A 57,671-nucleotide genomic window follows, 5' to 3' on the forward strand; every position below is an offset into this window, starting at 1 on the left:
GCCGCTTGCCGCAAGCGGCGCGGAACCCGGCGCCGGCAGCATCGGCGGCTGCGGCAATGCGCGCGGCCCGGCCACTGCGGCGGAAGCCGACGGCGCAACCGCGGGTTGTTCGGGCACAACAGCCGGCGGCCGACGCGTCGTCCCGCGCTGCACCACCGGCGCCTCCGGCTTAGCGGGCGATCCCGCGAACAGATTCTGGAACCAATCGCGCAACCTGCCTGAGCGCTCGGCGAACCAGCCCGGCGCCTGGTCGGTGGCGAATTTGACGCGGCTGTCGACCAGCCTCGAACGCTGCGCGCGCTGGAAGAAATCGCCGACGATCGGCAGCGCGCTGTGCGCCCCCTGCCCCCAATAGTCGCTGCGCAAGGTCACGCGGCTGTCGTTGAAGCCGACCCACGCGCCCGCCACGAGCTGCGGATGAATCAGGATGAACCAGCCGTCCGCGTTGCCCTGCGTCGTGCCCGTCTTGCCCGCGACGTCGCCGCGCACGCCGAAGCGGCTGCGAATGCTCGAGCCCGTGCCGCGGTTCACCACGTCGCGCATGACGTCGATCAACACGCGGTCGGTGTCGGCGGGCAGTTCCTGTTTCGGCGACACCGGCGCGAATTCGGCCAGCACCTCGCCTTTGCGGTTCTCGATACGCGTCACCATCACCGGCTCGACGTAGCCACCGAGGTTGGCGATCGTGCCGTAAGCCGAAACCATTTCCTTCAGCGTGACGGGGCTCGTGCCGAGCGCGAGCGACGGCACCGGGTCCAGTTCGCTGTCGCGCACACCCATTGCGCGAGCGAGGCGCGCGACCTTGTTCGGGCCGACCGTCTCCATCAGTTGCGCGGTGATGCGGTTGCGCGAGTACGCAAGGCCGTCGCGCAGGCTGATCTTGCGTTCGCTCGGCTCGTCCTCGTCGCTCGGACGCCAGACTTCGCCGCCTGCCAGCGGAATTTCCACGGGCTTGTCGACGAAGGTATCGGCGGGCCTCGCGCCCGACTCGAAGGCCGCCGCGTACACGAACGGCTTGAAGGTCGAGCCCGGCTGGCGCCGCGCCTGCTGGACATGGTCGAACGGGTCCTGACTGAAGTCGCGGCTGCCCACCCACGCGCGGATCTGGCCGTTGCGCGGGTCCATCGCAAGAAAGTCGGCCTGCACGCGCGTCTTGGACTCGCATACCGACTTCACGAGATCGCGGTCGGCCGAGACGCGCTTGAGCGCGTCGTCATCGTTCAGACCGGCGTCTTTGGCGGCGCGGTAGTCAGGCGTTTCGCGCAGGAAGGTCTGCAGCAGATCGCGGCCGTTCGAACAGCCCGCGCGGGTGCCCCACGCCGCGTTGGCAATGTTCTGCAACTGGTTGCCCTGCAAGGTCACGGCCTGGGTCGCCATCGTCTGCAGACGCGAATCGATGGTGGTGCGCACCACCAGCCCGTCGGCATACATGTTGTAGTCGTTCCGGTCCGCCCACGACGCCAGCCACTTGCGCAGCTGCTGCGCGAAATGCGGCGCGGGTCCGGGCGGTTCGGTCTGGCGCTCGAAATCGATGCGCAGCGGCCGGCGGCTCAATGTCGCGTAGGCGGCCGGCGTCAGTTTTCCGTACTTGACCAGTTGGCCGAGCACCGTATTGCGCCGCTGCAGCGCCCGTTCGGGGTTCAGCACCGGGTTGTAGTAGCTGTTGCCCTTGAGCATGCCGGTCAGCGTCGCGCTTTCCAGCACATTCAGGTCGGAAGCCGATTTGTCGAAATAGGTGCGCGCCGCCATCTCGATGCCATAGGCGTTGTAGAGGAACGGCACCGTGTTCAGATATGTCTCGAGAATCTCGTCCTTGCTGTAGAGCGCCTCGATCTTGAAGGCCGTGATCGCTTCCTTCAGCTTGCGCGTGAGCGTCGGCGCGCGGCCGATTTCGTCGGGATAGAGATTGCGGGCGAGTTGTTGGGTGATAGTCGAGCCGCCCTGCCGGTCGCCGGAAAACGTATGCAGCGCGGCGGAGGCCGTGCGCCGCCAGTCGAGGCCCCAATGCTGGTAGAAGCGGTGATCTTCGGTGGCGATCAGCGCATTCACCACGTTCGGCGAGATGTCCTTGAGCTTGACCCACTCGCGGTTGGACGGCTTGAATTCGGCCAGCAGCTTGCCGTCCGCCGACAGGATCTGCGCCGGCTGCTCGATCTTGGCCTTGCGGATATCGCCGATGCCCGGTGTGAACGGAATCAGGATCAGCACGTACAGCGCCAACAGCAGCGGAAGCGCCGCGCAAGCCTTCAGCACGCCACGACGCGTAGGATGGCGCAGGTGCCACAGCGCCTGGGCAATGAGCGGGTTGGCGAGGGTCAGCCCTTTATCGAGGGCCGCCAGAAATGAGGGGATGAGGCGCTTCACACTAGCCAATCGTCGGACGGGAAAGGCGCAATCCTACCAAGTTGCGCGGCAGCGGCCGATTTTTTGCCCGCGGCGCGGGGCCGGCGTGCCGCCGGAAGCCAAACCGGCGCGGCACGCCCGCAACCATCGCGGCCCATTGCGCGGCCCACTATAATGTCGCCAATTCCGACAAGAGGTGCTTCATGATCATCAAACCGCGCGTGCGTGGCTTCATCTGCGTTTCCACCCATCCGACCGGCTGCGAAGCCAACGTCCGCGAACAGATCGACTACGTCAAGGCGCGCGGCCCCATCGCCAACGGCCCGAAGAAGGTGCTTGTGATCGGCGCATCCACGGGCTACGGCCTCGCCGCCCGCATCAGCGCGGCGTTCGGCTCGGACGCCGCCACGCTCGGCGTGTTCTTCGAGCGCGCCGGCAGCGAAACCAAGGCCGGCACGGCCGGCTGGTACAACACCGCCGCCTTCGAGAAATTCGCCACGGAGAAAGGCCTGTACGCGACCAGCATCAACGGCGACGCGTTCTCCGATGAAGTCAAAGCGCGCACCATCGAAGTCATCAAGCGCGATCTGGGTCAGGTCGATCTGGTCGTCTACAGCCTCGCCGCGCCCAAGCGCACGCATCCGAAGAGCGGCGAAGTGTTCAGCTCGACCTTGAAGCCGGTCGGCAAGGCAGTGACTCTGCGCGGCATCGACACGGACAAGGAAGTGATCAAGGAAACCGTGCTCGAACCCGCCACCCAGAAAGAAATCGACGATACCGTCGCGGTGATGGGCGGCGAAGACTGGCAGATGTGGATCGACGCCCTGCTCGAAGCCGGCGTGCTCGCCGACGGCGCGAAGACCACGGCGTTCACCTATCTCGGCGAGAAGATCACGCACGACATTTACTGGAACGGTTCGATCGGCGCGGCCAAGAAAGACCTCGACCAGAAAGTGCTGGGCATTCGCGAGAAGCTGGCGGCCAAGGGCGGCGACGCGCGCGTCTCGGTGCTGAAAGCGGTCGTCACGCAAGCGAGTTCCGCGATCCCGATGATGCCGCTGTATCTGTCGCTGCTCTTCAAGGTCATGAAGGAGAAAGGCACGCACGAAGGCTGCATCGAGCAGGTCTACGGCCTGTACAAAGACAGCCTGTACGGCACGGCGCCGCACATCGACGAAGAAGGCCGTCTGCGCGCGGACTACAAGGAGCTCGACCCCGAAGTGCAGAACCGCGTGCAGGAACTGTGGACGCAGGTGACCAACGACAATATCTACGAACTCACCGACTTCAGCGGCTACAAGACGGATTTCCTGCGTCTGTTCGGCTTCGAGATCGCGGGCGTGGATTACGAAGCGGACGTCAATCCGGACGTGCAGATTCCGAAGCTCGTGCAGGTTTGATAAAGCGCGGGGCCTTGGGTGGCCCCGCTGCGCACTTGCTCCCGTTATATCGCGTTGCTGCCGTCCACTCTTCTTGACTGCGCCACGTAGCCGTCCACCGCGCGCATCACGCGCGTTTCCAGCGCGGCGGCGTCACGCTCGTCGCGCTCGCCCGCCTGATCGACCATGCCGCGCACGATCGCCAGCAGATCGCGCGCGACCCGATCCACATCGTCTAGCTCAGGCACCTGAGTCTTCTCCGTCAACGCGCTGACCAGCGCCGCATGAATCGTGTCGGCGATGCGCTGATTGCGCTCGTCCACCGGCAAGCGGCGCTCCTCCATATCGATGATGCGCGCCAGCACCGGCCTGCGCATCTGATGCGCGACGGAGGCGCGCACCATCGCTTGCACGCAGTCGCGCGAGTTCTCCAGTAGCGACGCCGCCTCGACGTCCGCCACCAGTTGCGCGGTTTCGCGTTCGATCAACGCCACGGTCAGCGCATCGCGATTCGGAAAGTATTGATAGAGCGAGCCGATGCTGACGCCGGCCCGTTCCGCAACCGCGTTGGTCGTGTAGCCCTCGAGTCCGCGCGTCTCCAGAATGCGAGCCGCCGCTTCGAGCACGGTCTCGACAGTTTGCGCCGAACGCCGCTGAAGCGGCGCTTTACGGGGCTTCAGACGTTGCGTGGAAGCGGATTTGGCCATGCCGGGAATGCGAGTTTTAAATGTGAGTGTTCGCTCGTATTGGCTACGCGAAGAACGACGAGCGCGGCGCGCTGACGGCGGCTTGAACCGCGCCGACTGCGCCCGTTACGCGGTCGCGCTGGACCTCAGCAAGGAAACGCCGCCTGAAGCGAACGGAGAATCGCGAGGCCGATCGGAAAATCATCGGACAGGCCCGGGTGGTTGGTGAAGAACGTGTCGAGCAACGGATAGACGTTCTGGTTGCCGATAGCGAGATTTGGCGGCGGGCAGAAGAGTGCCGGCTTCTTCTTCGACACCAGTTCGCCGTTCGCCCAGCCGAACGCGTTGATCGTGCCGGTAATGTACGCGGCGTAGATCGAGTTGTTATCGGCATGCGCCCATTGTTTGTACTGCGCGGCCGTCATCTCGGCGCTCGCATTCAGAGTGAAACACGCGGCCAGCAACGCCAGCGCAACTTTCGATACCCGCATGGTGGAACCTTCAATCGGTGTCGCAAAAGTGGCCATTGTAGGCGAGTCGAGGCGCGCCGCGCAGCAGCGCGCGCATGGGCGGGAATCCGTAAGCATCGCGTACGGATTGTTGTAAGCCGCGCGGCGGTTTGCGCAAGCGTTACGGCGTACCGTTGCGGCAATACAACCGGTAGCCTTCGCGCGTGGCGAGCCGCGCCATATACGCGTCAACCGCCGGCAAATCGCCGTGTTGCAGCGGCGTTTCCAGCCAGCGGTTGATGGACAGCGCGAGCGGAATGTCCGCGAGCGAAAATGCGTCTCCGGCGATGAACGCGCCGGTCTTTTGCAACCGGTCTTCGATCATGGCCATATGCCTTGCCCAGTTCGCGCACGACTGCTCGATCTGCCGCCGATCCTGGTGTGCCGGAGATTGCCGGACCAGCGCCAGAAAGGCGTAACTCCAGGAGCGGTTCAACTCGGTCGCCTGCCAGTCGATCCATTGATCGCAGCGGGCGCGCTCGCGTGGCTCAACCGGATATAACCACTCGCCGTGATAGCGGCCGGCCAGATAGCGGATGATCGAGTTCGACTCCCACAGCACGAACTCGCCGTCCTTGATGACGGGGACCATTGCATTGGGATTCAGCGCGAGAAATTCCGGCACGCCGGTCGCGCGAAATCCCGAACCCCAGTCTTCCTGTTCGAATGGAAGCGCGAGTTCCGCACAGGTCCACAAGACTTTGCGGACATTGATGGACGAGGTCTTGCCGAGTATTTTTAGCATGGGTTCAAAGCGTATCGACGGCTCGATGGAACGGACAGGCACAGTTCGCGCCGTGCGCGCCGGGCCAGCCCCGCTCAATGCGACGCGACGAAGATCGACCCCGGCGCGGGCGGAGGCACGGAGAAGGATTTGCGCATCCGCTCCGCCTCTTCGATGGGACTGCGGCCGAACAGGCGCTTGAATTCGCGGCTGAATTGCGAGGCGCTTTCATAGCCCACCTGCACGCACGCGTGCGCCGCCGTCACCTCGTTTCTCACCATCAGCAGGCGCGCCTGATGAAGCCGCGTCGACTTCAGATATTGCATCGGCGACGTACGCGTCACCGCCTTGAAGTGCGAGTGGAAGCTGGGCACGCTCATGTTCGCTTCCAGCGCGAGCTGCCCGATGTCGAGCGGTTCGCGATAACACGCGTGAATCTTGCGGATCACTTTGGCGATCCGGGCGAACTGGCCTTGCGCGGTCAGCGCGGCGCGCATCGATCCCCCCTGCTCGCCGGTCAACACGTGGAAGTAGATTTCGCGCACCAGCGCCGGGCCTAGCAGTTCCGCTTCCAGCGGCACGCTCATCGCTTCCAGAAAGCGCAACACGGTGGCGCTCAGTTTCGCGTCGAGCGGCGTCGACATCATGCCGCGCGGTTCGGCCGGCACGCCCGCGTCCCGCTCGTCGAGTTGCAGCATCAGATCGGCGGCCAGCTTGAAGTCGAGACGGAAATAGATGGCGAGCAAGGGCTCGGCCTCGCTGGCTTCGGTTTCCATCGAGAATGGCACCGGCACCGAGACCGCCAGATAGTGCTGCGCGTCGTACACATAGACCGTCTCGCCGAGAAAGCCCCGCTTGCGTCCCTGACAGACGATCACCACGCCCGGGTCGTACAGCACCGGCGTGCGGCTAAGCGGGCGGTTCGAACGCAGAAAGCGCACGTCGGGCAGCACGGTGAGGTTGTAGCCTTCCAGCGGCGCGAGATTTTCGAGCAAGGCCACCATGCGTTGCCGCGCGCCCGGATCCTGATGCTTGTGCTTCATTCCGGTCACTGTCTCCATGGCTAGGCAGATTGCAATGTGCCATCGCCGCGCCGGAAAATCCATCCGTTCATAGGATTAGGCAATCAATGCAGACGTCCCGGCATTCGCGCCCGGCCCTGCTGCTCCTACCATTCAGTTCTGGGCTGTTGCCGTCGATGCCACGCGTTTTCACCCGAAAGCGCCATGTGATGACGGACTCAATCAAGGAGTGGATCACCATGAGCAAAACGTTTCTGATCACCGGCGTGAGTTCCGGCTTCGGCCGCGCGTTCGCACAGGCGGCGCTCGACGCGGGACATACCGTCGTCGGCACGGTGCGCAATGAGGCGGCGTGCGCTGCGTTCACGGCCTTGGCCGCCGAACGTGCGCACGCGGTCGTGCTCGACGTCACGGATTTCGAGGCGATCGCGCCCGCCGTCGCCGCGATCGCCCAAACGGTCGGCCCGATCGACGTGCTCGTGAACAACGCCGGCTACGGTCACGAAGGCACGCTGGAGGAATCTCCGCTCGACGATCTGCGCCGTCAATTCGACGTCAACGTGTTCGGCGCGGTCGCGGTGATCAAGGCCGTGCTGCCCGCCATGCGCGAGCGGCGCTCGGGCCACATCGTCAACATCACGTCGATGGGCGGTTTCATCACGATGCCCGGCATTGCGTACTACTGTGGCAGCAAATTCGCGCTCGAAGGCATCACCGACGCGCTCGCCAAAGAAGTAGCCGGCTTCGGCATCAAGGTCACGGCCGTCGCCCCCGGCTCGTTCCGCACGGATTGGGCCGGCCGCTCGATGGTCCGCGCGGGCCGCAGCATCGCCGACTATGACGCCCTGTTCGACCCGATCCGCGAAGCACGCGAGGCGAAGAGCGGCAAGCAGGCGGGCGATCCGCGCAAAGCGGCGCAGGTGCTGCTGGAAATCGTCGCGGCAAACAATCCGCCGGTGCATCTGCTGCTCGGCAACGATGCGCTCGACCTGGTGAAAACGAAGCTGGCGGCGCTCAACGAGGAAATCGAACAGTGGGAAACGCTGTCACGCTCGACTGACTTCGCCTGAAACAAAAGAGACGCTGCCGAGCTTGCAAAATTGTGAGGCGCGCGCGGGTTTCATCCGGTTTTACAAAACGCGCAAGCCGTGTCATGATTTGATCAAATCCCACAATACAAAAAAATCCAGCTTTTCCGAACAGGCGGCTCAGCGCGCTCCGTTGTCGAAAGCGCCTCGTGCCGCTGTCACCAACCGACTGGAGTCAACCTTGCAAAGCAATCTGCGTGGCGATCTGCGCGAATTCCTGGAGCATCACCGGATCCATGAAGTGGAGTGCGTGATACCGGACATGACCGGCGTCGCGCGCGGCAAGATCGTGCCGAAGAACCTGTTTCTCTCGGAAGGCAAGATGCACATGTCGAATGCGCTGCTGATGATCACCGTCAACGGCGAATTCGCGAATTTCGAGCGCTTTGTCGGGCCGAGCGATCCGGACATGGTCTGCATTCCCGATCCGAACACCGTGCGGCTGGTGCCGTGGGCGATCGAACAGGTTGCCGTGGTGATTCACGATTGCGTCGGGCTGGACGGCGAGCCGATCGGCATCTCGCCGCGAGCGGTGTTGCGCCGCGTGCTGCGGCTTTACGAAGCGCGAGGCTGGCGCCCGGTGGTGGCGCCCGAGATGGAGTTCTATCTGATCGCGCAGAACAAGAATCCGCATGAACCGCTGCGCCCGCCGCTCGGCCGCGCGGGGCGCCACGAAGCCGGACGCCAGTCGTTTTCGATCGACGCGGTCAACGAATTCGATCCGTTCTTCCAGGACCTGTCGCGCTTTTGCGAAATGACCCAGCTCGGCGTCGAAACGCTCGTGCACGAAGTCGGCGCCGGGCAAATGGAGATCAACTTTTCGCACGGCGACGCGCTCGATCTCGCCGACCGCGTGTTCCTGTTCAAGCGCGCGGTGCGCGAAACGGCCTTCCGCCACGGCATTTTCGCCACCTTCATGGCCAAACCGATGGAGCACGAACCGGGCAGCGCGATGCATATTCATCAAAGCATCGTCGATCGGGAAAGCGGGCTGAACATTTTTTCGCTGCCGGACGGCTCGGCGAGCCCGCTGTTTTTCAACTATATCGGCGGCCTGCAGAAGTACATGCCGCAAGCCATGCCCATGTTCGCGCCGTACGTGAACTCCTACCGGCGCCTGTCGCGCTTCACGGCCGCACCGATCAACGTGCGCTGGGGTTACGACAACCGCACCTGCGGAATCCGCGTGCCGAACTCCGGGCCGGACGGGCGGCGGCTCGAAAACCGCGTGCCGGGCGTCGACGTGAACCCGTATCTCGCCATGGCGGCCACCCTCGCCTGCGGCTATCTCGGCATGGTGGAACAGCAGGAAGCGTCGGCGCCGATGATCGAAAGCGCCTACGACCTCGAATACGAGTTGCCGCGCGGTCTCGAAGACGCCCTCAAGGCGCTGTCGAAATGCGGCGAACTCGCCGAGGTGCTCGGCGACAGCTTCGTGCAGGCGTATTGCGCGGTGAAGGAAAAGGAATTCGAGACCTTCTCGCAAGGCATTACCGCGTGGGAACGCGAGCATCTGCAACTGCTCGTCTGAGCGCGGACCACGGTACGCGAAGCACGGTACTCGAAGCACGGAACACGGAACACGGCAGATAACCCGATTGGAGAGCGAGCAATTGCCATTGGATACCCGTCACGGCATCAACTGGGCGCGCGCGCAGGCGCTTGTCGAGCGTGAACGCCGCGCGTTCGTCGAGGCCATGCCGAAGTCGCGCGCGCTGTCCGAACGCGCGGCGCGCCATCTGCTGTTCGGCGTGCCGCTGCACTGGATGAACGACTGGCCGACGCCCTTCTCGCTGTACGTCGACGAAGCGCGCGGTGCCGCGTTTACCGACGTGGACGGCCACCGCTACGCCGACTTCTGCCTCGGCGACACCGGCGCGATGTTCGGCCATTCGCCGGCGCCGGTCGCACGGGCGCTCGCCGAGCAGGCGCAACGCGGCCTCACGACCATGCTGCCGGGCGAAGACGCCGCGTGGGTCGGCGAAGAACTCGCGCGCCGTTTCGGGCTGCCGTACTGGCAATTCGCGATGACCGCGAGCGACGCCAACCGCTTCGCGCTGCGCTGGGCGCGCGCGGCGACCGGGCGCAAGCAGATCGTGATTTTCAACGGCTGCTATCACGGCACCGTGGACGACGTCTTCGTCGATCTGGTCGATGGCCGGCCGCAACAGCGCGACAGTCTGATCGGTCAGGTGCACGACCTGCTCGGCAGCACGCGCGTGATCGAATTCAACAACCTCGCCGCGCTGGAACACGCGCTGAAAGACGGCGACGTGGCCTGCGTGCTCGCCGAACCCGCGATGACCAACATCGGCATGGTATTGCCCGAACCGGACTACTGGCGCGAGGCGCAGGCGCTGCTGCGCCGCTACGGCACGCTGCTCGCCATCGACGAAACGCACACGATCAGTTGCGGCCCCGGCGGCTATACGAAGGCGCACGGGCTCGAACCCGATCTGTTCGTGCTCGGCAAACCGGTCGGCGGCGGCTTTCCGTGCGCCGTGTACGGCTTCAGCGCCGAACTTGCCGCGCGTGCGCAACAGGCCAAGCGCAGTGCGCCGCCGGGACACTCCGGCATCGGCACGACGCTCACCGCGAACATGCTCGCCATGAGCGCGATCCGCGCCACGCTAGCCGAGGTGATGACCGACGCGGCCTACGCGCATATGTTTGCGCTGGCCGGCCGGATCGAGAGCGGACTGCGCGACGCGATTGCACGGCACGGCCTCGCGTGGTGTGTGACGCGTGTCGGCGCGCGCAACGAATTCCAGTTCATGCCGACGCCGCCGCGCAACGGCAGCGAAGCCGGACGCCGGCTCGATCCGGAGCTGGAACTCGTCTTGCACCTTTACTTGCTGAATCGCGGCGTGCTGATCACGCCGTTTCACAACATGATTCTGGTGTGCCCGGACACGTCGGTGGAAGACGTCGACAAACTGGTCGCCGCGTTCGACGCCTGTCTTGGCGAACTGATCTGAGGTCGCGCCGACGCACTGGCTTTTTTACCCCTTTTTCCATGGGGTTTTGCATCGAGCTTTATGAAAACTTCGCGCCATCACACGCTGCAGGACCAGACCTACGACACGCTGCGGCAGTGGCTCACGATCGGGCGCTTCGTGCCCGGCGAGCGTATCAAGATCCGCCACGTCGCCGCCGAACTCGGCGTGGGCGAAATGCCGGTGCGCTCCGCCTTGCAGCGCCTCGCGGCCGAATCGGCGCTCGTCAATGTGCCCAATTGCGGCGTGACGGTGCCGCATCCATCGAAGGAACAGTTCGACGATGTGCTGCGCGTGCGTCTGATCCTCGAAGGCCAGGCGGCCGAACTCGGCGTGCCGCATCTCACGGCGCACGATCTCGATACGCTGGAAAAACTGAACGCGCAAATGGCGCAGGCGTTGCGCAGCGCCGACGCCAAAAGCTATCTCGACGCCAACGAGGCATTCCATCTGATTCTGTACCGGGCGGCCGGCTCGCCGCTCTTGCTGGAGCTGATCGAAACCGTGTGGCTGCAAGTCGGCCCGATTTCAAATCTGCTGTTTGGCGAGGCGCTATTTGCCGATACGCTCAACGACGCGCACGACGATCTGCTGACTGCCGCGAAAGCGCGCGATGCGGCCGGCGTGCGGCGGGCGATCGAGCGCGATCTGAATCATGCGGCGATATGTTTGCGCGAGCAGTGCCTGTGAACGCGCGACGGGTAATCCGACAAATTCGCGGGCCTGGCGGCAATGAGATTGCAAGCGCTTGAGCACGAGGCAATCACTTGATGATGTGTGTGCGCAAGCGAACACCAGAACGCTAATCCGCCAACCTCTTATCCGCCAGAGCGGTCTGACAATCGGCAATGACTTGCCGAACGAGCCGGGCCTGAGGATCGAGTTCATCGGTATCGAGAATCTCCTCGACCGCATCTCTCGCCCAGTCCGCCTCGACAAACTGCGCGTGGCGCCGTGCGATCTCCACCGCGGTAGCGCTCAATTTGGCGATCGTCAGCCAGTCGGCCTCCCGCGCCCGGCGGTCGAGCCACTTGTGCGCGGCCTGCACGTGGAACGCCGCGTCCGGCCAGTCCTCATTCAGGTAGTAAGCGCCAAGACTCCCGCATGTGAGCCAGCACAACAGCTCCAGACGGTCCCGTGGACTCAGATGATGGCGTACATCACTCATGGCGACGCTCGCTGCGGTGGATTGCGTTCCGGTGAGGACGGCGTGTCGCCGGCCCCCGCTTCGATAGAACAATATCACGCAGAATTCAAGCGCGGCAATTCCTGAGTACCCTGGCGGTGCGGCGCCAAAGCGGCACGGCAACCCGCTTGCGGGCCGCACCGCGCCTCGCTCGCGAGCCGGCGCCGCTAGCGGGTAGCGACGATGAACAGGCGCGGAAACGGCAGCAGCACCGTGCCGTCGGCGAGCGCCGGATAAGCCGCGGCGATCGCCTCGCGGTACCGCCCGAGGAAAGCGGCTTGCTCCGCGTCGTCGAGTTCGGCGAGGAACGGCCGCAGCGCGCTGCCCTTGAACCATTCGACCACCGCGTCCGCGCCACCCGCGAGCGGGTGATGGTAGACGGTGCGCCACACGTCGACCCGCGCGCACAGCGGGTCGAGCAAGGCGTAATACCACTGTGCGCCGTAGCGCATGGTGCGCTCGACGCCTTTGAGTTTCTGCGCCCACGGGCCGTCGGCGGCAATCTCGCGCAGCAGAAGGTGCGCGGGTTCGTCGAGGTTATCCGGCATCTGCACCGCAAGGCTGCCGCCCGGCGCGAGCTTGCCGACGAGCGACGGAAACAGCCGCTCGTGGTCGGGGACCCACTGCAATACCGCGTTGGCGAGAATCAGGTCGTAGGGTCCGGGTGCGTCCCACGTGGCGATGTCGCTCACGTCGAAGCGGAATTGCGGCAGACGCTGGCGGGCCGCCGCGATCATGTCGGGCGAACTGTCCATGCCGCTGACCGCCGCGCCCGGCACGCGCGCCGCGAGTGTCTCGGTCGAGTTGCCCGGGCCGCAGCCGATATCCACCGCTGTCTTCACATCCGCCGGCGGCACGGCGGCCAGCAGATCCCTGACAGGACGCGTGCGCTCGTTTTCGAACAACACGTACTGCTTCGCGTGCCAATCCTTGTTCGACATAATCTGGGACTCCTTGTATTCGAGGTGGCCGGATCGGTGATGGCCGGTCTGAACTGCGCGGCATTCCAACCGATCCAATTCGCCCATTCTCGGCGGCACGACGTGCGGAGTAAAATGAATTTATCACTCCGATTCCTCAATTTTACTGATGAAAATCGACACACTCGGCGTTCAGGCGTTCGTCGCCATTGCGGATCGCGGCAGCTTCCAGAGCGCCGCCGATTCGCTGCACGTCACGCAAACGGCCATTACGCAGCGTCTGCGCAAGCTCGAAACCTATCTCGGCGTCACGCTAATCGAACGGACCACGCGCTCCATGGCGCTCACCGAAATCGGAGAAGGTTTTCTGCCGCAAGCGCGCCGCTTGCTCGGCGAACTCGCCGATGCGCTGGTCGAAATCCGCGAGACGGGCGTGGCACGCCGCGGCGATGTGTCCATCGCCTGCGTGCCGACGGTCGGCGTGCAGTATCTGCCGCGTATCCTGCAGGCGTATTCGGCGCGCTATCCGCATAACCGCATCAGGATTCTCGATCACGCGTCGTCCGCGGTGGAAGCAGCCGTGCTGCGTCGGGAAGTCGAATTCGGCATCAATATCGCGGGCGAGCATCATCCCGATCTGGCGAGCGTGCCGCTCACGGAGGACCGCTATGTTCTGATTTGCCACGAGGATCATCCATTGGCGAAGCGGCGTCGCATCGCCTGGCAGCAATTGCAATCGTATCCGCTGATCTTTGCCGGCGAAGTGAGCGGCAACCGTGCGTTACTGGACGTCGCGCTGGAGCCGAGCCAACTGGCCCTGCGCTCGTTCTACGAAGTGCAGCGCAGTTCCACGGCCGTCGGGCTGGTCGCGCAGGGTGTGGGCGCGGCGGTGGTGCCGGCGCTTGCATTGCAGAAAGGCGCGTATCCGACGGTGCGGATCGTCGAACTCACACAGCCGGCCGTGTCGCGCACGCTCGTGCTCGTGGCGCGCAAGACCGCGCAGTTGTCGCCTGCCGCGCAGGCGCTCTACGACATGATCCTCGAGCAGGCGACGTTCAAAGCGTGATTTCAAAAGTTGTGGCGCAACCCCACAACCACCGAGACCTGCCGATCGGTATCAGAATTCACCACGTTCGGAATTTGCGCGAGGTTCTCACTCGCGCCGGTCACAGGATCGACCCCTAACCCGGCGCCGGAAGACTTCTGTCCAATCGCCACGGCATAAACAGCGGTGCGTTTCGATAAGCTATACACCGCTCCGAGATTGATCTGATGCACGCGAGTCGAGCTGCTTCCGCTGGGCTTCACATCGTTGAAGATATAGGCAAGCCCAAGCTGAAAATCCGGCGCAAGCGCGTAGGTGGTGTTCAACTCGGCGATATCGAATGAAACATCAGCGCCGGCCGGGCGTGCCGCGCTCGCAAAGTACTGGCTCTGCGACAGCCGCGTGTGCGTATAAGTCACCGCCACGTTCGCCTTGCCGAACGAATACGAGCCCCCTGCTCCAAAGATCCGCACCTTGCTCGCATCCTGCAGCAGACAGTACGACGCGTCCGCGTTCGCGCAACTGAAGTCGCCGATATAGCTGCTCGTACCACCCAGCGCCGCCTGCAATGGCTGATTCAACTCCAGATACCCCGCGCTCAACGACAATGGCCCCTGCGCGTAATTCGCCGCCAGCGCCCAGCCCTTGTTCTGCGAAAAATTCCCCGCTACGCCGCCCAGGCTGAACAATCCTCCAATCGTGAATCCGCCAAAGCTCGGGCTGATGTACTTGATCGAATTGTTGAAGTTGAACGCCTCGTTCAAGTTATCGACGTCGCCGAAATGCGAGCCGTACAGCGTCGCCCAGTTATTACTCGATGCATACGCACCCATGTAATCCGAGAACGGATCGTACTGACGGCCGAACGTCAGCGCGCCATACGTTGCGTTGTTCAGACCGACCCACGCATTGCGATTGAACAGCGTATTCGATTGCAGCATCGCGCCGCTGCCGATCAGAAAGCTGTTCTCCAACGCGAAGTTGACCGTCGTACCGCCGCCGATATCTTCCGTGCCCATCAAGCCCCAGCGCGACGGCACCAGATTGCCGCCTCCGAGTTGATAGTTCGCGTGTCCGTTGGTGCTGCCGTTGGCGAGCGTCGTTTGCTGGTTGCTGGTGTAGATGAGGCCGGCGTCGACCGTGCCGTAAAGCGTCACCGAAGATTGCGCGTGCGCGCCCATCGAAAGGCCGAACGCGGCCAGCGCAAGCGCCGAGCGCTTGACGAAAGTGTCTGCCATGATTGTCGTGTCGAGAAGTGAGGTAGCGGGTTATCGCGCCGGGTTGGCGCGGTTCGCGTGGTGCGCTTTTATTGGCCGAAGCGTGCGTAGATATCCGGGTGCTTCTTGCGCAGGACGAGACCGATCACCACGCCGACCAGCGCCACCGTGAACACGATCCAGGGAAACGATTTGACGATCGGACTATCGGAGCCACTGAGCGCGTCGAGATTGCGCACCAGAATCACGCCGATATACAAGAGGCCGAGGCCACCCACCAGCGGCGCCACGAACGAGTGCCATACGCGCGTGTCCTTGCGCGTCTTGCGGAAGAACGCGATCACCGAAAAACTCGTCACCGCCTGCAACATCACAATGCCGATCGTGCCGAGCGCCGAACTCCAGCTGAACACAATGTTGAACACGTCGCTGCCTGCCGCGATAAAGAGGCCGAGCAACACGCACACGGAAAGCGTCTGCAGGTAGCTCGCCACATACGGCGAACGATATTTTTCATGCACACGGTTGAGGACCTGCGGCAGGATGCCTTCGAGACTCAGCGCATGGATATAACGCACCAGCGTGTTATGAAACGACAGCAGGCTCGCGAAAATACTGCTGAGCAGCAGGAGGCTCATCACCGTCGTGACTGCATTGCCCAGATATTTGCCGGATTGGATGAACCAGAAGTCGCCAGGCTGTTTGGTCGCGACCGTGACCACATCGGCGAGGCCATACGCGCAGACGATGGTCCATGTGACGAAAGCGAAGAACACGAGAATCAGCATTACGGACACGTACGTGGCGCGCGGCACCGTCACCTTCGGATCGCGACATTCCTTGCCGTATATCGCGGTCGCCTCGAAGCCGATGAACGAGGCAAAGGCAAACATCACCGCAATGCCGAGGTGGCCGCTGAACACATGCTGCGGCGTGAACGGTGCGAGCGTAAGCCCGTTCGGTCCGCCGCCATGCACGACGATCGCGATGGCGAGCACCAGTAGAATGCCCAGTTCGAGGCACATCAGCACGCCGAGCAGGCGGCTATTCAGATCGATGCCGCGAATGCCGGTGAATTGCACCACGGCGACGCAGATCAGCGAATACCCGTACCAGGGCAACGCGGTATGCAGGAGCGGCGAGAGAATCACCGTGCAGAAGAAACCAAACAGGCCGTACAGCGCGATCTGGATGAACGTGTACGACATCAGCGCGACGAGCGCGCCCGCCATGCCCAACGGCCGCCCGAGTCCGGCGGTGATGTACGCGTAAAACGCGCCGGCCCGCACCACGTGCCGGCTCATCGAGGCAAAGCCCACGCTGAAAATCAGCAGCACCGCGCCGGCGATCACGAACGCGCCCGGAATGCCCGCGCCGTTGCCCAGGCTGATCGCGGGCGGCACCGCGCCGAGCATGCCGGTCAGCGGCGCGGCCGCCGAAATCACCAGGAATACGATCTGCCATAAGCCCAGCGTATTGCCTTTCAATTCCACGGGGTTCTCCGCGTCGACCGCTCGGGTCGGAGAATAGGGTTCACTCATCGCTGCCTCTGTTGTGTTGGCTAGTCTGGGACTCGCCTGAACCCTGCACTGCTGATCCAGACGCTCGCTTGACCGATCTCCGATGCTTCGGTGTGAGCGCATGGTAGGTAGCTAAAAAATAAAGCGACTTCGCGAACCGCGCCAAATTTTCGATAATTTGCGCCAATGCGGGGAAGCCCGAATGCGGCCGTTTTGAGTGGATATTTAGGAACCTGAACTATTCTCGCGCAATGCTTTCGCTCTGAAAGAAAAGGCAAAACACGTCACGGGTTATTTTTCTTCCAGCTACGCGTGGCGCGCCACAAGACAGTGGCATCCGCGTAACCAACCGCGCGTGCAATCGCCGCATTGGTGAGTTCTTCCCTTTCGAGCAGGCCTTCGACACTGCGCTGCCGTTCCTCTCGCACAATCTGCCGCACGGAAGTGCCCTCTTGCGCAAGGTGCCGCTGCAACGAGCGATGCGAGAGACCCAGATCCTTCGCAATGTCGGCGACGATCAGTTTTTCGCGCGCGAGCCGCCGCGTCACCAGATCGCGAACCTGCTCGGCAATGCTGTGCGGCATCGCATCCCGCGCGATCAGATCGGTGGCGTGGCGCTCCATCATGCGCACCATTTGCGAGTCGGCGCTTTTGAGCGAAGCGTCGAGATCCTGCGGCCGCAAAATCAAGCCGTTGAAAGGCTGTTGAAAGCGCACCGGCACACGAAAGATGCGCGCATATGGTTTGAGATCGGCGGGCGCGGCATGTTCGAAATGCACTTCGACCGGATTCCACGCCGCGCCGCGCACGAGCCGAACCATGTGGCACATGGTCGAGAGACTGTATTCCGCATCCTGTCGGCGCGGCCAGATTTGCGGACTGGCGATCTGGTAGGTCCAGATCGGCCATTCGTCGTCGCGCAGCAATTCGCAGGTCGTGGTGTTTTGCCACGACGCCAGCGCAAGCACGAACTTGCGCATGGCCGCATTCAGCGTGGGCGACGAGAGAAACACCAGACCCGCCGGCCCGAGTTCCGTCAATTGCACTTCGCTGCCTAAACGCAGGCCGAGCGCGGATTCGCCCAGAACCTCCGCGGCACGTTCGAACGCCGCGACGTAGCGCGTAAGCGGCAGGATTTCATAAGGATTCGACAGGAGCTTGCGGCTCATGCCGAACTCCTCCAGCAGCGCGTCGCAATGCGCGCCCGATGCATCGAGTGCGCGCACAACCGGTCCCATGACCGCGGCGCGGATCATCGGGAAACTGCCGTTGAGCGTGACTTTTTTCATACTGAGCGTCTCCTCTCCAGTCTGCGCTGATGGTGGCTCGAGTCATTCCTCCTGGCGCACTTTATCGTTCATTTGGCGCGATACGCAAGCGCGAAAATATTATTGGGTTCCTACGATTTGCCATCGACTCAGCGTTCGCCGCGCCTCATTCATCTCGCGAGCACGCTGTCCGGTCCAGCAACTCCTTACGGGAATCTTATGAACACGAATGCCACGAAAGCCGCGCACGCCCCCGTTCATCCGCTCGATCCGCTGAGCGGCGCAGAAATGCAGCTCGCGTGCGATCTCGTGAAAGCCGCCGAGAAACTCGACTCGCACGCACGTTTTCCGATGGTCGAATTGCGCGAGCCGCCGAAAGCCGAAGTGGTGGCATTCAAGACCGGTGAATATTTTTCGCGCACGGCCTTCGTGCTCGCGATCGATCGCACGAATGGCGCGACGATCGAATTCGAGGTGGACCTGAGAGAAAAGAAAATCGCCGCGCGCCGTGTGATGCCGTTCGGCGAGGCACCGTACGGCCAGCCGCCCATCATGATCGACGACTTCATGAACGCGGAACAGATCGTCAAGAGCGATGAAGCGTGGCGCGTGGCAGTCATGAAGCGCGGCCTCAGCGAAAAGGATCTGGAACGCGTTCAGGTCGATCCGTTCTCGGCGGGCTGTTTCGATCGCGAGAATGAAAACGGCCGGCGTCTCGTGCGTTGCGTGAGCTACTACCGCGAGACGTTGACCGATAACGGCTACGCGCATCCGATCGAAGGCGTGATGGCCGTGGTCGATCTGCTCGAAAAGAAAGTGATCGAACTGGTGGACGACGGCCGCATCATTCCGATTCCGCGCGCCAAGCACAACTACGACACACCGAGTCTCGGCGAACCGCGCAGCACGCTCAAGCCGCTGTCGATCAATCAGCCCGACGGCCCGAGCTTCACGATCGACGGCTGGCATGTGAGCTGGCAGAACTGGAACTTCCGCGTCGGTTTCACGCCGCGCGAAGGGCTGGTGCTGCATCAACTGTCGTGGGACGACGGCAAGAGCACACGCCCGATCATCTACCGTGCGAGCGTGACGGAAATGTGCGTGCCCTACTCCGACCCGACCACTAACCACTACTGGAAAAGCGCGTTCGACGCGGGTGAATACGGTCTGGGCAAACTGGCGAATCAGCTCGAACTCGGTTGCGATTGCCTCGGCACGATCCGCTATTTCGACATTCCGTCCGCGGACGATTTCGGCAACCCGTTCGTGATGAAGAACGCCGTCTGCATGCACGAAGAAGACTACGGCACGCTGTGGAAGCACTATGAATTTCGCACCGGCGTATTCGAAATGCGGCGCTCGCGACGCCTCGTGATCTCCTTCTTCGCCACAGTCGGCAATTACGATTACGGCTTCTACTGGTATCTGTACCAGGACGGCACGATTCAGCTCGAATGCAAATTGACCGGCATCGTGCAAACGTCGGCCGTGGCCGATGGCGACACTTATCCGTGGGGCGGCATGATCACGGAGAACCTCGGCGGCCCGACGCACCAGCATTTCTTCAACGCGCGCATGCACATGATGGTGGACGGCGAGCGCAACACCGTGACCGAACACGAATTCGTGCCGCGTCCAATGGGCGAGAACAATCCGTACGGCAATGTGTTCGATACGACCAAACGAGTGTTGAAGACCGAAAGCGAAGCTGCCCGCAACGCGAATGGCAGCACAGGCCGTTACTGGAAAGTCAGCAATCCGAACGTGAAGAATGCCGTCGGCGCGAATCCCGGCTACAAACTGGTCGTGAACGACTCGCCGCTGATGCTGGCCGACGAACGTTCGAAGGTGCGTCAGCGCGGCGGTTTTGCCACGCGTCACGTGTGGGTTACGCCGTTCGATCCGGCTGAGCGCTATGCAAGCGGCGATTATCCGAATCAGCATTCGGGCGGCGACGGCTTGCCGCGTTATATCGAGGCGAACCGCAATATCGAGAATGAAGATGTCGTGCTGTGGCACAGCTTCGGCCACACGCATGTGTGCAAACCCGAGGACTTCCCGGTGATGCCGGTGGAGTACGCCGGTTTCATGCTCAAGCCGAACAACTTCTTCTCGGCCAATCCGACGATGGACTTGCCGGCCGAGCGTGATCTGAACAGCGTCGAAGACGGCAAGTCCACGGATCATGGCTGCTGCAAGCACTGATCCACTCGTGCCTCGTGTGCGGCACGCCGCTTTGGCACGCATGCTGTGCGCGGGTGCGGCATGCGTGTGCCTCGCAGGCGGCGGCGCTGCGCTGCTGATGCAGGCCAGCCTCGACCGGCACGCCACCGAGTTATGGATGAGCGCGCTGATGCTGGCGGCCATGATGAGTGTGCCGCTGTTGATGTCGCGCTCATCAGGCCGAACCACGCTGCTGGCGAGCGCCGCGACGCTTATCGCGACGATCGGTGCAATGAATAGCGTGCCGGCGTACTTGAACGGTTCGGCGCATGGCATAGCGATTGCCGTGCTGATGATCGCGGCGGGCGTCGGCATGTTGTTCAATCGGCTGCACGCCAACGCCGAATCGCGTCACTACGTGGATCGCGGCATTAAGCAAGATCCCGATTCGACCAAGGTGGCGACACCACCAGCTGCAACGGCTCTCCTCGCCTTGCTCGCAGGACTATCCAGCGGCAGTCTCGCCCGCCTCCAGCTCTTTGCAATCTGCGGCGTCAGCGGCGCACAGCCGTTCTGGCAAATCTCGCTGTCGCTCGCAACCGTCTGCGCACTGGCAGTGATCGCCGAGCGCTCGCGCGGCAATCGCATGTTGATGGCGTTATACGTCGCGCGCGCGACGCTGATCGGCGCGCTCGCGGCGAACGACAATCCCGCGCTCGCGCCACTCGCGGCAGCGGCCTTTCTGATTCTCGACTGCCTGACGATTCCGGCGCTCGTGAACTTGCGCGGCAACTCGACCAGCGTACTGAGCGCCAGTTGCCCCGGCGTTGCGCATCACATCGGCATGGTGCTCGGCGCGGCGTTGTCCACGACCCCCTACTTCTTCGACGATGGATTCGTCTTGCTGTACGTATTGAGCGCGACGGCGAATGTGATCTGCGCCGCGTCGTTAGCAACGCGTTGGCGCGCAAAGCGACACGTCCACACGCACCTGAACCCATACCGCCGTCAGACGAACCCTTCCGGCTAGCGCCACGGCCATTCAACCCCCAACGGAGACGAACCACCATGACCGAACACAAACCAGCGGCCACGTTGCCGCACACCATGTTCATCAACGGCGAAAAAACCGGCAGCGCCGCGGGTAAAACCTTTCCGGTCTTCAACCCCGCCACCGCTGAAGAAATCGCGCAGATCCCTGATGCTTCCGAAGCGGATATCGATCACGCGGTCAGAACCTCGAAAGCAGCCTTCGAATCCGATGCCTGGCGCAGAATACCGCCGGCGGTCCGCGAGGGTCTGCTGCTGAAACTCGCCGACCTCGTCGAGCGGCATAGCGACGAACTCGCCACGCTGGAAACACTGAATCAAGGCAAGCTGTTCGGTTTCTCGAAGATGCTGGAAGTGGCGGGCAGCGTGCAATGGCTGCGTTATATGGCTGGCTGGGCGACCAAGATCGAAGGCAGCACGTTCGATCTGTCGATTCCGTTCCCGCCGGGCACGCGCTACAACGCATCGACCAAACGCGTGCCGGCCGGCGTGGTGGCCGCGATCGTCCCGTGGAATTTTCCGCTGCTAATGGCGGTATGGAAAATTGCCCCGGCGCTGGCCTGCGGCTGCACCGTGGTGCTGAAACCCGCTGAAGAAACGCCGCTGACTGCGATCCGTCTCGCCGAACTCGCGCACGAAGCGGGTTTTCCTGCCGGCGTGTTCAACGTTGTGACCGGCCGCGGTGAAACCGCCGGCGCGGCGCTCGTGCGGCATCCGCTGGTGAACAAGGTCACGTTCACGGGATCGACGGAAGTCGGGCGCATCATCGGCCGTCAATGCGCGGACGATCTGAAGCGCGCCTCGCTCGAACTGGGCGGCAAAAGCCCGGTGATCGTGCTCGACGACTGCGATCCGCGCAAGGCGATTGAAGGCGCCGCCGGCGCGATCTTTTTCAATCACGGCCAGGTTTGCACGGCGGGCTCGCGCCTGTATGTCGCGCGCTCCATCTATGACGAAGTCGTGCAAGGCATTGCCGCCGTCGCCGACGGCATCACGCTCGGCTCCGGTTTCGACGCGGCGACGCAGATGGGCCCGATGGTCTCCGCGCGGCATCGCGACAAAGTGGCCGGCATGATCGCGCAGGGCAAGGACGAAGGCGGCGAGATTGTGTCGCGTGATGCGCGCGTGGAGCGCGAGGGCTACTTCGTGCGTCCGACGGTGATCGCCAATCGCGCCTGCAAGCCGCTTGCCGTCGTCAAGGAAGAGGTGTTCGGCCCGGTGCTGGTCGCCATGCCCTACGACGATCTCGATGAAGTGCTGGCTCAGGCGAACGCCTCCGAGTACGGTCTCGGCGCGAGCGTCTGGACCAATCAGCTCGACAAGGCGCTGCGGCTCGTGGACGGCATCGAGGCCGGAACGGTGTGGGTCAACACGCACAACATGGTCGACCCGGCGATGCCGTTCGGCGGCTTCAAGGCATCGGGCATCGGCCGCGAACACGGCAAGTCGATCATCGAATCCTATACGGAAAGCAAGTCGGTCTGTATTGCTTATTGACGCTGCAACGCCTGCGCGGCGAATTCATGGGCGGCGCGCCGCGCAGGCAAACCAGTAAAATGCCGGGACATCGCGCCACTTCGCGCTTACTCCCGGTCGAACATCTTGAAACGCAAAATGCCCGCGCTGAATGCGCTAAAAGCCTTCGAAGTCGCCGGCCGCACGGGCAGCTTCACCCGCGCCGCGGAACTCCTCAACGTCACGCAAAGCGCGGTGAGCCGGCAGGTTCGGCAACTGGAGGCGCAATTGGGCGAGACGCTGCTGCAGCGCCACCATCATCATCTGGAACTTTCGGCGGCCGGCCGCGTTCTCCTGCAAGCACTGCAGCAGTCCTTCGACCGGATCGAACTCACGGTTCGCGGCCTGCAGGAAAAGACCCATCGCAATCGCCTGCGCATCAATGCGCCACCCACATTCACGAGCCGCTGGTTGATGCCGCGCCTCGGCCGCTTGCGTGACGCGCATCCGCAACTCGAACTGAGTCTGTCGACGCGCGTCGACGACAACCTCGCGGAATCCGGCGTGCTCGATTGCGCAGTCCGTTTCGGCAATGGCGAGTGGGAAGGTGTCGAAAACCGTCTGTTGATGAGCGAGCGGCATATCGCGGTGTGCTCGCCCGCCTTGCTCGCACGCCAGACGGGTAGCGCGGCAATCGATCTGAATCAGTTCACGCTGTTGCATGTGCTCGCGAGCGCCGATCAGCGCTACCTCACCTGGCAGCATTGGTTGAAGGCGGCGGGCATTGAAAACGTGGATACGCGTGGCGGTTATGAATTCGATCTGCTCGATCACGCGATTCGCGCGGCAATCGACGGGCTCGGCGTGACCATCGCCGACCGTCACATGATCGCGCGCGAACTGGCCGAGGGCCAACTCGTGCAAGTGTTAAACGTGCATGTGAACGGGCATCAGTCGTACTGGTTCGTCACGCGCGCCGAACAGGACGAACTGCCGCACGTCGCGTTGTTTCGCGACTGGCTGCAGCAGGAAATCTGGTTGAGCGGACGGGCGCTCGATGCATCGGAATCGGCGCCTTTGAGCGACGCCGGTTGAAGCCGGTTGAAGCGCGCGTTACCGAATCACGCCGCTGCAGCCATCTCGGCGGTGACAGGCCGAAACGCAACTTCGCTCGCGGCGTCTTCGAGAATCACGTCGGCGCCCTTCTCCGCCACCATCATGGTCGGCGCATTGATATTGCCCGACGTGATGTTCGGGAAGATCGACGCATCGACCACCCGCAAGCCCGCGATGCCGTGCACGCGCAACCGCGCATCCACCACCGAGGTCTGCGGATCGTCGCCCATTGCGCACGAACCGCACAGGTGATAGATCGAGCCCGATTGCTCGCGGAAGTACTGCAGGAAGCCTTCACGCGTATTCACCTGCGGGCCCGGCGAAATCTCCTCGACCGTGATCGCCTTCAACGCCGGCGACGCCATCACCTTGCGCACCAGTTCGCAACCCTGAATCACTTCGTCGATGTCCTTCTCCGTGGTCAGCGCGTTGATGCGGATCTTCGCCGCGTCTTCAGCGCGATTCGACGCGATCTCGATCGAACCGCGGCTGGTCGGCCGGCACGGATTGAACGCCAGCAGAAAGCCCGAATACGGTTCCGGTTCGAGATTCGCCTTGTTGCTCTTCGGAATCCGGTACGACAACGGATTGAAGTACAACTGCAGATTTGGCTGCGCTTGCCGATCGTTACCTTTGAAGAAACCGCCCGACTGGTTCACGCTCATCGCGAGCGGCCCCTTGCGCGTCAGCAGATATTGCAGACCGAGCTTGAGCTTGCCGAGCAGCGGCCGCATTTCGTCGTTCAGCGTCTTCATGTTCGCGCGATAGTAGAAGCTCACGCACAAATGGTCTTGCAGATTCTGGCCCACGGCGGGCAGTTCCTTGACCATCGCGATGCGATGCTTCGCCAGCAATGCGCTGTCGCCCACGCCGGAGAGTTGCAGCAGCTTCGGCGAATCGACCGCGCCCGCCGACAGAATCACTTCGCGCGTCGCCATGAATTGCCGCGTGGTGCCGTTCTGCGTCACGCTCACGCCGATCGCGCGTTGGTTGCCGTCGAATAGAACGCGGCTTGCCAGCACGTCGCGCTCGACGGTGAGGTTCTTGCGCGACAGCACCGGGTGCAGATACTCGAAGCTGCTCGACGAGCGCTGGCCGTTGCGCGTATTCACGTCGTAAATGCCGGCGCCTTCGAATTGCGCGCCATTGAAGTCGTCGCTGCGTTGATAGCCGGCCTGATCGCAGCCCTTCAGGAACACGTGGCAGATCGGATGCACCGCGTCTTTCATCGGCGAGATACGGATCGGGCCGTCGGCACCGTGATAGTCCGTATTGCCGAGCGGATGCGATTCGAGCTTGCGGAAATACGGCAGCACGTCGCGAAATGTCCAACCTGTATTGCCGGCGGCGGCCCAATCGTCGAAATCATGCGGCTGGCCGCGCACGTAGATCATTGCGTTGATCGAGCCCGAGCCGCCCTGCACCTTGCCGCGCGGACAATAGATCGGCCGGTTGTCGAGTTCCTTTTCCGGCTCGCTGTAGTACATCCAGTTGTAGGTTTCGTTGTAGTAAGTCTTGGTGAAACCCACCGGAATCTTGAACCAGAACGAGCTGTCCTTGCCACCCGCTTCGAGCAGCAACACCGAATATTGGCCCGACGCCGACAGGCGATTAGCGAGAATGCAGCCCGCCGAACCCGCGCCAACGATGATGTAATCGTAGTTCATGCTCTATATCGCCAGACGGCGCTCAATCCATTGAAACGTAGTGGTGAAACCCGCCAGATGCAAGGCGCACTCAACCCTTGGCCGGCGCGAGATCCTTCACATCGGCAGGTTGCGCCGCCATTTGCAGATGCAAACGCTCGCCGGTGTACGGCGTGTGCTGCCTGACGACTTCCATGTTCAGTTCGACACCGAGGCCCGGTTCCTGCGATGGAATGATGTAGCCGTCTTCCCATTGAATCGGTTTCTTCAGCACGGCCGCATGAAAACCGTCCCACGTGCCGATGCTTTCCTGAATCAGGAAGTTCGGCGTGCACGTCGCGAGCTGGATGCTGGCCGCCGCGCCGATCGGCCCGTTGTACAGATGCGGCGCGATCTGCGCGTAGTACACCTCGGCCAGCGTCGCGACTTTCTTCGCTTCGAGCAAGCCGCCAACACGCGCCACGTTCAGTTGCAGGATCGACGCGGCGCCGGCTTCGAGCAGCTTGAAGAATTCGTACTTGGTGGTCAGGCGCTCGCCGGCCGCAATCGGAATGCTGGTGTGCTGCGCGACCTGCGCCATCGCGCCTTCCTGGCCCGGCGGCACCGGCTCTTCGAACCACAGCGGATCGTATTTTTCGAGGCGTTTCGCAAGCCGGATCGCCGACGAAGGCACCATCTGCCCATGCGTGCCGAACAGCAGATCCGCCTTGCTGCCCACTGCTTCGCGCACGCGCCGGCAGAAGGTTTCGCAACGGTCCAGCACTTCCATCGACAGTTGATGGCCCGAGTACGCCGTGTACGGTCCGGCCGGATCGAACTTCACCGCCGTGAAGCCGCGCTTGACGTTGTCGAGCGCGCATTCGGCGGCCAGATCGGGATCGTCGTAGTCGTACTCGCCGCGGCTGTTCTTCGGATACAGATACGTGTACGAACGCAGGCGCTGATTCACCATACCGCCCAGCAACTCGTACACCGGCTTGTTAGCCGCCTTGCCGATAATGTCCCAGCACGCCATTTCGAGGCCGCTGACCACGCCCATCATCGTCAGATCGGGGCGTTGCGTGAAACCGCTAGAATACGCTTCGCGCCAAAGCCGCTCGATGTGGTGCGGGTCTTTGTCGAGCAGATAGCGGCCGAATACGTCGTCGATGATGTGGGTCATCGCTTTCGGATGGAAGGTCGCCGAATAGATTTCGCCGACGCCTTCAATCCCGCAATCGGTCTTGAGCTTGACGAAGATCCAGTACATGCCGCCCACGTGCGGCGGCGGTACGGCGACGATATGCGTTTCGAGCGAGACGACTTTCATTTACGCAACCTCTTTTCTATTGAGCATGTTTCTCAGCGCGAGTCCGGCGAAACCGCCGAGCGCCGCCATGACGGCCACATAGCCGAAGTAGAGCTGGTAGCCGAAGACGCCCGGGAACGTCTGCGTCAGATAACCGTTGATGAGCGGCAGGAACACGTCCGGCGAATAACCGAGCACGGAGATCAGGCCGATCGCGAGGCCCATCGTGGTCACCGGAATGTTGCAGCGGTCCAGCAGCGACCAGTACAGGCCACGAATGGCGTAAGTCAGAATGCCGATGAACAGCACGAGGAACACCAGCAACACGTGGCTCGAAATACGCGGTGCCGCCATCAGTCCCACCAGCGACAGCGCGGCGAGAAAGAGCGCGATCACCAGCACTGACACCTTCGAATAGCGATCGCCGAGAAAGCCGCCGCCAATGCCGCCGATCGGGCGCATCCACAGCTTGAGCGTGGTGATCGTGCCGGCCATCACGACCGTGAGGCCGATTTCGCCTTCATGCAGATAGGCGGAGAAACTGTAGGTCGCCCAGAAAACCTGGTAGCCACAGAACACGATGGCGGCCACCAGCCACAGTTCGGGAATCTTCGCGAGCGTCTTCAGATCGGTCAGCACGTTGTTGCGTTGACGCGCGGCGCGATTGGCGGCGGCATCTTCAGTGCCCTGTGGGTCTTTGACGAGCGCAAGCACTACGCCGAGCGCAATGCAAAGAAACGCGTACATGTAGACCACCAGCTTGAAACCGGCCGCGACCGGTTCGCCTTTGGTTTGCGTCACCCATGCGAACAGTGTGATCGCGATGGTCGCGAGCATGGCTTCGATCAGCCCGCGTCCGCCGTCGAGCAAGCCGAAGAAACGGCCCTGCTCATGCGCGCCGGCAATCATCGTCACGCGTTTGATGACCGCGGCCCAGAACGTCAAACCGGTCGACAAACCCCAGCCGCCGAAGATCATCATCAGCATGGGAAAAGAAGGCGCGGTCGAATACCACAGCCCGAGCACGCCGGTGGCGATCAGCGAAAAGCAGATCAGCAAACGCGGCGCGATACGGTCCGCGAGCCAGCCGCTCGGCAGATAACTCAACAGAAAAATCGTGCCCAGCGACGAATACAGGTAGCCGAGCTGGCTGTCGGTGATGTGGAACACTGCGAGCATCGTCGGCTGATACACCTGCCGCAAATACAGAATCGGATAGATCGCGCCAGCTGCGATCACCAGCAGGATGAGCTGGATATAACGCTGCGTCTTGCTGTTTTGCAAGGCGGCTTCTTCGTCGCTTAAAGCGAGCGAAGCATCGGTTCGAACGGGTTGGGATGACACGTGAGCGCTCCTCAGAGACACAGCGCCGGCCCATCGGGCCGCCCGGTCTCCAATATGTTTTGTTATGGACTGGCAGCAGAATCGCCGCGCTTTTCAGGTTGCAAGGAAAACACGCGCCGTCGTTTTTGATGTGCGACGCGTGCCGGTTCAGCTTCAGTACTTCATGACCACGAGACGGGTCTGGGTGAATTCGAGCATGCCGTGCTTGCCGTCGTCGCCGCCGAGGCCCGAACGTTTCCAGCCGGCATGAAAGCCCTGATACGGATCGGCGGGCGTACGGTTCACATACAGTTCACCGGCTTCGATGCCGTTGGCGACCTTCATCGCGCCGCGATAGTTCTCCGTATACAGCACCGACGCGAGGCCGAATTGGTGGTCGTTGGCCATCTCCAGCGCTTCGTCGAGCGTGCGGTATTTGACGACCGGCATGATCGGACCGAAGGTTTCTTCCTGAATGATTTCCATGTCCTGACGGCAATTCGACAGCAACGTGGCCGGGTAGAAGAAGCCTTTGCCTTGACCTGGTATGGGCAGCTTGCCGCCGGTTTCGAGCGTGGCGCCGGCTGCGACCGCGCGTTCCACCATCGCGTGAATCGACTGGCGCGACGCGTCGTTGACGAGCGGACCCATCAGCGAGGGCTGCTCGCTGCGATCGCCGCTTTCCACCGCGCTCATGTGCTTTTTCAGCAGCGTGACGAAGCGGTCATGCACGCTTTCCTGCACATAGACGCGTTCGATCGCCGTGCACAACTGGCCGCAATGCGTGGTCTTGGACGCGACCAGATCGCGCGCGGCTTTCTCGAGATCGGCATCGGCCTCGATGATCGCGGGCGTCTTGCCGCCCAGTTCGAGCGACGGCTTGGCGATGTTGGCCTTGCAATAGTCGAGCACCTTGCGGCCCGCGCCGACGCTGCCCGTCAGCGTGATCATGCCGACCTTGGGATGCGTGCACAGCGCTTCGGCGGTGGCATGGTTCATTGCGAGAATGTTCACGACGCCCGCGGGCAAACCGGCCTTCTCCGCCGCCCTGGCAATTTCGAATGCGGAAGTCGGCGTGTTGTTGCTCGGGCGCACGACGACCGTGTTGCCGGCAATCAGCGCCGGCGCCACTTTGCGCATGAACGTGTAGACGGGATAGTTGAACGGAATCAGACACGCGACCACGCCGATCGGCTCGCGATGCAACACGAGATTTTCGTCGGGGGTATCGCTCGGAATCACTTCGCCTTCGATACGGCGCGCCCACTCTGCGTGATAGCGCGTGATCTGGCCGGCGTAGATCGCCTCGTTGGTGGCGTCGGCCACGCTCTTGCCCGACTCCAGCGCGAGCGCCGCGCCGATGGCCGGCGCGCATTCGGTCAGTGCATCGGCGAGCTTGTGCAGATAGACCGCGCGCTCGGCCGACGGCAGCTTGCGCCAGCCCTTTTGCGCGACGGCGGCGGCATCGACAGCGGCGATGACTTCGGCTTGCGTGGCGCCCGTGACATGGGCGATCACGGCCTCGGTGGCCGGATTGCAAACGGCGATGAGCTCGCGGCTAGCGGTGTCGGTCGCGGGTTCGATGAACCGGCCGTTAGCAAAATTCCGATCGAGTCGCATGGTCGTCTCCTGAAAAGCATGGTGCGAAAAACGCATTGCCCTCGGCTATGGACTTCATGCCAAAGGTGCATGAACGGAATTTTTCTCCGGGTCACCGCTCGCCACAAGCGAATAATTCGCGGGACAAACATTCGAAAAAATCACGTTTATCCAGGGATGTGCCTCATTCGCGAGTCGCATTCCGAATAGCAGAATCCGGGCTTTGCCAAAAGCAGCGGGCTGTAGACGCGTTCGGAATCGACCGGCGCGTTCGGTCCGCTCACTACCAGGGTCTGGAGCTCATGATGAAAAAGAACCGCATTGCTGCCGCCGCATTCACCGCACTCGCCTCGCTGGCGGCGTCGCCGGCCTTCGCTCAAAGCAGCGTCACGCTTTACGGCGTGCTCGACGAAGGCATCGACTACACCAACAACGCGGGGCACGGCGCGGTCTGGGAAATGGCGAGCGGCTATGCGCAAGGCAGCCGCTGGGGCATGAAGGGTTCGGAGGATCTGGGCGGCGGTCTGAAGGCCGTGTTTCAACTCGAAAACGGCTTCGACGTGAGTTCGGGACGGCTCGGCCAGGGTGGCCGCATGTTCGGCCGCCAGGCTTATGTGGGTCTGAGCGACGGCCGCTTTGGCACGGTCACACTCGGGCGCCAGTACGATTCCGTGGTCGATTATCTTGCGCAGACCACGGCCAACGGCAACTGGGCCGGCTATCTGTTCGCGCATCCGTACGACAACGACAACACCGACAACTCGTTCCGCCTCGGCAACAGCGTGAAATACGAGAGCCCGGAGATCGCGGGCTTCCAGTTCGGCGGCGCTTACGCCTTCAGTAACGACACCAACTTCGCGAACAATCGCGCGTATAGCTTCGGCGGGCAGTATGCGATTGGCGGCCTGCTGATCGCGGCGGCGTATATGCAGGCGGACAATCCCGGCGTGGGGTCGACGGGCGCGATTACCGCGAACGACGCGAGTTTTATCGCGGGACGTATGCGCGTGTTCGGCGGCGGCATCAACTACACGTTCGGCTCGGCGACGGCCGGTTTTGCCTACACCAACTCGAACTACAGGAATCCGACGGGCAACGGCTATATTGGCATTCCGCTGGCCGCGCCAGGTGTGACGTTGAATACGCTGAAGTACCAGAACTTCGAATTGAACGGCAAATACCAGTTCACGCCGGCGTTTTTCGTGGGCGCCCAGTACGTGTACACGATGGAAAACTACGATGCGTCGTCAGGCAGCGTGAAGCCGAAGATTCACTCGGTGGGTTTGATGGCGGATTACAACCTGTCGCGGCGCACCGATGTGTATGTGCAGGGTGAGTATCAGAAGGTCGCGGGCGATTCGACTCACTCGATTCTCGACGACGCGTTCATTCCGGGGGTGCAGGCGCCGTCGTCGACGGGCACCCAGGTCGCTGTTCGGGTTGCGCTGCGGCATAAGTTCTGAGCGGCGGTTTTCACTCCTCAACCGCCGCCTTCAACCTCGACAACGCGTGATCCCACTGCCGCGAGATCGCGTCGAGCGCGCGGCGCGCTTCGTCGAGATGGGTGGGCTCGAATTCCCACAAGCGTTCGCGGCCCACCTTGACGTCGCGCACCAGACCCGCATTGGCGAGCACTTCCAAGTGCTGCGTGACGGACTGCCGCGTGATGTCCGTTCCCGCCGTGAGTTGCGCAATCGACATCGCGCTGCCCGCGCACAATACCGCGACCAGACGCAGACGTGTCTCGTCGCCGAGCGCCGCGAAAATGGCCGCGGAACTGCGCAGCGCCGCCGCCTTCAGCGCCACTCCGCCAGACGTTTTCTTAACCCTTGGCGACATGCCGTTCGATGTTGGTCATCTGTTCATCCCACCCGCCGCTATTCATACGGAAAGCTTCTTCGCGGCGGCCGGGAGGAAGTTGATCGAAGCCCGACTCGACCACGCGCAATAAGGTGCCCGATTCGACCTCGGTCAACTCGAAAACGACCAAAGTAGTCGGCTCCGGCGAATAGTCCACATTGATATCGACCGCGGCCGGATGCCAGCGCCACGAAAGATGATGCTCGGGCTCGACACGCTCGACATGCACGTCCATGACGAGATATTCGTAGCCGGGATAGGTAATGTTGCCCTGCACGGACTGGCCGGCCACGAAATGTTTGCCGGCGAGATTCACGCCGAACCAGTTGCCGAATTCCTCGGCGTTGGATAGCGCGCGCCAGACGCGCGAGCGCGGCGCCTTTAGCAGAATCTGTTTTTCAATGCGATCGGTCGATGTGTTCATATGCAGCCTCCTGTCGACCAGAGTTGGCGCTTTAGCGCTTACTCTGGTCTCATGCAACGTAGTTACCAACTGCATATTAGGAACACGCTGGACAACATGCAAGTAATCGACTGCATGTTTTCTCACGGCGATTTCTCTTGGATCGACGGCTCGGCCCGCGCCTACTTCTCTTCCTGTTCCCGACTTTTGAACAGCCGCGCGCTCGACAGAATGGCCAGCGCGATCGCCACGCTGAGAATCGCCGTCGCCTCACGCCCGAGTCCCGCCGCCACGCCGACGCCCGCAGTGAGCCACAAGCTTGCCGCCGTCGTCAGACCGCGCACCTCGCGCTCGGCGCTGAGTTTGATGATGGCGCCCGCGCCCAGAAAACCAATCCCGGACACGAGTCCCTGCAAAACCCGGCTCATGTTGTCCTGCGAGAAACCGGCCTGCAGCGGCACGACCACGAACAGCGCCGCGCCGACCGAGACCATCATGTGCGTGCGCATGCCGGCGTCACGACGTGACATCTCACGTTCGAAACCGAGTATGCCGCCGAGTATCAACGCGAGCCCGAGGCGCATCAGAACCTGAGTGACGTCGGCCGCGCTGCCGAGATCGGAGAACTCTCCCCGGGCGGTTGCCCACACCGCGTGCCACCAGTTATCCATTACATTTGCCCGACGTTTCGGAAAACGCCAAGCATACGGCAATAACGCCGCACTGCGTGCTTCATCCCGCCGATGTTTTCTTCACGAACGCGCTCACAACGGCCTCAAGTTCCTTCGTGATCGACGTCATCACACCGGCCACCACGGCGAACTCGCGACCGGTCACATGAGCACGGCTCGCCACGATCTGACCGTTGAACGAGACGATGTGCGCTTCTTTCGCGATAGCCTTGATCCGCTCGATCAACTGCTGCTGCTCTTTCTTCTGCAATCGCGCTATGCGCCGGCTTTCCTGTTCATAGACGGCTGTGACGCCGTGCAGATGCGTGAGCAACGGATCGACCGAATCGACCAGGGCCTTGAGTGCATCGCCCGCGCGCGGCGAAGCGCGCCCGATCGCCTCCAGCGCCGTCGAAGCTAGCGCGATAAAGTCCGCGATCTTTCCGGCGACATTCTCGCGGCCGTGAAATGCCTCGCGCAACGCTGGCGAAAACAGACCGGGCAAACCATCGCGGCCTTGAATCAGCACCGTATGACTATCGGTAAATGTGTTGAGCGTGTCGCGCGCGATCGCCAGCGCGCCGTCGAGTTGTTCAAGCGCCAGCATTGCTTTCAACACGATGCGCTGCGAAAGCATCCGCTGACGCCCCGCCATATTGATCAACGAACTCAACACCTCGCTGGAGACGTCCGCGTCGGACGGCGGTGCGTGAACCCGTTCTGTCGTGATGCTCATTTTGACTTCTTATGATTTCTGATCGGCCCCGTCGCACGATCCGCACCGCCACGTTAGCGTGGCAGCCGGATCGTCCGCGTTACTGCTTTACTCCATCGCTCCATCACTCCGTTGCGTGCGCGTGCATCACACCGGTGTGCATGGACCACGCCATCCACGGACGGCGCAGTGCGACGATTGCGATGAACGCGCAGGCCGCCAGCGCGCCGAACGTCGCGAAGCCCATCTGATAGCTGCCCGTGCTTTCCTTCGCGATACCCATCACGACCGGCAGATAGAATCCGCCGATGCCACCGGCGGCGCCGACGATGCCCGACATCAGACCCGTGCGGCCGGCCCAGCGATGCGGCACCAGCTGGAAGGTCGCGCCGTTACCGAGACCGAAGGCCACATACAGGCACAACAGCAGCGCGATGCCACCGGCCATGGCCGGCATGGCCGCGGCGAACACGAAGTCGCACAGCGAAATGACCGCGAGCAGGAAAGTCAGCGCGCGCACGCCGGACACCTTGTCGGCAATCAGGCCGCCGAGCGGGCGCACCATCGCGCCGGTCGCGGCGAGCAGCGCCATGAAGAGGCCCGCGTCGATCTTCGAGAGCTGATAGAGATTGGTCAGCAGCAGCGTGACATACGAGGACATACCGACGAAACCGCCGAACGTAATGCTGTACACCAGCATGATCGCCCATGTGTCACGCTCGGCCAGCACCGCGCGGTAGCGCTTGGGCAGCACAGCGATCGCCAGCAGAGCGCCGATCACCGGCAACAGCAGCACACCCGTTTTGCCGGAACCGAACATGCCGGCTTCGACGAGCAGCACCAGCACGATCAAGCCGACCAGCGTCACCGCGAAGCTGCCGAATGCGCGCAGCGCGCTGCCGGTTTTCACGCCGGAGTCGTTGGCCCAGAAATACAGCGTGATCGCGGCGATCGCGAGCAAAGGCAGAGCGCCGCCGGCGGCCATCTGCCAGCCGTAGTGCGTCGCCAGTTGCGGGAACAGAAAGCCGTCGAGCACCGCACCGATATTGCCGGCCGCGGCGAGGCCCAGCACGAGGCCCTGCACCTTCGGCGGATAGTTGCTGCCCGCCATCGGCAGCGCCACCGCGAAACTCGCACCGCCCACGCCGAGGAACACGCCGAGCACCAGCAGCATCGTGTACGACGGCACGGACGGCAGCAACGGCAACACGATGGTCGGCACCGCCGACAACAGCACGCCCATCAGCGCAATGCGCTTGCCGTGCGCGGATTGATACAGGTTACCGAGCGTCACGCGCAGAATCGCGGCCGACAGCACCGGCACCGCGACGAGCAAACCCTGTTGCGCGGGCGTCATCGCGATGCTCTTGCTGATGAACGGTGCGAGTGGTCCATACAGGACCCATACGGTAAAGCCCGTGTCGAAATAGAGGAAACACGCCACCAGCGCGCGCCAGTCCCCACTCTTTAGGGAGCTCATCACGTTTTTCATCAGATATCCTCACAAAACTGATTTTTCGACTATCCAGCAGATCGCGCCACGCGCCACGCACCGGAATGATCACGATGTTGAAAACCGGCATAAACATGCAACCTCCATGCCATGCGGCTCCTTCTTTTGAAGCTGTACTGCGTACTCTTTGAAACCTTGAAACCTTGAAACGGCAAGCGCATTCGTGGCGCTGAAACCCGCGTGATGATCAATAAACGTCGCGCGCGTAGCGCTTTTCCTGCGCGAGACGGTTCACGTATTCGAGTGCTTTTTCGTCGCTCATGCCGCCATGACGGGCAACCACTTCCTTGAGCGCCGCGTCCACATCCTTCGCCATCCGGTTGGCGTCGCCGCATACGTAGAAATGCGCACCGTCTTCGAGCCACGACCACAGTTGCGCACCCTGTTCGCGCATGCGGTCCTGCACATAGACCTTATCCGCCTGGTCGCGCGAGAACGCGACGTCGAGCCGCGTCAGCACGCCGGTGTCGCGCATCGATTCGAGTTCGTCGCGATAGTAGAAATCGGAGGCAGCATGCTGCTCGCCGAAGAAGAGCCAGTTGCGGCCCCTATCGCCGCGCGCACGCCGTTCGTGCAGAAAGCCGCGAAACGGTGCAACGCCGGTGCCGGGACCGACCATGATCATCGGCGTATCGGAACCATGAGGAGGACGAAAGTGCGCGGACTTCTGCACGAACACAGGCACGTTGACATCGCCCGCGCGGTCGGCGAGAAATGTCGACGACACGCCTTTGCGATGACGTCGGCCATTGCTGTAGCGCACCGCGGCAACGGTCAGATGAACTGCGCCCACATGTGCTTTCGGGCTCGATGCAATCGAATAGAGACGCGGCTGCAGACGCTTGAGCATGCCGGTCAATTCGGCGGCCGTGAGGCTCACCGGAAATTCGTGCAGCACGTCGGCGATCTGCTGGCCCCACAACCACTGTTTGAGGTCGGCCTTGCGCTCGGGCGACAGCAGATCGCGCAGCGCGCCGTTATGGCTGCGCGCGGCGACGAACGCGAGAAGATCGGGGCTTGGCCGCGCGATCTCGTAGTGCTTCCCGAGTGCATCGGCAAGACGCATTTCGCCCACGCCCGCCACGTTCACCGCGGCATCCGCGCTCGCGCCGCTCAGCGTGATCAACTCGTCGACCAGCTCCGGGCAGTTGCTCGGCCAGACGCCGAGCGCATCGCCTGCTTCGTATTCGAGTCCTGAGTCGCCGGTGCTCAGCGAAAAGTAGCGCGTGTCTTTCGCCGCGCCCTGCTTGTTCAGGCGCAGATTGCTGACGAGCCGCGACGCGGCCGGCCGCGTTTTGGTCGCCACTGTGCCCGGCACCACCGCGTTGATCATGCCGCCCGGCGGCACGGCGTACAGCGCGGCATCCTCTTCCTTGATGCGCACGATGACGCGTTCGAGCCACGCGTCCGCGCTTTCCTGATACTCGCTATCGCAATCGACTCGCTCCATCAGGCGCAGCGCGCCTTGTCCGGCGAGCCGCTCGTCGAGTCGGCGGCCGTGGCCGCAGAACTGGTCATAATTGCGATCGCCGAGCGCCAGCACCGCGAAGCGCACGCCGTCGAGGCGCGGCGCACCCTCGGCGTTCAATTGCGTCCACAAACTTTGCGCGTTGTCGGGCGGATCGCCGTCGCCGAAGGTGCTCGTCATGAGCAGCACGTATTGGGCTTTGGCGAGCGTCGACGCCTGATAATCCGCCATGCACGACGTGCGGATTTCAAAGCCCGACTCCATTAAACGCGTGGCATAGCCCTCGGTCAGCGACTCGGTGTTGCCGGTTTGCGAGGCCCACAAGAGGGTGACTTTCGGCCGTGCGCGCACGATCCGCACGCCGGACGAAGCGTGTGATGTTTCCGCATTCGTCGCGGCATGCGGCGTTGTCGACGCAGCAACCGGAGCGCTCGCACTGCGGCTATAAAGACCGGCCAGCAAACCGTCGACGTAAAGGCGGTTCGTCGCATCGAACGGTGCGCTTGCCGGCAGAACCGGCACGCGGTCGATACCTTGCGCTTCCGCCGAACGCAGTCCATTCACGAAGCCGGCCAGATAGACGCGCTCCTGATCGGTAAGGGAACGCGCGGGTGTTGGCGGCAACTGCAACAGGCTGGTGAGTGCATCGATACGGGGCATATCCAGATCCTCGGCGCTTGCCGATACGGTGTTGGCTGGCGCCGCGCTTGCAGCGACTGCAACGGCTCCATCAGCCAGCGATACATCGTCGTCATTCAGGAAAGGCTCGACGCGCTCGGCCGCCACCGGGCTCAGCGCCACTGCGCAGAACTTGAGTTCGGGCTGCTGCGAAACCGGGTCGATGGAGTCGCTCGTCACGGCATTGATGCACAGGTCGTCGCCGAACACGTCGTTCCAGTGCATCGGCGCAAAGCACTGCCCCGCGTTCACGCGCTCGGTCACGACAGCCGGCAACACCGCGCGACCACGGCGCGAACGAATCTCCACCGGGTCTTTCGCCTTGATGCCGAGCGTGGCGGCATCTTCGGGATGAATCTCGACGAACGGGACGGGGTTCAGCTTGTTGAGCATCGCGACCTTGCCGGTCTTGGTCATCGTGTGCCATTGATGCTGCAGACGGCCGGTATTCAGCACGATCGGAAACTCACGATCCGGCAGTTCAGCCGGCGCCGCGTAGGCACGCGCGAAGAACATGGCCTTGCCGCTCGCCGTCGGAAACACGAGCCGCGGACGGCTGCCGTCGGGCCGTTCCTTGAGCCTTTGACTCACGCCGTCGTTGAGGTAACGCACCGGATTGCGGTCGGCGGAATCATCCGATGCAAGCGGCCATTGCAACGGTGTTTCCTTCAGACGGCGGTGGCTTGCGCCGCGCAAGTCGTAACCGGTTTTCAGATTCGACGCGCGGGTGATTTCCGCGAAGACTTCCGCGGCGCTCGCGTAGGTGAAGGCATCGGCGAAACCCATTTCACACGCGACGCGCGCGATGATCTGCCAGTCCGGCAACGCAGCGCCCGGCGGTTCGATGCCCTTCTGCATCAGCGTGAGATTGCGCTCAGAGTTGATCATCACGCCTTCGGCTTCGGCCCACAGCGCGCCGGGCAGCAGCACGTCGGCATAGCGGTTGGTCTCAGTATCGAGGAACGCGTCCTGCGCGATCACGAGTTGCGCCGCGCTCAATCCTTCGATCACGTTCTGACGATTCGCCACGCTCGCCACCGGATTCGTGCAGATGATCCAGCACGCCTTGATCTCCCCCGCCGCCATGCGCGCGAACATATCGATCGTGCCATTGCCGACCTGCGGCTTGAGCGAACCCTTCGGAATGCCCCACAGGTCTTCGATAAACGCGCGGTCTTCTTCGACCAGCACCGAGCGTTGACCCGGCAGGCCCGGCCCCATGTACCCCATCTCGCGACCGCCCATCGCATTGGGCTGGCCCGTCAGCGAAAACGGGCCGCTGCCGCGCCGGCAAATCTTGCCCGTCGCCAGATGCAGGTTGCAGATCGCGTTGGTGTGCCATGTGCCGTGCGTGCTCTGATTCAGGCCCATGGTCCAGCAGCTGATCCACTCTTTCGCCGAGCCGATCATCCGCGCGGCCTCGCGGATATCTTCGACGGCGAGGCCGGTGATTTGCGCGACGTTTTCCGGCGTGTAGTCGGCCAGAAACGCGGGCATTGCGTCCCAGCCTTCGGTGGCGTCGGCGATGAAAGCGGCATCCGTATGGCCGTTTTCGTGCAACAGATGCAGCAGGCCGTTGAGCAACGCGAGATCGGTGCCCGGCTTGATCTGCATGAAGAGATCGGCCTTCTCCGCCGTGGTATTGCGGCGCGGATCGACGACGATCAGTTTGGCGCCGGCCTTCACGCGATCCATCATGCGCAGGAACAGAATCGGGTGACAGTCGGCCATATTCGCGCCGATCACGAAGAACAGGTCGGCGTGATCGATGTCCTCGTATGATCCCGGGGGACCGTCCGCGCCGAGCGACAGTTTGTAGCCGCTGCCCGCGCTCGCCATGCACAGGCGTGAATTCGATTCGATGTTGTTGGTGCCGACAAAACCCTTGGCGAGTTTGTTGACGAGGTACTGCGCCTCGATCGACATCTGCCCGGAGACGTAGAACGACAGCGCGTCGGGGCCGTGTTCATCGAGCAGGCCGCGCAAGCGCGTGGCCGTGGTGCTGATCGCCTGCGCCATCGGCAGCGGCGCGGGGTCCTGGCCGCGCGCGTGACGCACGAACGCGTCTTCGAGACGCCCCGACTTGCGCAACGCGACGTGCGCCGACTGACCCTTCGTGCACAGCCGTCCGAAATTGGCCGGATGCTCCTTGTCGCCGGAAATTTTCACGACCTGGCCGTCCTCGACGTGCAGGACCATACCGCAGCCAACGCCGCAGTAGGGGCACACGGTTTTTACGTTAGTGGAGGACATGGCGAGCGACGTCGTTAAGAAGGAATTCAGCGATTCAAACCGCGACCCACACCTGGCCGTTTTCCACCCGCGCGGCAAACGCGCCGACGGAATGTGCCGGTGTTTCGAGGCACTCGCCGGTGCGCAGGTCGAAGTGGTGCTTGTAGATCGGCGAAGCGACCACGACGCGCTCGCCGAGGCTGCCAATCAATCCGCGCGAGAGCACCGCGGCCTGCGAGCCCGGATCGAAGTTTTCGATCGCGTACACGATCGGGTCCGCGTCACCGTTGTTCACATGAAAAACCGCGACCTGTTCGCCGTTGACGAGCGCGCAAACACCCGTGTTGGGCACGATGTCGTCGAGCGGGCAAACCGGCGTCCAGGAGCGTGGCAGGCGATCGTTGTTCATGACGGAAGTCCTCGGTAAATGGTGCGGTTCAATCAAACGGTTTCGACGACAACGGGAATCGCCGCGAGCTTCGAGCGCCGCTCGGCAGGCATGGCCGGCCGGATCTGGCCGCGCTCCTCGACAAATGCAACGTTGCTGTCCGACTCGCCGCTGTTGACGAAATGACGGAAGCGCTTGCGCGTTTCGGGATCGGTGACAGCCTTCTTCCATTCGCACTCGTAGGTGTCGACGACGTGCTGCATTTCCGACTCGAGTTCGTCGGCCACACCCAGGTGGTCGTTGACGACCACGTCGATCAGATAATCCAGACCGCCTTCGAGGTTCTCGCGCCACACGCTGGTGCGTTGCAGACGGTCGGCAGTACGCACGTAGAACATCAGGAAACGGTCGATGTAGCGCACCAGCGTCTCCTTATCGAGGTCCGACGCGAGCAGTTCGGCGTGGCGCGGTTTCATGCCGCCGTTGCCGCACACATAGAGATTCCAGCCCTTTTCGGTCGCGATGATGCCGACGTCCTTGCCTTGCGCTTCCGCGCATTCGCGAGTGCAGCCCGACACGCCGAACTTGATCTTGTGCGGCGTGCGCAGGCCCTTGTAGCGGTTTTCGATCTCCACCGCGAGACCCACCGAATCGCCGACGCCGTAGCGGCACCACGTCGAACCGACACACGATTTCACGGTGCGCAGCGACTTGCCGTAGGCGTGGCCCGATTCGAAACCGGCGGCGATCAGTTCTTCCCAGATAAGCGGCAATTGCTCGACGCGCGCGCCGAACAGATCGACACGCTGGCCGCCGGTGATCTTCGTATAGAGGCCGTACTTCTTGGCGATCTGGCCGACTGCGATCAAACCATCGGGCGTCACTTCGCCGCCGGCCATGCGCGGCACGACCGAATAGGTGCCGTCACGCTGAATGTTGGCGAGGTAGTAGTCGTTGGTGTCCTGCAGCGAGGCGTGCTCCTTCTTCAGCACGAACTCGTTCCAGCACGACGCGAGCACGCTCGCCACCAGCGGCTTGCAGATATCGCAGCCGAGGCCGTGGCCGTGCTTCGCGAGCAGTTCGCCGAAGCTGCGCACGCCTTCCACACGCACGATGTGATACAGCTCCTGGCGCGAATACGCGAAGTGTTCGCAGACGTGGTTGTTGACCGCGAGACCCTGCTTCTTCATCTCGGCCTTCATCACCTGCGTGACGAGCGGCACGCAACCGCCACATGACGTGCCGGCGGTCGTCGCGCATTTCAACGCGCCGATGTCGGTCGCGCCGGCACAAACGGCGGCGCACAACTCGCCCTTCGAGACGTTGTTGCACGAACAGATTTGCGCGGAAGCGGGCAAGGAATCGACGCCGATCGCGGGTTTCGCATTGCCGTCGGCCGCCGGCAAGATCAGGAATTCAGGCGACGCCGGTAGTTCGATGCGGTTCAACATCATCTGCAGCAGCGTGCCGTATTCGCCGGCGTCGCCCACCATCACGCCGCCCAGCAAATATTTGCCGCACTCCGACACCACCAGCTTCTTGTAGACCTGCTTGCGCTCGTCGCTGAACTGGTACGCGCGGCTGCCAGGCGTGCTGCCGTGCGCGTCGCCGATGCTCGCCACGTCCACGCCCATCAGCTTGAGCTTGGTGCTCATGTCGGCGCCGGCGAATTCCGCCGTGTCGCCTAGCAGTTGCTTCGCCACCGCGCGAGCCATGTCGTAGCCCGGCGCCACGAGGCCGAACAGCTGACCGTTCCACAGCGCGCATTCGCCGATCGCGTAGATGTGCGGATCGCTCGTGCGGCACGCGTTATCGATCACGATGCCGCCGCGCGGGCCGAGCGTCAGGCCGCTCGCGCGCGCCAGATCGTCACGCGGACGAATGCCCGCGGAGAACACGATCATGTCGGTGTCGAGATGGCTGCCGTCGGCGAAATGCATGCGGTGGGTGCCCGCTTCGCCGTCGACGATCGCCGTGGTGTTCTTCTGCGTATGCACCGTCACGCCCAGTTCTTCGATCTTGCCGCGCAGCACGCGGCCGCCGCCGTCGTCCACCTGCACGGCCATCAGACGCGGCGCGAATTCGACCACGTGCGTTTGCAGGCCCATGTCGCGCAGCGCCTTCGCGCATTCGAGGCCGAGCAGTCCGCCGCCCACCACCGTGCCCGTCTTCGAGCGCGCGCCGCATTCGCGCATCGCTTCGAGATCGTCGATAGTTCGGTACACGAAGCAATCGGCGCGTTCACGGCCCTCGACGGGCGGCACGAACGGATAGGAACCGGTCGCGAAAACCAGTTTGTCATAAGGCAATGTTTCGCCCGTCGACACCGTCACGGTGCGCGCATCGCGATCGACCGTCACGGCCTTCGCATTCAGCTTGAGCAACACGTTCTGGCGTTCGAAGAAGCCTGGCTCGACCAGCGACAGATCGTCCGCAGTCTTGCCCGCGAAAAACTCGGACAGGTGGACGCGGTCGTAGGCCGGCCGCGATTCCTCGCACAGCACCGTGATGTCGAGCCCGTGCGCGGCGTCTTGTGCGAGGCACTCGACCAGTTTGTGACCGACCATCCCGTGACCGATAACGATGATTTTCATGAGCGCGGTTTCCTCAATGTGCTGGTTGCGAGCGACGCCGTAAGGCATGTGGCGAAAACGATTCTGGAAATAAAAACGGCGTCCCGCGAACCCAGTCGATGACTGAATTCGGGGGACGCCGTTGTCCTGACCTGTCCTGCAGCGAGTACTTTGTGTTGCACTCGCGCCGGATCCACGTTGATCCGATGGCAAGGCTTAATGCAAAGCCTATGCCAGTTGCGCGAAATGTCGGTGACGAGGCCGTGGCGCAGGGGTTTGCGGCGAATCGCATGCGTGTGCGGCAAAGCGGGCGCACGACGCGTTTTGATGCAGTGGGGCACATGGATGGTGCGACGCAGCACCCTGCGCGTGCGAAGTGCACGCTCGCGAACGGTGCGTGGCGTGGGCGTTGGCGACGTTATTCGCGAGGCGTGGCAAGGCGTACAGCGCGTCCGGCCGATGCATGGCGTAGTCCTTGCATAAGCAGTGGCGAGTTCATGGCGGCAACGCGGCCACGACATGTAGCACATACCATGCGGGCGAAACACAACGCTGTGTTTCACCGCGCCTGAAGCGAAGCGGCAAAGCAGCACACCACGCAGTAACCGGACAACGGCGTCCCCTCGTGTTCATCACGAGCGGATGCCGTTTTTTATTGGACGCCGGCGACAGCAATCGCCGGCCGATACAGAAGCGAAGGACACCGTGATACATACCGCGATGAACGCCAACACCGGCAAGGTCACCTTATTGAGCGCCGGCCCCGGCGACCTTGATCTGCTCACGCTCAAGGCCGTGAAAGCGCTGGCCGCCGCCGATGTCGTGCTGCTCGACGACCTCGCGAATCCGGAGATCGTGACACTGGCGCCGCAAGCGCGGGTGATTCGCGTCGGCAAACGCGGCGGCTGCCGCTCGACGCCGCAAGTTTTTATCGAACGGCTGATGCGGCGCTATGCGCTCAAGGGCTTGCACGTGGTGCGGGTGAAAGGCGGTGAAGCCCTATTGTTCGGACGCGCCGGTGAAGAGCTCGCGGTCTTGCGCGACGCCGGCATTCCGGTGGAAATCATTAACGGAATCTCGTCCGGGTTCGCGGCTGCCGCGGGACTCGGCATTTCGCTCACGCATCGCCGCCATTGCCATGGCGTGAGCTTCGTCACCGCACATACGGAGGATCACGGCGAGCCGGACTGGGCCGCGCTGGCCGCGACGCGCACCACGCTAGCCATCTATATGGGGATGCGGCGGATCGACAGCATCGCGTCCGCGCTGCTCGCGAATTTGCCGGCGGACACGCCCGCCGCCGTCGTGCAATGGGCCGGTGGCAGCAACGAACGGCGTTTGATGAGCCGCCTTGACCGGCTCGCTGCGGATGCGACGAGCGCGGGCTTCGGCAGCCCGGCGGTGATTCTGGTGGGCAACGCGATCGGCGAGAGCGTCGAGCGCGTGTGGGCGATCGATGAGGGACAGTGCGACGAAGCGGCCACGATCCAAAACGATATGCCGAAGGCGCGCGAGGCAATCGCGCAGGCCGCGTGATGAGCCGTCTGCGCGCCTTCTCAGCTGCTCGTGCTTGAACGCCCGTAGACACCCTCGCGGCGAAGCACGGCTGGATCGCGATCAGCCCGGCAAATAGGTCGAACATGCGCAAAGTGCGTGGATTCGAGACCTCGGCCAGACTCGGGCGATCGTGCAGGGATTACCGAAATAGGTGCCGTCGGCAAGAATGATCGGTACGGAGATAAAACTGCCCGACTTGTAGATTTGCGCCGTCTGACGGCCGTGATTAACCGAATCCGTATGGGAATTGTCGGTGACGATAGACGCCCGCGCGGCGCATGACTCGAAACATAGCGTGGTGTGCGGACCCAGACCTGTCGCCGGGACTTCAAATTGCTCACCTATCTGTCAGGATCACAACCTGAGAGAAATCAGATGGCCCATCATCCAGCCGCACGCCTTCTGATCGCCGACGACGACGCGAATCTGCTGGCCGCCTACGTACTCTACTTCAGCGCGCATGGTTTCGAGATCCGGACCGCGCGCAACGGGCTCGATGCGCTGGCTCAATACTGCGCGTGGCATCCGCAGGCCGCGTTGCTGGACGTCGAAATGCCGCGTCTGGACGGCCGCGCGGTGGCGCGGCGAATCCGCTACGTGGGCGATATTCCGGCGCCCACGCTGGTCGCGGTCACCGGGCTCGAACGCGCTGAGGAAGTCAGCAAATCGCTGCGTTCGGGCTTCGACCATCATTTCGTCAAGCCGGTGCCGATGCCGGTGATCCTCGCGGCGTTGACCGCGCGTGTCCGGCATTAGCCCGTGTTGTCCACCGAAGTGCGCTGGCTTGGCGCGCAGTTGCCGTCCACAAGGCGTTGACCGTCTGCGTTGGCCATATGCGTTGAACGTGCGTTCCGACCGCGCGCCTTGACCGTGATTGACCCGCGCTTTACCCCAGCATCGCCGTCAATCGCCGAAACCCAGTTCCGCTGCCACAGCCTGCCCCACGCGCAGCCACGTTCCGGCGCCGCTCGCGACCAACGCGTTGTTGCCGAACGTGATCGCCCCATTTCGCTGTGGATTCGCGCGATAGACGCTCATCGTGTCGCTCGGCTCGTTCGGCCAGTCCGGATCGGGCGCGCCTTTGGCCTGGTCGATGGTCGGCATCGGACAGCGCGTGCACGGCTTGACCAGTTGCAGTTGCGCGCCCCCGCCCGCTTCCCCGTCGACGCTCAGCGTCTCCACATAGTCCTCCTCATACGCGTCGAGCCCCGTCAGCACCACGTTGGGACGGAACCGGTCGATTGGAATCGACGGCGCGCCCTTGCCGTTCAGGCGCGTGTTCAGATCGTCGAGCGACGCCTGGCCGATCACCAGCAGCGGAAAACCATCCGCGAAATGGGTGGTCGCGCGGCCCACTCCCTCCGTGTAGTCCGGATCGACGATGCGCTCGCGTTCAGGATCAAAGCGCAGGAGCCGCGCGGGTACGCCGAGAAACGTCGAAAACCATGCGGCGCATACGTCGCCGGTGTCGAGCCCGTAGGCCGCGTCGCGCCAGACTCTGGTTTCTACCGCGAGCGGCGCCGCGAGCCGCGCGCTTTCCAGCGGCGTGCGCAACTCGCTCATGCCGGGCGCGCGGATCACGAGATCCTCGGCGCCGAGTTCCACCTTGATCAGCGCCATGCGCGGATACGCGCGCTGCGTGAGCATGGCGCCGGCCGGGTCGGTGACCATCCAGCAGCGGTCGTATTCGAGGCCGGTGGCAAGCAGACGCGCTTCGTTGAGCGCAATGCCCGCGCAGGATTTGATCGGATAGACGAATAGTTCGCTGATGGTCGGCATGGCGTGGTGTGCACGTGGGGAGCGTGCGAATTCTTGTGTTTGATGCCTGATTGTAAAGCCCGAGCCTCTCTTCGTTCCAGCCGGAATATCGGCCCAGACGAATTGCCGAATACCGGACCTCGCGACTCCGCCGTTTCTTCCGGCCGCGCTTGGACGTAAAATCCTCAAGCAAAGCGCTTGGGCAAGGACAAGGCCGGCGCCGCGGCATCCGCGCACAATGCGGGTACTGGAAGGCTGCGTGCAACCCGCGCCGTCACCGAACATCAACGCGGCCGCCGCAGGCGCGCACGGTGTCATACCCGCGCGCGGCGGCCAGCCATCGAGGCCGAAGCCATCGTGCCAGGCGCGCGTGGCGAGGTGGTCGAGTCGATCCTTACTCTAAACAAACCAGGACGTTTACTATGCTGAGCAAACCCGTGTTGACCGTCGCCGAAACGACCCGCATCCTCGAAGCCGCCCGCGCCGAAGCCGAGAAACACCAGTGGGCCGTCGCCATCGTGGTGGTGGACGATGGCGGCCATCAGCTCGGCATGCTGCGTCTGGACGGCAGCGCGCCGGCCAGTTCGTACATTGCGACCGAAAAGGCCCGCACTTCGGCGATCGGCCGCCGTGAAACGAAGGTATATGAAGACATGATCAACAACGGCCGCACCGCTTTCCTGAGCGCGCCGCTGCAAGGCACGCTGGAAGGCGGCGTGCCGGTGATCGTCGAAGGCCAGGTGATCGGCGCGGTCGGCGTGTCGGGCGTCAAGTCGGATCAGGACGCGCAGATCGCCAAGGCAGGTATCGCGGCTATCGCCGCTTGAGTTTGAGAGCCGTTCCGTTCACAAGCCGACCAGAACGGCGGCCCTGAAGCAAAGAATCCAACCGTTGCACAACGCGGGCCGATGCCCCCTCATCGGCCCCATTCAGATAGATGGAGCAGTCGATGACTCAGATGAACACGCGCGGCGGACTGCAAGTCGCCGCCAACCTCGACCAGTTCGTCGAAACCGAAGCCCTGCCCGGCACCGGAATCGACAGCGCCGCATTCTGGTCGGGTTTCGACGCCCTCGTGCACGAGCTGGCGCCCAAAAACCGTGCGCTGCTCGCCGAGCGCGACCGCCTGCAGACCGAGCTGGACAACTGGCATCGCGCCAATCCGGGTCCGGTACGCGATCTGCGAGCGTACCGTGCGTTTCTCGAAGGCATCGGCTATATCGTGCCGGCGCCCGCGAGCGTCAAGGCCACGACCGACAACGTGGACACCGAAATCGCCGAACAGGCCGGCCCGCAACTCGTGGTGCCGCTGTCGAATCAGCGCTATGCGCTGAACGCGGCGAACGCGCGCTGGGGCAGCCTGTACGACGCGCTGTACGGCACCGACGCGATTCCCGAAACCGGCGGCGCCGAAAAGCAGAAAGCCTTCAATCCGGTGCGCGGCGCCGCGGTGATCGCCTATGCCCGCAAGTTCCTCGACCAGGCCGCGCCGCTCGCGAACGGCTCGCATGCGGACGCCACGCGTTATAGCGTCGATGGCGGCAAGCTGGTCGTCACGCTCAAGAACGGGACGAGCGAGCTGAAGACGCCGGCGCAATTCATCGGCTATCAGGGCGAGGAAAGCGCGCCGTCCGCCGTGCTGCTCAAGCACAACGGCCTGCACTTCGAAATCCAGATCGATGCGAGCGACTCCATCGGCAGGACCGATTCCGCGCACGTAAAAGACGTGGTGGTCGAAGCGGCGGTGAGCACGATCATCGACTGTGAAGACTCGGTCGCGGCCGTGGATGCGGACGACAAGGTCCTGCTCTACCGCAACTGGCTCGGCCTGATGACCGGCGACCTGACCGAAGAGGTCACGAAGAACGGCAAGACCTTCACGCGCCGGCTGAACGCCGACCGCGTGTACACCGCCGCGAACGGCACGGCGCCGGTGGTGCTGCATGGCCGCTCGCTGCTATTCATCCGCAACGTCGGTCATTTGATGACCAACCCGGCGGTGCTGACGAAAGACGGCCACGAGATTCCGGAAGGCATTCTCGACGCCGTGATCACCACGCTGTGCGCGTTGCACGACCGCAAGCATCAGTTGAATTCGCGCACCGGCTCGATCTATATCGTCAAGCCGAAAATGCACGGCCCGGCCGAAGTCGCTTTCGCCAGCGAGCTGTTCGCGCGCGTGGAAGACCTGCTGAAGCTGCCGCGCAACACGATCAAGATGGGCATCATGGACGAGGAGCGCCGCACCAGCGTGAACCTGCTCGCCTGTATCGCCGAAGCGTCGGAGCGTGTCGCGTTCATCAACACGGGTTTCCTCGACCGCACCGGCGACGAAATGCACTCGGCCATGGAAGCCGGCCCGATGATGCGCAAGGGCGACATGAAGTCGAGCGCCTGGATCGCCGCTTACGAACGCAGCAACGTGCTGGCCGGTTTGAGCGCGGGCCTGCGCGGCCGCTCGCAGATCGGCAAAGGCATGTGGGCGATGCCCGATCTGATGCACGCCATGCTCGAACAGAAGATCGCGCATCCGAAAGCCGGGGCAAACACCGCATGGGTGCCCTCGCCGACCGCCGCCACGCTGCACGCGTTGCATTACCACCAGATCGACGTGCAAGCGGTTCAGCGCGAACTGGAGCGCACGGATTACGCCACGGTGCGCGACGAACTGCTCGACGGCCTGCTGACGATTCCGGTCGTCGCCGAGGCGAAGTGGAGCGACGACGAGATCCGCAGCGAGATCGACAACAACGCACAGGGCATTCTCGGCTACGTGGTGCGCTGGATCGATCAGGGCGTGGGTTGCTCGAAGGTGCCGGACATTCATGACGTCGGCCTGATGGAAGATCGTGCCACGCTGCGTATTTCCAGCCAGCACATTGCCAACTGGCTGTATCACGGCGTGGTGCAGCGCGAACTCGTCGAAGAGACGTTCAAGCGCATGGCGAAGGTGGTCGACGAGCAGAACGCGGGCGACCCGCTCTACAAGCCGATGGCGCCGGGCTTCGACACGATCGCTTTCAAGGCCGCGCAGGCGCTGGTGTTCGAAGGACGCCAGCAACCGAGCGGCTACACGGAACCGTTGCTGCACAAGTTCCGGCTGGAAGTGAAGAAGGAAGATTGAGAGCTGGCTTGCCGGACCGCGCGTGATGCGTGGGGCGGGTGAAAGAAAGACGGGCGCCGCGTGGTTAGCAATGAACTGCACCCCAAAAGTTGGACACTGATCCAACCTTTTGGGGTGCAGTTCACCGCGTGATACGCGGCGCCCGTTTAATGTGCGCGATACAACCGCGCGTTACTTCTGCGTGATAAGTTTCACGGGGCGTGCGCGGCCTTGAAGCGAGCGCGGCCCGCATCAAACCGACAGCGCTAACCGCAGCGGCTTTCAATGCAGATCAAGCCGCCTCCGCCGCAAACTGCGCCGGCACGCCTTCCTGCACATTGCCCTGCATATAAGCCTGCAAATACGCTTCAAAATCCGCCTTCACTTCCGGATGGCGCAGCGCGAATTCCACCGTCGCCTTCAGATAGCCCAGCTTGCTGCCGCAATCGAACCGCGTGCCGAAGTAGCGATACGCAAGCACCTGCTCTTCGGTCAGCAGCGATTGCACCGCGTCGGTCAATTGCAGCTCGCCACCCGCGCCCGGCTTCAGCGCGCGGATATGCTTGAAGATGGTCGGCATCAGCACATAACGGCCCACCACGCCGAGATTCGACGGCGCCTTGTCCGGCGCCGGCTTCTCGACGATGCCCGACAGCTTGATCACGTTGTCTTCCCACTCGCGGCCGTCCACCACGCCGTACGAGCGGCTGTCTTCGCGCGCGATGGTTTCGACGCCGATCACCGAGCTGTGATAGTGATTGAAGGTGTCGACGAGCTGGCTCATCACCGGCTTCGAGCTGTGCAACAGGTCGTCGGCCAGAATCACGGCGAACGGGCTCTCGCCCACCAGTTTCTCGGCGCACAGCACCGCGTGGCCGAGACCGAGCGCTTCGGCCTGGCGCACATAGAAACAGTCGACGTTGGCCGGCTTGATGCTGCGCACCAGATCGAGCAGCTTCTGCTTGTTGCGCGCCTCGAGTTCGGCTTCGATTTCGTAGGACTTGTCGAAGTGATCTTCAATGGCGCGCTTGCTGCGCCCCGTTACGAAGATCATCTCGGTGATGCCGGCGGCAATCGCTTCTTCCACCGCGTATTGAATCAGCGGTTTATCCACGATCGGCAGCATTTCCTTAGGACTCGCCTTGGTAGCCGGCAGGAATCGTGTCCCGAGGCCCGCTACGGGAAACACGGCTTTGGTGACTTTCAGCATGGTAGGCATTCCCATATCGGTTAGAAATTGGTGTGTTCGCGGGCCTGGCGGCCAATCGATGTCGCCGGAAAGACTAGCAAAAAAATGACGCCAGTACGTATGTGAAATTTCCTCAATCCGAATAAATAAATCCATTCTCTTTCGGTATGCCGCATCGTGATAAACAGCGGGCAACAATTACGCAATGAAATCGAATTATTTTCCGGCAATCCCGAAAATTTTACATATCCTGACAACTGGCCTTCAGATGCGACAAGGCCGCCAGCGGATCGACCGCGGGCGCGCCTCGCGTCTCTCCCAGCCCGCGTTATTCGTTCTCGTCAAGCTGCGGCAGCTTGCCGGGGGTCATGCGAAAACGGCGAATGGGCTCGTTGCGCAGCGCCTCCCGGTAGGCGGAGGCGGCGACAAGGATCAGCAGCACGGCAATGCCGGCGAGTAAATGCAGGTTCATGACTTCACCTCGGGTCAAGAGATTCCGTGACTTAAATTAGCATGACAAAAGCGGTAAATAATTCGCGGCAGCATCTGCTTATGCTCAATTACAATTAGTCACAAAATCGCCGTTTAATTCAATTCAGTACGCAAATTTTTATCGATTTTTTATCCGCGTCGTGCACTACCATGTCATGCACCGCGGGCGCGTACGGCGCCCGCGCGAATCCGCCAATCTGCCAATCTGCATTTCCCCTCCGTCAGAATAAGGACCGCGTATGAGCGACTCAGCACTGGATGCCGCCGGCTCATCCCTGCCCCTCTCCCCGCCTCGCACAGCCACCGCGCCGCGCGCCCAGAGCGAAGCGCGTGCCGACAGCGCGGGCAAGGAGCACGTCATCGACGCCATGCGGGGCTTCGCCGCGCTGCTGGTGGCGTATTTTCATTGCCGCCAGGTGGAATGGGTCGGCATGCAGGCGTTTCACCAGAGCGTGGGCCATGCATTCAGTCTGAATGCGATCGCCGCGTATCTGACGTTCCCGATTGCATGGGGCTCAGCCGGCGTGCCGATTTTCTTCGTGATCAGCGGTTATTGCATTCACCGCGGCGGCGCGCTGCGCCTGGCCGGCAATCCCGCTTACCGGCTCGATACGGGCAATTTCTGGGTGCGCCGCTTTGCGCGCATTTATCCCGTGCTGCTCGCGGCGCTGGTGCTGACTTTCGCGCTCGACTGGTTCAGCCTGCAATTGCCGCCCGTCAATCACAAGATCCGCGAGATCGGCCTGCGGGCGTTCCTCGTCAATCTGTTTTCGCTGCAAGGCGTGGCCGGCAAGACGTTCGGCTCGAACGGCGCGCTCTGGACACTCTCGCTCGAAGTGCAGTTCTACGCGATCTATCCGCTGCTGTTCGCGCTGCGCCGGCGTATCGGCATGACCTCCGTGCTGGCCATCGTCGCGCTCGTCAACGTGGTGTCCGCCTACGTGCTCGAACGCCACGACATTCAGTTCTTCACGTCGTACTGGTTTTCGTGGACGCTCGGCGCATGGATCTCCGACGCCCGTGCGCATCGCGCGCCGCAGGCCCGCTCGTCGATGTGGCTTTACGCGCTCGCCGCGGGCTTTGTCGCGCTCGGCTGCGCGGCGTTTCATTTCGGCCAGTACGGTGCGTTCCAGCTGTGGGCGGTCGGCTTTGCGTTCTACCTGTACAAGGCGCTGGAGCGCGGCAACCCGGCGGGCGGCCCCACCTTCGGCACGCGTCTGCTGTCGCGCTTTGGCGACTTCAGCTTCTCGCTCTATCTGATCCATCTGCCGATCTTCGTGCTGCTGTCGTCGCTGCTGTTCCGCTCATCCCTGCAAATATCGATCTGGCCGTCGTTCGGTTTCATGCTGGTGGCCGTGCCGGTGGCGTATGTGTTCTACCGCCTGGTCGAGTTGCCGGCGATGAAATGGTCGGCCAGTTTCAAGCCGAAAGCGGCTTTGAAAAAGGCCTGAACTCACGCGGCAAAAACGCGCGATAAAAAAACGGAGCGAACGTCGTGAGACTTTCGCTCCGCTGCGCTAATGGCAGGAACCGGCCGAGTCCCTGCCTACCCCGCGTAGAACCTTCCTAAGCCATTTTCGGCCCCGCCACGCGCTTCAGAATCCGCTCGACACCTTCGACATAGGTCGCGGTGCCGAACCGGCTCAGCGCGGTCTGATACCCGTTCCTGACCAGCCGGTTGCGCAGTTCGTCGTTCGAGCGCAATTCGGCGAGCGCGTCGGCGAGGCCGTGCGCGTCTGCCGGCGTGCACAGCATGCCGTTCTCGTAGTCGTCGATGATCTCCAGCACGCCGCCCGCGCGCGCCGCCACCACCGGCCGCTGCGCCAGCATGCCTTCCACGATCACACGGCCAAACGGCTCCGGCGTGATCGACGTATGGACGACCGCGTCGACCGCGCACATGCAGGCCGCGATATCGTGCTGGAAGCCGAGAAAATGCACGCGCCCGCCGAGGTTGTGCGCGGCGACGAACGCGTGCAGTTCGATCTCGTACTGGTCCTCGCCGAAGAGCGGCGCGCCCACCAGCACCGCATGCATCTGCGGATTGAGCACCATCGCTTCGAGCAGCACGTGCTGCCCTTTCCAACGCGCGAGACGGCTAAACGAGCCAACCAGAAACGCGTCTTCCGGCAAGCCGAGGCGCTTGCGCAGCGTTGCTTGCGGCACCGTGCGCAAGGCGTCGAACGGCGCGGCGGAAATGCCGTTGAACACCACGTCGATGCGCTTTTCGTCGAACTGCGTGAGCTCCGCAAACGCGCGCGCCGACGCGGCCGAATTGGCGATCACATGCGTGAGGCCAAGACGCGCGCACCATTTGATGATCGCCAGTTGCTTGCCGCCGAAATGCTCGGGGCTCACGATATCGCGCAGATGCCAGACCACCGGGCGCCGCGCCAGCTTGCCGGCGAGCGCGCCGATCACCATGGCGCGCTGGGTGTTCGCGTAGATCACGTCCGCGTTGCGCGCGCGTTTGGCCGTGGCGCGCACGAGCGATACCAAACCCTTGAGCGCCTGGCCTTTCGGCATCGACCCGCCCTGTTTGCGAACATGGCGCAGCGCGCCTGCATCCAGCACGTCGACGGCCACGCCGGCTTTGGCGAGCGCGCTGCGAAACGGGCCGTCGTCGAACAGCACGACCTCGATGCGCGAGCGCAACGCCTTGACGATTTCCAGCAGCGACAGTTCGGCGCCGCCGAGCACGCCGCTTTGATCGACCGCCAGAATGCGCGGACCGCTGGCGACGGTCGGCGCGTTATACGGCACGTACGGCGGCAGCGTCGCCGCGCGCAGAGCCGGCACCGCCGCCCGCACATGCGAAAAGAAGCGCTCGCGGAAATGCGCGGCGGAGAACTGCTCGGCGTTCGCGCGGCAATCCAGCGGCGAAAAACGCTTCACGTGGCCGTCGAAACGCTCCACCGCGGCGATGATCGACTCGGCGGTCTGGTCGGCGAAGAACATGCCGGTGGGCCGCGGCTCGGACAGATCGCGCACGGTTTCGAGCGCGCCGCCCTTGCCGTAGGCGATCACCGGCGTGCCGCAGGCCTGTGCTTCGACGACCGAAATACCGAAGTCTTCTTCGGCGGCAAACACGAAGGCCTTGGCGCGGCTCATCTTTTCCTTGAGCACCTTGAACGGCTGATAACCCATGATCTCGACGTTCGGCCCCGCTTTCGCGCGGATCTTTTGCATGTCGGGACCATCGCCGATCACGACGAGCTTGCGCTGCGGCATGCGCGCGAAGGCCTCGACGATCAGATCGATCTTCTTGTACGGCACCATGCGCGAGGCGGTCAGATAAAAGTCGTCCTTGTCGGCGCACAGTGCGAAGGCTTCGACGTCGACCGGCGGGAAGATCACCTGCGCGTCGCGCTGATAGACCTTCTTGATGCGCCGCGCGATGAACTCGGAATTGGCGACGAAGCCATCCACCGCATTCGAGGTGCGGATATCCCAGTTGCGCATGTAATGCAGAATCAGCCGCGCCATGGCCGATTTCGGGCCGTTGGTCAGCTTCGACTGTTTGAGGTATTGATGCTGCAAGTCCCACGCGTAGCGAATCGGCGAATGCACGTAGCTGATATGCACCTGGTCGGGGCCGGTCAGAATGCCCTTGGCAACGGCGTGGCTGCTCGAAATCACCACGTCGTACGCGGACACGTCGAGCTGTTCGATCGCGAGCGGCATCAACGGCAGATACGAGCGGTACTTGGTGCGCGCGAGCGGCAGCTTCTGGATAAACGAGGTCGTGACGGACTTGCCGCGCAGGAAGCTGCGGTCGTCGAGAAAATCGACGAGGCTGAACAGGTCCGCGTCCGGAAAGCACGCGACAATCTGTTCGAGTACTTTCTCCGCGCCCGCATACGTGACGAGCCAGTCGTGCACGATCGCGACGCGCACAGTTTTGTCGGCGCGCAGCGCGGCGCGGCGCGGCTGCGCCTGCGCGCCGGGAACGGTGGTGAATTCGGCCAGTGCGCTGCGCGTCGCGGGTTGCAGCACGGCTTCTTCAAGGACTTCGTGGTTCATGCGCTTTTCCTCGGATTCAGTCGCAACAGCAGTGAACGCGCAAGATCGCGCAAGGCGGGTGTCATCGTGATCGACCAGGCGACATTCGCGCCTACCATCAATACGCCGGCAACAATCGCCATTGCGAGACCCGGCAGGAAGCTGGCGAGCCACAGGCTGGCCAGCAGGAAAGCAAGGTGAGCGAGCATGTCGAGCGCGATCTGCCTGGCGCGAATCGCGCACAGCCGCAGCAGCACCGCGTAGTCGAATAGCGCGCGGCCGGCCACGGCCACCGCCGCGCCGGTCAGGCCGAAATGCGTGATGCCGAACCACAATGCCCCTGCAAACAAGGGCAATTCGAACAATCCGACGCGCGCGGCCGTGGCGGGATTGACCTGCGACTGGATCAGAATCCGCGTGACGTTCGCCTGCCCGACCAGCCACACGGCGACGATCATGATTCGGCCCACCGGTGCGGCCACGGTGGCGATCTCATTGCCCACCCACAGATGCAAAAACGGTTCGAGCACCAGCATCGCGACCAGCGCGACCGGCGTGAACACGCCGTTGAGAAATTCGAGCGACTGCTGCGTGATGGTGTCGGCGTCGGCGCGTCCCACTGCGGAAAGCCGCGGAAACAATGTGCGCACCAGCGCCGTCGGCACGATGTTCAATCGCGTGACAAGGTTCTGCGGCACCGTGTAATACGTGACGAAACGCGCGCCGAGGCTCGTGCCGAGCATCACGCGGTCGAGCGAATCGGCGATCATGGTGGTGACGCTCGCAATCAGCATCCAGCCGCCGAAATTGAACAGGCCCTTCGCCACGCCGAATTGCGGCGGCAGAATGCGGCGGATTTCCAGCACTTTCAGCGCCGAGCGTCCCAGCAGAAGCGCGGCCACGATCCGCGCGAACACCGCGGCGGCCAGCACGTTCTGCAAGGTCGCGCCCATCCACAGCGCGGCGCCGAGCGGCAGCAGCTGGAACAGAAACGTGCCGATGGTCTGATTGGTGTTGTAGACGCCAAAGCGTTCCGCGCCGTTGATCGCGCCGGCGAACACCCACGAGACGTTGGCGATCGGAATCGCCACCGCGAGCCACGGCAGCGCCATATACACCTCGTGCTGCAGCTCGGGCGACACCTTGGTGAAATACGCGGTGTAGAGAAACGCGCCGAAATAAATGATCAATCCGCCGATCACGCCGGTCGCGAGATTGAGCCACGTCGCACTCCAGAACACGCGCGCGCTCTCGTCCTTGTCGCCGGACGCGCGCGCCTTCGAGATGTGATTCTGCGCGGCCATGCTCATGCCGAGATCGAGAATGCCGAAGTAGCCGATCAGCGTCCACACGAGGCTGATCACGCCGTAGCGCTCGACGCCGAGCAGCTTGATATACGACGGCACGGTCACGAGCGAGACGAAAGTCGGCAGCACCAGCCCGAAAAAGTTGATCGCTACGTTCTTGAGAATGCCTTTGTCCATCGGATGCCTTGGGTTTGACTACGTTTGTCTGCGGGTCGCCTTGTCATGCGCCGAAGCGCTCATGCTTCGTTCTTCAAGGCTTCCAGCGGTACATCATGACTTTGCCGCGCGCGTCTTCCTCGACGAACACGAGGTACTCGCCGTTGGCGCGTTTGGCGGCGCTAATGCCGTTCGGCACATCGACCCAGCCCGACGCTCGGCTCACTTCCGGGCCCGGCCGGATCACGCCGACTTCCTTGCCGCTGTCCTTGTCCCATACGTGCACCGCGCCGACCGGCTCGACGCCGAAAATGTATTGGCCTTCGACCGTCAGGCCGATGATCGTGGCGATGGGTTTGCTCTGCGTCTGCCACGGCAGCGTGATCGCATAGCGCTGCACGGGGTTGCCGCTCGACCATTTGTCGTAGCGCATCAGCACGCGGCCCACTTCTTTCCAGAAGCCGCGATCGACCGGCGTGTCGGGCGTGTAGCCGCTCACGTACATCGTGTCGGTGTCCGGGTCGTAGATCGCGCGATGCAGCTCCGTGAACGGTTGCGGCACCGGGTACTGCGTCATGTTCGAGTACGAGTAGACCGGATTGCCCTTCGCATCCAGCCCGCCGAAACGGAAGCGGTAGATGCCCTTGGTGTCGCGCGTGCGCCAGATGTCGCCGGCGGTGTCGACCCACCAGCCCCAGCCGCCCGCGAGCTTCGTGCCGCTCGTGTTGAGCGCGAATTCATCGGTGTTGAACTTGCCGTCGCCGTTCGTATCGCGCCAGATCCAGTCGCCGCCCGGCGGTGCATTCGGCACCTTGGCCACCGCGCGCTCACGCCCCGCGATGAAGCCGGAAGGAATCGCCGTTTCGCCGTCGTGCTGCGCATCGAAGCGATAGATCTTTAGATGGTCCGCGTACATGTCCGTGAGGTACAGGAAAGTGCGGCCCTTCAATTTGCGGGCGATCGGCAGACCCGGATACTGATCGGTGTGAAATACCGGATCGTCCGGATACTTGAAACGGTTAGAGAGGAAACCTGCGTACTTCCAGTCCTGCCCCGCAGGCTTCGACAGATCGAGTTCGAAGCGCTTGTTGCCGGTATAGACGCTGTCCGGGCGCGACGGATCGATCCACGCACCGTCGACGAACAGGAGCCCCTGCACCTGCCAGTTCTGCCGGCCATCGGGCGCATAGCTTTCGAGCGTCGCCCCGAGACCCGCGCCGATCGGGTCGTAACGCGGACCGATGCCATTGGTCGACACGTACACGTTGCCGCGCGCATCCACGCCCACGCCAGTGAGGCCGTTGAAACGCTGCGGGCCTGGCTTGCCGGCGACGCCGCTGAAAATGCCGCCGCGCTCGCCGAGCGCGCCCGATTCGCCATAGCGACCGTTATTCTTGCTGAAATACAGCACCTGCTGACGTGGACCGTTATCCGCGATCAGGACGCGGTCTTGCGCGTCGACTGCTATATCCACCGCGATGGTTCCGCCAGGCAGCGTAAAGTTTTCGTCGATGCGTTTGCCGGTAGACGTGTAATGCTCCACATGCGGCTCACGATCGTTGCGCGTGCCGCTCAACACCCACAGCGTGCCGTCCGGCGCCAGCGCGAGTCGGCCCGGTTCATGCACGCTCCAGGTGGTTTTCTGCTGCATCGATTCCGCGTCGTATACCTCGATGCGATCGCGCGCCGTGTTCGCCGCGTACAGCGTGGTGTCGTTCGCCGCGAGGCCGCCGATCTCGGCGCTCGTGCCGGTCGGCACTTCGTTCATCATCAGAAAGCCGGCCGCCAGCTGCGCATGCGGGTCGGCACTCTTCGCGGCGGGCTGGAACGGCGCGGCACGCTTCGGATCGGCGATCTGCCGGCGCGAAATGCCATACCACTGCTTGCCCTTCTCCGGCCACACGCCCTGCTCGACCAGGCGTCCTTTTTCATTGCCGACCGCGATCGCAACGAACACGTACTTGCGATTCAAAGCGACCGCGTTGCCGCCACCATTGCCCCAGCCATGCGTGCCGCCCGCGAAGCCGAGCATCTTGCCGTTCTGATAGACGCTCGCTTCAGCA

The 57,671-nt window shown here is 62.9% G+C and carries 44 protein-coding genes (2 of these 44 running past the window's edge); 16 read left to right on the top strand and 28 right to left on the bottom strand.

Annotated features, from left to right (window positions below; translation table 11 throughout):
- A protein-coding gene (locus ACFSNN_RS10635) for a penicillin-binding protein 1A (RefSeq protein ID WP_377779168.1) crosses the window boundary here: on the bottom strand, positions 1 to 2,364 show its 5' portion. 144 nt of this gene lie to the left of the window's left edge; 2,364 of the gene's 2,508 nt are visible here — the first part of the coding sequence; the start codon lies at positions 2,362 to 2,364; the stop codon falls past the left edge of the window.
- 182 nt (positions 2,365 to 2,546) lie between these two features.
- Here ACFSNN_RS10635 and fabV point away from each other — a divergent pair, with 182 nt between their 5' ends.
- Entirely contained in the window at positions 2,547 to 3,743 is a 1,197-nt protein-coding gene (gene fabV, locus ACFSNN_RS10640; protein WP_134456064.1) for an enoyl-ACP reductase FabV, read from the top strand.
- Positions 3,744 to 3,787: 44 nt separating this feature from the next.
- On the opposite strand, the gene ACFSNN_RS10645 is transcribed toward fabV, so the two are convergent.
- The 4 genes from ACFSNN_RS10645 to ACFSNN_RS10660 form a co-directional block, all read right to left on the bottom strand.
- Positions 3,788 to 4,429: a TetR/AcrR family transcriptional regulator gene (locus ACFSNN_RS10645; protein WP_134456065.1), complete on the bottom strand. Its 642-nt coding sequence runs from the start codon at positions 4,427 to 4,429 to the stop codon at positions 3,788 to 3,790.
- Positions 4,430 to 4,554: 125 nt separating this feature from the next.
- Complete coding sequence (locus tag ACFSNN_RS10650; protein WP_012433016.1) at positions 4,555 to 4,899, bottom strand: Rap1a family protein; 345 nt, start codon at positions 4,897 to 4,899, stop codon at positions 4,555 to 4,557.
- A 139-nt stretch (positions 4,900 to 5,038) separates the two neighbouring features.
- Positions 5,039 to 5,662 carry a glutathione S-transferase family protein gene (locus ACFSNN_RS10655; RefSeq protein ID WP_134456066.1) on the bottom strand — a complete coding sequence of 208 codons (624 nt, stop codon included), beginning with the start codon at positions 5,660 to 5,662 and terminating at the stop codon, positions 5,039 to 5,041.
- Positions 5,663 to 5,736: 74 nt separating this feature from the next.
- Positions 5,737 to 6,684: an AraC family transcriptional regulator gene (locus ACFSNN_RS10660; protein WP_134456067.1), complete on the bottom strand. Its 948-nt coding sequence runs from the start codon at positions 6,682 to 6,684 to the stop codon at positions 5,737 to 5,739.
- Positions 6,685 to 6,902: 218 nt separating this feature from the next.
- Between ACFSNN_RS10660 and ACFSNN_RS10665 the strand changes: the two genes are divergently transcribed.
- The 4 genes from ACFSNN_RS10665 (at position 6,903) to ACFSNN_RS10680 (ending at position 11,437) form a co-directional block, all read left to right on the top strand.
- On the top strand, positions 6,903 to 7,733 hold the full coding sequence (locus ACFSNN_RS10665; RefSeq protein WP_134456068.1) for an oxidoreductase: 831 nt from the start codon (positions 6,903 to 6,905) through the stop codon (positions 7,731 to 7,733).
- A 211-nt stretch (positions 7,734 to 7,944) separates the two neighbouring features.
- A complete protein-coding gene (locus ACFSNN_RS10670) occupies positions 7,945 to 9,282 on the top strand; it encodes a glutamine synthetase family protein (RefSeq protein ID WP_134458848.1) in 1,338 nt (445 codons plus the stop codon).
- A gap of 88 nt (positions 9,283 to 9,370) precedes the next feature.
- A complete protein-coding gene (locus ACFSNN_RS10675; protein WP_134458850.1) occupies positions 9,371 to 10,729 on the top strand; it encodes an aspartate aminotransferase family protein in 1,359 nt (452 codons plus the stop codon).
- Between the two features lie 60 nt (positions 10,730 to 10,789).
- On the top strand, positions 10,790 to 11,437 hold the full coding sequence (locus ACFSNN_RS10680; RefSeq protein WP_134456069.1) for a GntR family transcriptional regulator: 648 nt from the start codon (positions 10,790 to 10,792) through the stop codon (positions 11,435 to 11,437).
- A 112-nt stretch (positions 11,438 to 11,549) separates the two neighbouring features.
- Here ACFSNN_RS10680 and ACFSNN_RS10685 read toward each other — a convergent pair whose 3' ends face one another.
- Entirely contained in the window at positions 11,550 to 11,915 is a 366-nt protein-coding gene (locus ACFSNN_RS10685; RefSeq protein ID WP_134456070.1) for a hypothetical protein, read from the bottom strand.
- A gap of 185 nt (positions 11,916 to 12,100) precedes the next feature.
- Complete coding sequence (gene tam / locus ACFSNN_RS10690; RefSeq protein WP_134456071.1) at positions 12,101 to 12,874, bottom strand: trans-aconitate 2-methyltransferase; 774 nt, start codon at positions 12,872 to 12,874, stop codon at positions 12,101 to 12,103.
- Between the two features lie 148 nt (positions 12,875 to 13,022).
- Between tam and ACFSNN_RS10695 the strand changes: the two genes are divergently transcribed.
- Entirely contained in the window at positions 13,023 to 13,919 is an 897-nt protein-coding gene (locus ACFSNN_RS10695; protein WP_134456072.1) for a LysR family transcriptional regulator, read from the top strand.
- Positions 13,920 to 13,921: 2 nt separating this feature from the next.
- On the opposite strand, the gene ACFSNN_RS10700 is transcribed toward ACFSNN_RS10695, so the two are convergent.
- From ACFSNN_RS10700 to ACFSNN_RS10710, 3 genes are all read right to left on the bottom strand, one after another.
- Positions 13,922 to 15,136, bottom strand: coding sequence for a porin (locus ACFSNN_RS10700; protein ID WP_134456073.1), 1,215 nt, complete (start codon positions 15,134 to 15,136; stop codon positions 13,922 to 13,924).
- 68 nt (positions 15,137 to 15,204) lie between these two features.
- Positions 15,205 to 16,656: an APC family permease gene (locus tag ACFSNN_RS10705; RefSeq protein ID WP_208949462.1), complete on the bottom strand. Its 1,452-nt coding sequence runs from the start codon at positions 16,654 to 16,656 to the stop codon at positions 15,205 to 15,207.
- A 263-nt stretch (positions 16,657 to 16,919) separates the two neighbouring features.
- Positions 16,920 to 17,924 (bottom strand): AraC family transcriptional regulator, encoded by a 1,005-nt coding sequence (locus ACFSNN_RS10710; RefSeq protein WP_134456074.1) that lies wholly within the window; start codon positions 17,922 to 17,924, stop codon positions 16,920 to 16,922.
- Positions 17,925 to 18,122: 198 nt separating this feature from the next.
- Between ACFSNN_RS10710 and ACFSNN_RS10715 the strand changes: the two genes are divergently transcribed.
- The 4 genes from ACFSNN_RS10715 to ACFSNN_RS10730 all read left to right on the top strand — a co-directional run bounded on the left by ACFSNN_RS10715 (position 18,123) and on the right by ACFSNN_RS10730 (position 23,666).
- Positions 18,123 to 20,108, top strand: a complete 1,986-nt coding sequence (locus ACFSNN_RS10715) for a primary-amine oxidase (RefSeq protein WP_134456075.1) — start codon at positions 18,123 to 18,125, stop codon at positions 20,106 to 20,108.
- Positions 20,089 to 21,096: a hypothetical protein gene (locus ACFSNN_RS10720; protein ID WP_134456076.1), complete on the top strand. Its 1,008-nt coding sequence runs from the start codon at positions 20,089 to 20,091 to the stop codon at positions 21,094 to 21,096. Before ACFSNN_RS10715 ends, ACFSNN_RS10720 begins: the two co-directional genes overlap by 20 nt.
- A gap of 38 nt (positions 21,097 to 21,134) precedes the next feature.
- Positions 21,135 to 22,613 (top strand): phenylacetaldehyde dehydrogenase StyD, encoded by a 1,479-nt coding sequence (styD, locus tag ACFSNN_RS10725; RefSeq protein WP_134456077.1) that lies wholly within the window; start codon positions 21,135 to 21,137, stop codon positions 22,611 to 22,613.
- Between the two features lie 117 nt (positions 22,614 to 22,730).
- Complete coding sequence (locus ACFSNN_RS10730) at positions 22,731 to 23,666, top strand: LysR substrate-binding domain-containing protein (protein ID WP_134456078.1); 936 nt, start codon at positions 22,731 to 22,733, stop codon at positions 23,664 to 23,666.
- Between the two features lie 26 nt (positions 23,667 to 23,692).
- On the opposite strand, the gene ACFSNN_RS10735 is transcribed toward ACFSNN_RS10730, so the two are convergent.
- The 4 genes from ACFSNN_RS10735 to aldA form a co-directional block, all read right to left on the bottom strand.
- Positions 23,693 to 25,354 (bottom strand): GMC family oxidoreductase, encoded by a 1,662-nt coding sequence (locus tag ACFSNN_RS10735; RefSeq protein ID WP_134456079.1) that lies wholly within the window; start codon positions 25,352 to 25,354, stop codon positions 23,693 to 23,695.
- A gap of 70 nt (positions 25,355 to 25,424) precedes the next feature.
- Positions 25,425 to 26,642 carry a mandelate racemase/muconate lactonizing enzyme family protein gene (locus ACFSNN_RS10740; protein WP_134456080.1) on the bottom strand — a complete coding sequence of 406 codons (1,218 nt, stop codon included), beginning with the start codon at positions 26,640 to 26,642 and terminating at the stop codon, positions 25,425 to 25,427.
- A complete protein-coding gene (locus ACFSNN_RS10745) occupies positions 26,643 to 27,965 on the bottom strand; it encodes an MFS transporter (protein ID WP_134456081.1) in 1,323 nt (440 codons plus the stop codon).
- Between the two features lie 153 nt (positions 27,966 to 28,118).
- A complete protein-coding gene (aldA, locus tag ACFSNN_RS10750; protein ID WP_134456082.1) occupies positions 28,119 to 29,564 on the bottom strand; it encodes an aldehyde dehydrogenase in 1,446 nt (481 codons plus the stop codon).
- Positions 29,565 to 29,848: 284 nt separating this feature from the next.
- Between aldA and ACFSNN_RS10755 the strand changes: the two genes are divergently transcribed.
- Positions 29,849 to 31,006, top strand: a complete 1,158-nt coding sequence (locus tag ACFSNN_RS10755) for a porin (RefSeq protein WP_134458854.1) — start codon at positions 29,849 to 29,851, stop codon at positions 31,004 to 31,006.
- A gap of 10 nt (positions 31,007 to 31,016) precedes the next feature.
- Here ACFSNN_RS10755 and ACFSNN_RS10760 read toward each other — a convergent pair whose 3' ends face one another.
- The 8 genes from ACFSNN_RS10760 to nirB form a co-directional block, all read right to left on the bottom strand.
- Positions 31,017 to 31,382: an ArsR/SmtB family transcription factor gene (locus ACFSNN_RS10760; protein WP_134456083.1), complete on the bottom strand. Its 366-nt coding sequence runs from the start codon at positions 31,380 to 31,382 to the stop codon at positions 31,017 to 31,019.
- A complete protein-coding gene (locus tag ACFSNN_RS10765; protein WP_134456084.1) occupies positions 31,366 to 31,827 on the bottom strand; it encodes an SRPBCC family protein in 462 nt (153 codons plus the stop codon). The genes ACFSNN_RS10760 and ACFSNN_RS10765 overlap by 17 nt, the downstream gene beginning before the upstream one ends.
- Before the next feature lie 161 nt (positions 31,828 to 31,988).
- Positions 31,989 to 32,477, bottom strand: a complete 489-nt coding sequence (locus tag ACFSNN_RS10770; protein WP_134456085.1) for an MgtC/SapB family protein — start codon at positions 32,475 to 32,477, stop codon at positions 31,989 to 31,991.
- Positions 32,478 to 32,538: 61 nt separating this feature from the next.
- Positions 32,539 to 33,213, bottom strand: a complete 675-nt coding sequence (locus ACFSNN_RS10775) for a type IV pili methyl-accepting chemotaxis transducer N-terminal domain-containing protein (protein WP_134456086.1) — start codon at positions 33,211 to 33,213, stop codon at positions 32,539 to 32,541.
- Positions 33,214 to 33,316: 103 nt separating this feature from the next.
- Positions 33,317 to 34,684 (bottom strand): MFS transporter, encoded by a 1,368-nt coding sequence (locus ACFSNN_RS10780; protein WP_134456087.1) that lies wholly within the window; start codon positions 34,682 to 34,684, stop codon positions 33,317 to 33,319.
- Between the two features lie 208 nt (positions 34,685 to 34,892).
- Positions 34,893 to 39,104: a bifunctional nitrate reductase/sulfite reductase flavoprotein subunit alpha gene (locus ACFSNN_RS10785; RefSeq protein WP_134456088.1), complete on the bottom strand. Its 4,212-nt coding sequence runs from the start codon at positions 39,102 to 39,104 to the stop codon at positions 34,893 to 34,895.
- Between the two features lie 34 nt (positions 39,105 to 39,138).
- A complete protein-coding gene (nirD, locus tag ACFSNN_RS10790) occupies positions 39,139 to 39,492 on the bottom strand; it encodes a nitrite reductase small subunit NirD (RefSeq protein WP_134456089.1) in 354 nt (117 codons plus the stop codon).
- 32 nt (positions 39,493 to 39,524) lie between these two features.
- Entirely contained in the window at positions 39,525 to 42,065 is a 2,541-nt protein-coding gene (gene nirB / locus ACFSNN_RS10795) for a nitrite reductase large subunit NirB (protein WP_134456090.1), read from the bottom strand.
- 699 nt (positions 42,066 to 42,764) lie between these two features.
- On the opposite strand from nirB, the gene cobA reads away from it, so the two are divergent.
- Together cobA and ACFSNN_RS10805 are read left to right on the top strand one after the other, a co-directional pair.
- A complete protein-coding gene (cobA, locus tag ACFSNN_RS10800) occupies positions 42,765 to 43,580 on the top strand; it encodes a uroporphyrinogen-III C-methyltransferase (RefSeq protein ID WP_134456091.1) in 816 nt (271 codons plus the stop codon).
- Positions 43,581 to 43,976: 396 nt separating this feature from the next.
- On the top strand, positions 43,977 to 44,357 hold the full coding sequence (locus ACFSNN_RS10805) for a response regulator (protein ID WP_134456092.1): 381 nt from the start codon (positions 43,977 to 43,979) through the stop codon (positions 44,355 to 44,357).
- A 147-nt stretch (positions 44,358 to 44,504) separates the two neighbouring features.
- Here the strand turns inward: ACFSNN_RS10805 and ACFSNN_RS10810 are convergent, their stop codons facing one another.
- A complete protein-coding gene (locus ACFSNN_RS10810; RefSeq protein ID WP_134456093.1) occupies positions 44,505 to 45,380 on the bottom strand; it encodes an MOSC domain-containing protein in 876 nt (291 codons plus the stop codon).
- A gap of 401 nt (positions 45,381 to 45,781) precedes the next feature.
- On the opposite strand from ACFSNN_RS10810, the gene ACFSNN_RS10815 reads away from it, so the two are divergent.
- Both ACFSNN_RS10815 and ACFSNN_RS10820 read left to right on the top strand, forming a co-directional pair.
- Complete coding sequence (locus ACFSNN_RS10815) at positions 45,782 to 46,186, top strand: GlcG/HbpS family heme-binding protein (RefSeq protein WP_106307296.1); 405 nt, start codon at positions 45,782 to 45,784, stop codon at positions 46,184 to 46,186.
- Between the two features lie 122 nt (positions 46,187 to 46,308).
- Positions 46,309 to 48,483, top strand: a complete 2,175-nt coding sequence (locus ACFSNN_RS10820; RefSeq protein ID WP_134456094.1) for a malate synthase G — start codon at positions 46,309 to 46,311, stop codon at positions 48,481 to 48,483.
- A 271-nt stretch (positions 48,484 to 48,754) separates the two neighbouring features.
- Here ACFSNN_RS10820 and galU read toward each other — a convergent pair whose 3' ends face one another.
- Complete coding sequence (gene galU / locus ACFSNN_RS10825; RefSeq protein ID WP_134456095.1) at positions 48,755 to 49,672, bottom strand: UTP--glucose-1-phosphate uridylyltransferase GalU; 918 nt, start codon at positions 49,670 to 49,672, stop codon at positions 48,755 to 48,757.
- Between the two features lie 307 nt (positions 49,673 to 49,979).
- Entirely contained in the window at positions 49,980 to 50,123 is a 144-nt protein-coding gene (locus tag ACFSNN_RS10830; RefSeq protein WP_166679105.1) for a hypothetical protein, read from the bottom strand.
- A gap of 259 nt (positions 50,124 to 50,382) precedes the next feature.
- Between ACFSNN_RS10830 and ACFSNN_RS10835 the strand changes: the two genes are divergently transcribed.
- Positions 50,383 to 51,594, top strand: coding sequence for an acyltransferase family protein (locus tag ACFSNN_RS10835; protein ID WP_134456096.1), 1,212 nt, complete (start codon positions 50,383 to 50,385; stop codon positions 51,592 to 51,594).
- A gap of 115 nt (positions 51,595 to 51,709) precedes the next feature.
- Here the strand turns inward: ACFSNN_RS10835 and ACFSNN_RS10840 are convergent, their stop codons facing one another.
- From ACFSNN_RS10840 to ACFSNN_RS10850, 3 genes are all read right to left on the bottom strand, one after another.
- Positions 51,710 to 54,166 (bottom strand): glycosyltransferase family 4 protein, encoded by a 2,457-nt coding sequence (locus ACFSNN_RS10840; protein ID WP_134456097.1) that lies wholly within the window; start codon positions 54,164 to 54,166, stop codon positions 51,710 to 51,712.
- The gene (locus tag ACFSNN_RS10845) at positions 54,163 to 55,629 is read right to left on the bottom strand and encodes a flippase (protein ID WP_134456098.1); all 1,467 of its coding nucleotides are present in this window, start codon (positions 55,627 to 55,629) and stop codon (positions 54,163 to 54,165) included. The genes ACFSNN_RS10840 and ACFSNN_RS10845 overlap by 4 nt, the downstream gene beginning before the upstream one ends.
- Before the next feature lie 73 nt (positions 55,630 to 55,702).
- Positions 55,703 to 57,671, bottom strand: the 3' portion of a protein-coding gene (locus tag ACFSNN_RS10850) for an NHL repeat-containing protein (RefSeq protein WP_134456099.1). Its footprint extends 233 nt past the window's final position; the window shows 1,969 of its 2,202 coding nt (coding positions 234-2,202); the start codon falls outside the window, past its right edge; the stop codon is at positions 55,703 to 55,705.

The sequence above is a fragment of the Paraburkholderia dipogonis genome, assembly GCF_042680985.1.
In the GTDB taxonomy this organism is placed as follows: Bacteria; Pseudomonadota; Gammaproteobacteria; order Burkholderiales; family Burkholderiaceae; genus Paraburkholderia; species Paraburkholderia phytofirmans.

Coding starts and splice junctions, on each gene's coding strand:
- cobA (WP_134456091.1), top strand. CDS start 42,765: ATGAACGCCAACACCGGCAAGGTCACCTTATTGAGCGCCGGCCCCGGC.
- ACFSNN_RS10700 (WP_134456073.1), bottom strand. CDS start 15,136: ATGGCAGACACTTTCGTCAAGCGCTCGGCGCTTGCGCTGGCCGCGTTC.
- ACFSNN_RS10845 (WP_134456098.1), bottom strand. CDS start 55,629: ATGGACAAAGGCATTCTCAAGAACGTAGCGATCAACTTTTTCGGGCTG.
- ACFSNN_RS10815 (WP_106307296.1), top strand. CDS start 45,782: ATGCTGAGCAAACCCGTGTTGACCGTCGCCGAAACGACCCGCATCCTC.
- ACFSNN_RS10785 (WP_134456088.1), bottom strand. CDS start 39,104: ATGTCCTCCACTAACGTAAAAACCGTGTGCCCCTACTGCGGCGTTGGC.
- ACFSNN_RS10720 (WP_134456076.1), top strand. CDS start 20,089: ATGGCTGCTGCAAGCACTGATCCACTCGTGCCTCGTGTGCGGCACGCC.
- ACFSNN_RS10680 (WP_134456069.1), top strand. CDS start 10,790: ATGAAAACTTCGCGCCATCACACGCTGCAGGACCAGACCTACGACACG.
- ACFSNN_RS10735 (WP_134456079.1), bottom strand. CDS start 25,354: ATGAACTACGATTACATCATCGTTGGCGCGGGTTCGGCGGGCTGCATT.
- galU (WP_134456095.1), bottom strand. CDS start 49,672: ATGCTGAAAGTCACCAAAGCCGTGTTTCCCGTAGCGGGCCTCGGGACA.
- ACFSNN_RS10830 (WP_166679105.1), bottom strand. CDS start 50,123: ATGAACCTGCATTTACTCGCCGGCATTGCCGTGCTGCTGATCCTTGTC.
- ACFSNN_RS10665 (WP_134456068.1), top strand. CDS start 6,903: ATGAGCAAAACGTTTCTGATCACCGGCGTGAGTTCCGGCTTCGGCCGC.
- ACFSNN_RS10780 (WP_134456087.1), bottom strand. CDS start 34,684: ATGAAAAACGTGATGAGCTCCCTAAAGAGTGGGGACTGGCGCGCGCTG.
- ACFSNN_RS10805 (WP_134456092.1), top strand. CDS start 43,977: ATGGCCCATCATCCAGCCGCACGCCTTCTGATCGCCGACGACGACGCG.
- ACFSNN_RS10765 (WP_134456084.1), bottom strand. CDS start 31,827: ATGAACACATCGACCGATCGCATTGAAAAACAGATTCTGCTAAAGGCG.
- ACFSNN_RS10740 (WP_134456080.1), bottom strand. CDS start 26,642: ATGAAAGTCGTCTCGCTCGAAACGCATATCGTCGCCGTACCGCCGCCG.
- styD (WP_134456077.1), top strand. CDS start 21,135: ATGACCGAACACAAACCAGCGGCCACGTTGCCGCACACCATGTTCATC.
- ACFSNN_RS10840 (WP_134456097.1), bottom strand. CDS start 54,166: ATGAACCACGAAGTCCTTGAAGAAGCCGTGCTGCAACCCGCGACGCGC.
- ACFSNN_RS10645 (WP_134456065.1), bottom strand. CDS start 4,429: ATGGCCAAATCCGCTTCCACGCAACGTCTGAAGCCCCGTAAAGCGCCG.
- fabV (WP_134456064.1), top strand. CDS start 2,547: ATGATCATCAAACCGCGCGTGCGTGGCTTCATCTGCGTTTCCACCCAT.
- ACFSNN_RS10730 (WP_134456078.1), top strand. CDS start 22,731: ATGCCCGCGCTGAATGCGCTAAAAGCCTTCGAAGTCGCCGGCCGCACG.
- ACFSNN_RS10835 (WP_134456096.1), top strand. CDS start 50,383: ATGAGCGACTCAGCACTGGATGCCGCCGGCTCATCCCTGCCCCTCTCC.
- nirD (WP_134456089.1), bottom strand. CDS start 39,492: ATGAACAACGATCGCCTGCCACGCTCCTGGACGCCGGTTTGCCCGCTC.
- ACFSNN_RS10770 (WP_134456085.1), bottom strand. CDS start 32,477: ATGGATAACTGGTGGCACGCGGTGTGGGCAACCGCCCGGGGAGAGTTC.
- tam (WP_134456071.1), bottom strand. CDS start 12,874: ATGTCGAACAAGGATTGGCACGCGAAGCAGTACGTGTTGTTCGAAAAC.
- ACFSNN_RS10685 (WP_134456070.1), bottom strand. CDS start 11,915: ATGAGTGATGTACGCCATCATCTGAGTCCACGGGACCGTCTGGAGCTG.
- ACFSNN_RS10760 (WP_134456083.1), bottom strand. CDS start 31,382: ATGTCGCCAAGGGTTAAGAAAACGTCTGGCGGAGTGGCGCTGAAGGCG.
- ACFSNN_RS10715 (WP_134456075.1), top strand. CDS start 18,123: ATGAACACGAATGCCACGAAAGCCGCGCACGCCCCCGTTCATCCGCTC.
- ACFSNN_RS10705 (WP_208949462.1), bottom strand. CDS start 16,656: ATGAGTGAACCCTATTCTCCGACCCGAGCGGTCGACGCGGAGAACCCC.
- ACFSNN_RS10710 (WP_134456074.1), bottom strand. CDS start 17,924: ATGAAAAAAGTCACGCTCAACGGCAGTTTCCCGATGATCCGCGCCGCG.
- ACFSNN_RS10695 (WP_134456072.1), top strand. CDS start 13,023: ATGAAAATCGACACACTCGGCGTTCAGGCGTTCGTCGCCATTGCGGAT.
- aldA (WP_134456082.1), bottom strand. CDS start 29,564: ATGCGACTCGATCGGAATTTTGCTAACGGCCGGTTCATCGAACCCGCG.
- nirB (WP_134456090.1), bottom strand. CDS start 42,065: ATGAAAATCATCGTTATCGGTCACGGGATGGTCGGTCACAAACTGGTC.
- ACFSNN_RS10820 (WP_134456094.1), top strand. CDS start 46,309: ATGACTCAGATGAACACGCGCGGCGGACTGCAAGTCGCCGCCAACCTC.
- ACFSNN_RS10650 (WP_012433016.1), bottom strand. CDS start 4,899: ATGCGGGTATCGAAAGTTGCGCTGGCGTTGCTGGCCGCGTGTTTCACT.
- ACFSNN_RS10755 (WP_134458854.1), top strand. CDS start 29,849: ATGAAAAAGAACCGCATTGCTGCCGCCGCATTCACCGCACTCGCCTCG.
- ACFSNN_RS10655 (WP_134456066.1), bottom strand. CDS start 5,662: ATGCTAAAAATACTCGGCAAGACCTCGTCCATCAATGTCCGCAAAGTC.
- ACFSNN_RS10660 (WP_134456067.1), bottom strand. CDS start 6,684: ATGAAGCACAAGCATCAGGATCCGGGCGCGCGGCAACGCATGGTGGCC.
- ACFSNN_RS10810 (WP_134456093.1), bottom strand. CDS start 45,380: ATGCCGACCATCAGCGAACTATTCGTCTATCCGATCAAATCCTGCGCG.
- ACFSNN_RS10775 (WP_134456086.1), bottom strand. CDS start 33,213: ATGAGCATCACGACAGAACGGGTTCACGCACCGCCGTCCGACGCGGAC.